The organism is Nonomuraea sp. NPDC002799 (genome assembly GCF_053592075.1).
This window is the reverse complement of sequence record NZ_JBSFVA010000004.1, coordinates 170,242-226,146: the sequence shown is the minus strand read 5'-3', so window position 1 is coordinate 226,146 and position 55,905 is coordinate 170,242. Positions and strand designations below refer to the sequence as shown.

52 protein-coding genes (2 of these 52 cut by a window edge) are annotated in these 55,905 nt (G+C 71.0%); 36 read left to right on the top strand and 16 right to left on the bottom strand.

All coding sequences use genetic code 11. The features are described 5' to 3' along the window. From ACWD0F_RS10395 to ACWD0F_RS10365, 7 genes are all read left to right on the top strand, one after another. Window positions 1-871, top strand: the 3' portion of a protein-coding gene (locus ACWD0F_RS10395; protein ID WP_449873924.1) for an amidohydrolase family protein. It extends 482 nt beyond the left edge of the window; 871 of the gene's 1,353 nt are visible here — the last part of the coding sequence; its start codon lies off the left edge, out of view; it ends in the stop codon at window positions 869-871. Further along, window positions 868-1,935 (top strand): dipeptidase, encoded by a 1,068-nt coding sequence (locus ACWD0F_RS10390; RefSeq protein WP_449873923.1) that lies wholly within the window; start codon window positions 868-870, stop codon window positions 1,933-1,935. Before ACWD0F_RS10395 ends, ACWD0F_RS10390 begins: the two co-directional genes overlap by 4 nt. A gap of 112 nt (window positions 1,936-2,047) precedes the next feature. Further along, window positions 2,048-3,940 carry an ABC transporter substrate-binding protein gene (locus ACWD0F_RS10385; RefSeq protein WP_449873922.1) on the top strand — a complete coding sequence of 631 codons (1,893 nt, stop codon included), beginning with the start codon at window positions 2,048-2,050 and terminating at the stop codon, window positions 3,938-3,940. Between the two features lie 37 nt (window positions 3,941-3,977). After that, window positions 3,978-4,925 (top strand): ABC transporter permease, encoded by a 948-nt coding sequence (locus tag ACWD0F_RS10380; RefSeq protein WP_449873921.1) that lies wholly within the window; start codon window positions 3,978-3,980, stop codon window positions 4,923-4,925. After that, on the top strand, window positions 4,922-5,806 hold the full coding sequence (locus ACWD0F_RS10375; RefSeq protein WP_449873919.1) for an ABC transporter permease: 885 nt from the start codon (window positions 4,922-4,924) through the stop codon (window positions 5,804-5,806). The genes ACWD0F_RS10380 and ACWD0F_RS10375 overlap by 4 nt, the downstream gene beginning before the upstream one ends. Before the next feature lie 28 nt (window positions 5,807-5,834). Beyond that, window positions 5,835-7,886, top strand: a complete 2,052-nt coding sequence (locus tag ACWD0F_RS10370) for an ABC transporter ATP-binding protein (RefSeq protein WP_449873917.1) — start codon at window positions 5,835-5,837, stop codon at window positions 7,884-7,886. A gap of 154 nt (window positions 7,887-8,040) precedes the next feature. Next, window positions 8,041-8,868 carry a hypothetical protein gene (locus tag ACWD0F_RS10365; RefSeq protein ID WP_449873915.1) on the top strand — a complete coding sequence of 276 codons (828 nt, stop codon included), beginning with the start codon at window positions 8,041-8,043 and terminating at the stop codon, window positions 8,866-8,868. A gap of 13 nt (window positions 8,869-8,881) precedes the next feature. Here ACWD0F_RS10365 and ACWD0F_RS10360 read toward each other — a convergent pair whose 3' ends face one another. Continuing rightward, on the bottom strand, window positions 8,882-9,382 hold the full coding sequence (locus ACWD0F_RS10360) for an Lrp/AsnC family transcriptional regulator (protein ID WP_449873913.1): 501 nt from the start codon (window positions 9,380-9,382) through the stop codon (window positions 8,882-8,884). Between the two features lie 119 nt (window positions 9,383-9,501). Here ACWD0F_RS10360 and pdhA point away from each other — a divergent pair, with 119 nt between their 5' ends. The 3 genes from pdhA to ACWD0F_RS10345 are packed head-to-tail and all read left to right on the top strand — an operon-like array spanning window position 9,502 to window position 12,888. Then, window positions 9,502-10,602 carry a pyruvate dehydrogenase (acetyl-transferring) E1 component subunit alpha gene (pdhA, locus tag ACWD0F_RS10355; protein ID WP_449873911.1) on the top strand — a complete coding sequence of 367 codons (1,101 nt, stop codon included), beginning with the start codon at window positions 9,502-9,504 and terminating at the stop codon, window positions 10,600-10,602. Between the two features lies 1 nt (window position 10,603). Continuing rightward, on the top strand, window positions 10,604-11,620 hold the full coding sequence (locus ACWD0F_RS10350) for an alpha-ketoacid dehydrogenase subunit beta (protein ID WP_449873909.1): 1,017 nt from the start codon (window positions 10,604-10,606) through the stop codon (window positions 11,618-11,620). Beyond that, the gene (locus ACWD0F_RS10345) at window positions 11,614-12,888 is read left to right on the top strand and encodes a dihydrolipoamide acetyltransferase family protein (protein ID WP_449873907.1); all 1,275 of its coding nucleotides are present in this window, start codon (window positions 11,614-11,616) and stop codon (window positions 12,886-12,888) included. Before ACWD0F_RS10350 ends, ACWD0F_RS10345 begins: the two co-directional genes overlap by 7 nt. Window positions 12,889-12,954: 66 nt before the next feature. Here the strand turns inward: ACWD0F_RS10345 and ACWD0F_RS10340 are convergent, their stop codons facing one another. After that, a complete protein-coding gene (locus ACWD0F_RS10340) occupies window positions 12,955-13,341 on the bottom strand; it encodes a DoxX family protein (RefSeq protein WP_449873905.1) in 387 nt (128 codons plus the stop codon). Window positions 13,342-13,804: 463 nt separating this feature from the next. On the opposite strand from ACWD0F_RS10340, the gene ACWD0F_RS10335 reads away from it, so the two are divergent. Next, entirely contained in the window at window positions 13,805-15,115 is a 1,311-nt protein-coding gene (locus ACWD0F_RS10335) for a hypothetical protein (protein WP_449873903.1), read from the top strand. Window positions 15,116-15,281: 166 nt separating this feature from the next. On the opposite strand, the gene ACWD0F_RS10330 is transcribed toward ACWD0F_RS10335, so the two are convergent. Next, window positions 15,282-15,872, bottom strand: a complete 591-nt coding sequence (locus tag ACWD0F_RS10330; RefSeq protein WP_449873901.1) for a helix-turn-helix domain-containing protein — start codon at window positions 15,870-15,872, stop codon at window positions 15,282-15,284. Between the two features lie 47 nt (window positions 15,873-15,919). Here ACWD0F_RS10330 and ACWD0F_RS10325 point away from each other — a divergent pair, with 47 nt between their 5' ends. The 7 genes from ACWD0F_RS10325 (at window position 15,920) to ACWD0F_RS10295 (ending at window position 23,892) form a co-directional block, all read left to right on the top strand. Continuing rightward, complete coding sequence (locus ACWD0F_RS10325) at window positions 15,920-16,762, top strand: class I SAM-dependent methyltransferase (RefSeq protein ID WP_449873899.1); 843 nt, start codon at window positions 15,920-15,922, stop codon at window positions 16,760-16,762. 216 nt (window positions 16,763-16,978) lie between these two features. After that, a complete protein-coding gene (locus ACWD0F_RS10320; RefSeq protein WP_449873897.1) occupies window positions 16,979-17,137 on the top strand; it encodes a hypothetical protein in 159 nt (52 codons plus the stop codon). Window positions 17,138-17,238: 101 nt separating this feature from the next. Further along, window positions 17,239-19,446, top strand: coding sequence for a B12-binding domain-containing radical SAM protein (locus ACWD0F_RS10315; protein ID WP_449873895.1), 2,208 nt, complete (start codon window positions 17,239-17,241; stop codon window positions 19,444-19,446). Then, entirely contained in the window at window positions 19,443-20,441 is a 999-nt protein-coding gene (locus tag ACWD0F_RS10310) for a multinuclear nonheme iron-dependent oxidase (RefSeq protein WP_449873894.1), read from the top strand. The genes ACWD0F_RS10315 and ACWD0F_RS10310 overlap by 4 nt, the downstream gene beginning before the upstream one ends. Further along, a complete protein-coding gene (locus ACWD0F_RS10305; protein ID WP_449873892.1) occupies window positions 20,438-21,253 on the top strand; it encodes a hypothetical protein in 816 nt (271 codons plus the stop codon). Before ACWD0F_RS10310 ends, ACWD0F_RS10305 begins: the two co-directional genes overlap by 4 nt. 33 nt (window positions 21,254-21,286) lie before the next feature. Then, the gene (locus ACWD0F_RS10300; RefSeq protein ID WP_449873890.1) at window positions 21,287-23,230 is read left to right on the top strand and encodes a RiPP maturation radical SAM C-methyltransferase; all 1,944 of its coding nucleotides are present in this window, start codon (window positions 21,287-21,289) and stop codon (window positions 23,228-23,230) included. Continuing rightward, a complete protein-coding gene (locus ACWD0F_RS10295) occupies window positions 23,227-23,892 on the top strand; it encodes a DUF5825 family protein (RefSeq protein WP_449873889.1) in 666 nt (221 codons plus the stop codon). The genes ACWD0F_RS10300 and ACWD0F_RS10295 overlap by 4 nt, the downstream gene beginning before the upstream one ends. A gap of 16 nt (window positions 23,893-23,908) precedes the next feature. Here ACWD0F_RS10295 and ACWD0F_RS10290 read toward each other — a convergent pair whose 3' ends face one another. Then, the gene (locus tag ACWD0F_RS10290) at window positions 23,909-24,706 is read right to left on the bottom strand and encodes a Stf0 family sulfotransferase (protein ID WP_449873887.1); all 798 of its coding nucleotides are present in this window, start codon (window positions 24,704-24,706) and stop codon (window positions 23,909-23,911) included. 236 nt (window positions 24,707-24,942) lie between these two features. Between ACWD0F_RS10290 and ACWD0F_RS10285 the strand changes: the two genes are divergently transcribed. Genes ACWD0F_RS10285 through ACWD0F_RS10275 form a run of 3 tightly spaced genes read left to right on the top strand, consistent with a single transcriptional unit; the run spans window position 24,943 to window position 26,635 of the window. Beyond that, window positions 24,943-25,602, top strand: a complete 660-nt coding sequence (locus ACWD0F_RS10285; RefSeq protein ID WP_449873885.1) for an SDR family NAD(P)-dependent oxidoreductase — start codon at window positions 24,943-24,945, stop codon at window positions 25,600-25,602. Continuing rightward, window positions 25,599-25,985, top strand: a complete 387-nt coding sequence (locus tag ACWD0F_RS10280) for a nuclear transport factor 2 family protein (protein WP_449873883.1) — start codon at window positions 25,599-25,601, stop codon at window positions 25,983-25,985. The genes ACWD0F_RS10285 and ACWD0F_RS10280 overlap by 4 nt, the downstream gene beginning before the upstream one ends. A 17-nt stretch (window positions 25,986-26,002) precedes the next feature. Continuing rightward, on the top strand, window positions 26,003-26,635 hold the full coding sequence (locus ACWD0F_RS10275) for a pyridoxamine 5'-phosphate oxidase family protein (RefSeq protein ID WP_449873881.1): 633 nt from the start codon (window positions 26,003-26,005) through the stop codon (window positions 26,633-26,635). Window positions 26,636-26,655: 20 nt separating this feature from the next. Here the strand turns inward: ACWD0F_RS10275 and ACWD0F_RS10270 are convergent, their stop codons facing one another. Further along, window positions 26,656-27,693 carry an NAD(P)-dependent alcohol dehydrogenase gene (locus ACWD0F_RS10270; protein WP_449873879.1) on the bottom strand — a complete coding sequence of 346 codons (1,038 nt, stop codon included), beginning with the start codon at window positions 27,691-27,693 and terminating at the stop codon, window positions 26,656-26,658. A gap of 97 nt (window positions 27,694-27,790) precedes the next feature. Between ACWD0F_RS10270 and ACWD0F_RS10265 the strand changes: the two genes are divergently transcribed. After that, a complete protein-coding gene (locus ACWD0F_RS10265; protein WP_449873877.1) occupies window positions 27,791-28,378 on the top strand; it encodes a TetR family transcriptional regulator in 588 nt (195 codons plus the stop codon). Here ACWD0F_RS10265 and ACWD0F_RS10260 read toward each other — a convergent pair. Continuing rightward, on the bottom strand, window positions 28,353-29,558 hold the full coding sequence (locus ACWD0F_RS10260; protein ID WP_449873875.1) for an FAD-dependent monooxygenase: 1,206 nt from the start codon (window positions 29,556-29,558) through the stop codon (window positions 28,353-28,355). The genes ACWD0F_RS10265 and ACWD0F_RS10260 overlap by 26 nt on opposite strands. Before the next feature lie 100 nt (window positions 29,559-29,658). Between ACWD0F_RS10260 and ACWD0F_RS10255 the strand changes: the two genes are divergently transcribed. After that, window positions 29,659-30,336, top strand: coding sequence for a TetR/AcrR family transcriptional regulator (locus ACWD0F_RS10255; protein ID WP_449873873.1), 678 nt, complete (start codon window positions 29,659-29,661; stop codon window positions 30,334-30,336). Between the two features lie 66 nt (window positions 30,337-30,402). Here ACWD0F_RS10255 and ACWD0F_RS10250 read toward each other — a convergent pair whose 3' ends face one another. Continuing rightward, window positions 30,403-31,593 carry an NAD(P)/FAD-dependent oxidoreductase gene (locus ACWD0F_RS10250; protein WP_449873871.1) on the bottom strand — a complete coding sequence of 397 codons (1,191 nt, stop codon included), beginning with the start codon at window positions 31,591-31,593 and terminating at the stop codon, window positions 30,403-30,405. An 88-nt stretch (window positions 31,594-31,681) separates the two neighbouring features. Here ACWD0F_RS10250 and ACWD0F_RS10245 point away from each other — a divergent pair, with 88 nt between their 5' ends. Beyond that, entirely contained in the window at window positions 31,682-34,204 is a 2,523-nt protein-coding gene (locus tag ACWD0F_RS10245) for a LuxR C-terminal-related transcriptional regulator (protein ID WP_449873870.1), read from the top strand. Between the two features lie 25 nt (window positions 34,205-34,229). On the opposite strand, the gene ACWD0F_RS10240 is transcribed toward ACWD0F_RS10245, so the two are convergent. Together ACWD0F_RS10240 and ACWD0F_RS10235 are read right to left on the bottom strand one after the other, a co-directional pair. Beyond that, the gene (locus ACWD0F_RS10240) at window positions 34,230-34,640 is read right to left on the bottom strand and encodes a VOC family protein (RefSeq protein WP_449873868.1); all 411 of its coding nucleotides are present in this window, start codon (window positions 34,638-34,640) and stop codon (window positions 34,230-34,232) included. 10 nt (window positions 34,641-34,650) lie between these two features. Further along, window positions 34,651-35,190: a nitroreductase/quinone reductase family protein gene (locus tag ACWD0F_RS10235; RefSeq protein ID WP_449873867.1), complete on the bottom strand. Its 540-nt coding sequence runs from the start codon at window positions 35,188-35,190 to the stop codon at window positions 34,651-34,653. Between the two features lie 106 nt (window positions 35,191-35,296). Here ACWD0F_RS10235 and ACWD0F_RS10230 point away from each other — a divergent pair, with 106 nt between their 5' ends. Beyond that, window positions 35,297-35,953, top strand: a complete 657-nt coding sequence (locus ACWD0F_RS10230; RefSeq protein WP_449873866.1) for a TetR/AcrR family transcriptional regulator — start codon at window positions 35,297-35,299, stop codon at window positions 35,951-35,953. Window positions 35,954-36,044: 91 nt separating this feature from the next. Next, window positions 36,045-36,854 carry an SGNH/GDSL hydrolase family protein gene (locus ACWD0F_RS10225; protein ID WP_449873865.1) on the top strand — a complete coding sequence of 270 codons (810 nt, stop codon included), beginning with the start codon at window positions 36,045-36,047 and terminating at the stop codon, window positions 36,852-36,854. Window positions 36,855-36,964: 110 nt separating this feature from the next. On the opposite strand, the gene ACWD0F_RS10220 is transcribed toward ACWD0F_RS10225, so the two are convergent. Then, window positions 36,965-38,329, bottom strand: coding sequence for an NAD(P)/FAD-dependent oxidoreductase (locus ACWD0F_RS10220; protein WP_449873864.1), 1,365 nt, complete (start codon window positions 38,327-38,329; stop codon window positions 36,965-36,967). 108 nt (window positions 38,330-38,437) lie between these two features. Here ACWD0F_RS10220 and ACWD0F_RS10215 point away from each other — a divergent pair, with 108 nt between their 5' ends. Together ACWD0F_RS10215 and ACWD0F_RS10210 are read left to right on the top strand one after the other, a co-directional pair. Further along, a complete protein-coding gene (locus ACWD0F_RS10215; protein WP_449873863.1) occupies window positions 38,438-39,064 on the top strand; it encodes a TetR/AcrR family transcriptional regulator in 627 nt (208 codons plus the stop codon). Window positions 39,065-39,159: 95 nt separating this feature from the next. Next, the gene (locus ACWD0F_RS10210; RefSeq protein ID WP_449873862.1) at window positions 39,160-40,956 is read left to right on the top strand and encodes a hydroxysqualene dehydroxylase; all 1,797 of its coding nucleotides are present in this window, start codon (window positions 39,160-39,162) and stop codon (window positions 40,954-40,956) included. Window positions 40,957-41,050: 94 nt separating this feature from the next. On the opposite strand, the gene ACWD0F_RS10205 is transcribed toward ACWD0F_RS10210, so the two are convergent. From ACWD0F_RS10205 to ACWD0F_RS10190, 4 genes are read right to left on the bottom strand one after another with little or no spacing between them, the layout of a single operon-like run. Beyond that, window positions 41,051-41,293: a hypothetical protein gene (locus tag ACWD0F_RS10205; RefSeq protein WP_449873860.1), complete on the bottom strand. Its 243-nt coding sequence runs from the start codon at window positions 41,291-41,293 to the stop codon at window positions 41,051-41,053. 10 nt (window positions 41,294-41,303) lie between these two features. Continuing rightward, window positions 41,304-43,448 (bottom strand): hypothetical protein, encoded by a 2,145-nt coding sequence (locus ACWD0F_RS10200; RefSeq protein WP_449873858.1) that lies wholly within the window; start codon window positions 43,446-43,448, stop codon window positions 41,304-41,306. Beyond that, window positions 43,445-45,067: a peroxidase family protein gene (locus ACWD0F_RS10195; protein WP_449873856.1), complete on the bottom strand. Its 1,623-nt coding sequence runs from the start codon at window positions 45,065-45,067 to the stop codon at window positions 43,445-43,447. The genes ACWD0F_RS10200 and ACWD0F_RS10195 overlap by 4 nt, the downstream gene beginning before the upstream one ends. Next, window positions 45,064-46,389: a cytochrome P450 gene (locus ACWD0F_RS10190; RefSeq protein WP_449873854.1), complete on the bottom strand. Its 1,326-nt coding sequence runs from the start codon at window positions 46,387-46,389 to the stop codon at window positions 45,064-45,066. Before ACWD0F_RS10190 ends, ACWD0F_RS10195 begins: the two co-directional genes overlap by 4 nt. Before the next feature lie 216 nt (window positions 46,390-46,605). Here ACWD0F_RS10190 and ACWD0F_RS10185 point away from each other — a divergent pair, with 216 nt between their 5' ends. After that, window positions 46,606-47,562 (top strand): acyl-CoA desaturase, encoded by a 957-nt coding sequence (locus ACWD0F_RS10185; protein ID WP_449873852.1) that lies wholly within the window; start codon window positions 46,606-46,608, stop codon window positions 47,560-47,562. Between the two features lie 116 nt (window positions 47,563-47,678). Next, complete coding sequence (locus tag ACWD0F_RS10180; RefSeq protein WP_449873850.1) at window positions 47,679-49,913, top strand: Orn/Lys/Arg family decarboxylase; 2,235 nt, start codon at window positions 47,679-47,681, stop codon at window positions 49,911-49,913. Here the strand turns inward: ACWD0F_RS10180 and ACWD0F_RS10175 are convergent. After that, a complete protein-coding gene (locus tag ACWD0F_RS10175; RefSeq protein ID WP_449873849.1) occupies window positions 49,892-50,974 on the bottom strand; it encodes a methyltransferase in 1,083 nt (360 codons plus the stop codon). The genes ACWD0F_RS10180 and ACWD0F_RS10175 overlap by 22 nt on opposite strands. A gap of 177 nt (window positions 50,975-51,151) precedes the next feature. After that, a complete protein-coding gene (locus ACWD0F_RS10170) occupies window positions 51,152-51,826 on the bottom strand; it encodes a DinB family protein (protein ID WP_449873848.1) in 675 nt (224 codons plus the stop codon). A gap of 120 nt (window positions 51,827-51,946) precedes the next feature. Here ACWD0F_RS10170 and ACWD0F_RS10165 point away from each other — a divergent pair, with 120 nt between their 5' ends. The 6 genes from ACWD0F_RS10165 to ACWD0F_RS10140 form a co-directional block, all read left to right on the top strand. Further along, on the top strand, window positions 51,947-52,921 hold the full coding sequence (locus ACWD0F_RS10165) for a helix-turn-helix transcriptional regulator (RefSeq protein ID WP_449873846.1): 975 nt from the start codon (window positions 51,947-51,949) through the stop codon (window positions 52,919-52,921). A gap of 842 nt (window positions 52,922-53,763) precedes the next feature. Next, on the top strand, window positions 53,764-54,102 hold the full coding sequence (locus ACWD0F_RS10160; RefSeq protein ID WP_449873844.1) for a hypothetical protein: 339 nt from the start codon (window positions 53,764-53,766) through the stop codon (window positions 54,100-54,102). Window positions 54,103-54,176: 74 nt separating this feature from the next. Further along, window positions 54,177-54,941: a hypothetical protein gene (locus ACWD0F_RS10155; RefSeq protein WP_449873842.1), complete on the top strand. Its 765-nt coding sequence runs from the start codon at window positions 54,177-54,179 to the stop codon at window positions 54,939-54,941. Then, a complete protein-coding gene (locus ACWD0F_RS10150) occupies window positions 54,938-55,324 on the top strand; it encodes a YbaB/EbfC family nucleoid-associated protein (protein ID WP_449873840.1) in 387 nt (128 codons plus the stop codon). The genes ACWD0F_RS10155 and ACWD0F_RS10150 overlap by 4 nt, the downstream gene beginning before the upstream one ends. Continuing rightward, window positions 55,317-55,694, top strand: a complete 378-nt coding sequence (locus ACWD0F_RS10145) for a YbaB/EbfC family nucleoid-associated protein (RefSeq protein WP_449873838.1) — start codon at window positions 55,317-55,319, stop codon at window positions 55,692-55,694. Before ACWD0F_RS10150 ends, ACWD0F_RS10145 begins: the two co-directional genes overlap by 8 nt. A gap of 180 nt (window positions 55,695-55,874) precedes the next feature. Next, window positions 55,875-55,905, top strand: partial view of a SpoIIE family protein phosphatase gene (locus ACWD0F_RS10140; RefSeq protein ID WP_449873836.1) — the 5' end (the start) only. 2,012 nt of this gene lie beyond the right edge of the window; only the first 31 of its 2,043 coding nucleotides appear in the window; it begins with the start codon at window positions 55,875-55,877; the stop codon falls past the right edge of the window.

The following is a 55,905-nucleotide window of genomic DNA, read 5'->3' as shown; positions in this document are numbered from 1 at the left end:
CACGTGGCAGGTGACGCAGGGGACGACCCCCGGCACCGCTCCGTGGATGCAGGCGATCGACGAGGAGACCGACCTCCCGCTGGCCGTCGCGCGGGCCAAGGGCACCGGAGCCGTGGCCATCAAGATCTACGCCGATCTTGAGAGCTCGCTCATCGCCCGGATCACCGCCGAGGCGCATCGGCAGGGGATGCAGGTGTGGTCGCACGCGACGGTGTTCCCCACCCTGCCCGCTGACGTGGTGGCGGCCGGAGTCGACGTCACGTCGCACGTCCACATGCTCGCCTATCATCTGTCCGACGTGCCCTCGGTCTACCGGGGACAGCGCGCGCATCTCGCGGGTGTTTACCAGCGCTTCCTGGACGCGCCCGTGGACGCCGTCGACGCGATCTTCGAGGACATGCGGCAGCGTGGCACGATCCTCGACGCCACCGCGAGCGTCGTGACGAGGATTCCGCTCGGCCCGCCCGACGCGGTCGAGCTCGCGCAGGACGTGCTGCGCCGGCTGATCGGCCGCGCCCGCCACGCGGGTGTCACCATCAGCACCGGGACCGACTACGAGTCACCGGCCGCCGACCGGTACCCTTCACTCCACGACGAGCTCCACTACCTGGTCAACGCGCTGGACATGCCTCCGGAGGAGGTCATCCGCGCGGCCACCGTCGCCGGCGCGGCCGCCCTGGGGCAGGAGGAGACGACGGGCAGCGTGCACGCCGGCAAGCTGGCCAACCTGCTGATCCTCGACGCCGACCCGCACGAGGACATCAGCAACCTCCGCCGCATCGTCACCGTGGTCAAGCGCGGACGGCGCCATGACCGGGCGGACTACGACCAGGCAACTGCCGCGACCATCAAGCAAAGGACGCGTGGATGAGCGTCGACATCACGGACCACATCGTCGTCAACGCGCTCGGCCTGCTGGACAACCCGAACGCGGGTTCGTCGGCCGCCTCGCTCGTCCAGACCAGCGACCGGCTGACCATCGACGAGCGCGCGCTGGCGGACGCGCACGCCTCGGGCGTGACCGCGATCAACGTCACGCTGGGCTACACGATGGGCGACTTCCCGCCCTACCAGCACACCCTCGACGAGATCGAGACCTGGGACACGATCATCCGCACCCACCACGAGCACCTGGTGCGGATCGACACGGCCGAGGACATCATCGAGGCCAAGCGGCAGGGCAAGATCGGCATCATCTACGGCTTCCAGAACGCCGCCGCGGTCGAGGACCGGCCCGAACGGATCGCCGGCTTCGCCGCCAAGGGCGTCCGGGTCATCCAGCTCACCTACAACCAGGCGAACCAGGTGGGCGACGGCTCGATGGCGCCGGGCAACCGGGGCCTGTCGCCGCTCGGCCGCGAGGTCGTGGCGGCGCTCAACGAGCAGCGCGTCATGGTCGACCTGTCCCACAGCGGGGAGCAGACCTGCCTGGAGGCGGCGCGGGTCTCCCAGCAGCCCGTCTCGATCAACCACACCGGCTGCCGGGCACTCGTCGACCTGCCGCGTAACAAGACCGACGAGGAGCTGCGGCTGGTCGCCTCGCAGGGCGGTTTCGTCGGCATCTACTTCATGCCGTTCCTCAACGCCTCCGGGCACGCCCGGGCCGAGGACGTGGTGGAGCACATCGTGCACGCGGTCAACGTGTGCGGCGAGGACCAGGTCGGCATCGGCACCGACGGGACGATCACCGCCATCGACGATCTGGACGGCTACCGCGACCACCTCGCCGAGCACGTGGCGCAGCGCCGCGCGGCCGGAGCGTCGGCCGCCGGAGAGCGCAGCGACACCTTCCCGTTCGTCGTCGATCTGCGCGGAGTCGACCAGTTCCGGGAGCTGGCCCGCTTGCTGGACAAGCGCGGCTACTCGTCGGCCCGGATCGAGAAGATCCTCGGCCGCAACTTCTACACCTACGCAAAGGCGATCTGGGGGAGCTGACGACCGCCTCCGAGCGAAGTCGTGAAGTTTTCCCCCCGCATACGGCAACACAGGAGCAGGGCGACGTGAACATGGACCGATACATCGGATATAGCGCCGCGATGAGGCGGGCGTGAGCGGCCGCACCCGGCACGCGCTCGTCGCGGCCACGCTGGCCACCCTCCTGCCGCTCGCGGCATGCAGCGGCGGCGCCGGCGACACCACCAACGGCGCCAAGGGCGCCGCACCGGCCGGCAAGTCCGGCTCCCAGAGCTTCGGCGAGCTGCCGGCTCAGTCAGGCACGCCCAAGGACGGCGGCACGATCGACATCGCGCAGCAGCCGGGCGCGGGACCTTACTACGTGCTGCCCATCGTGCCCGGCGCGTTCAACTCGACCTACGTGACCTACCAGTTCCAGCGGCTCATGTACCGGCCGCTCTACTGGTTCCCCGAAGGCGCCAGCCCCAAGGTGAACCCGGCGCTCAGCCTGGCCGAGCCGCCGGAGTTCTCCGACGGCAACAAGACGGTCACCATCAAGATGAAGCCGGGCTACACCTGGTCCGACGGCGCCCCCGTCGAGGCCGGCGACGTGGTGTTCTTCATCAACCTGCTGAAGGCGGCGCTGAAGAAGAACGCCTCCAACTGGGGCAGCTACACCCCCGGCCAGTTCCCCGACAACGTCGCCAGCGCGGAGGCGACGTCGGCGACCACCCTGACGCTGAAGCTCAAAGAGTCCTACAACCCCGAGTGGTTCACGACCGACGAGCTGACCAACGTCACCCCGCTGCCGGCCAAGCAGTGGGCCAGGGCGTCCGCCGACGGGCCGATCCTCGACCACAGCTCGCCGAAGAACGCCGAGGCGATCTACACCTTCCTCGACAAGGCGTCGCGGGATCCGGCCAGCTTCGCGTCCAACCCGCTCTGGCAGACGGTGAACGGCCCGTACCGGCTGAGCGGCTTCGACGTGACCACGAACTTCTACTCGATGGCCGCCAACGAGGCGTACACCGGCTCGCAGAAGCCGCGCATCAAGACGCTGAACTTCCGGCCGTTCACCTCGGAGACCGCGAAGTTCAACCAGCTCCTGAGCGGCAACCTGACGATGGGCACCGTGGACCAGAGCCACGTGGGCCAGGTGGCGGCGCTCAAGGCCGCCGGCTACAACGTCTACGGCGCGCCCCGGATGGGCTTCAACTTCATCATGCTCAACTACAAGGACACGACGGACAACGTCGACAAGATCCTTGGCCAGCTCTACATCCGGCAGACGTTGCAGCATCTGATCGACCAGCCCGGTTACATCGCCAGCAAGGGGATGTACAACGGCGCCGCAGCTGAGAGCTACGGCACCGCGCCGGCGAGCTCGCCGTACGCGTCGGACGACGTCGCCACCGCGCCGTATCCGTACGATCCGGCCGCCGCCCGCAAGCTGCTCGAAGAGCACGGCTGGAAGGTCGTGCCGAACGGCGCCACGACGTGTGAGCGTCCCGGCACCGGTGCGACGGAGTGCGGCGCCGGGATCCCGCAGGGACAGGCGATCAAGCTCAACCTCTTCTACCGCAGCGAGCCGCAACTGCACAGCGCGGTGAGCACCGCGTTCTCCTCGGAGGCCCGCAAGCTGGGCATCGCGATCTCGGTCGCGCCGAAGACGTTCAGCTTCCTCATCCAGAACTACAACGTGCCGGCCGCGCCGTCGAAGGCCGGTGAGTGGGCCATGTCGACCTGGGGCGGGTTCAGCACCACGCCGTACCCGACCATGACGGGCACGTTCGACTCCAAGGGCTCGGGCAACGTGGGCGCCTACAACGACCCCAAGACCGACGAGCTGATCCAGAACTCGGTGCACGGCGAGGACCGCCAGGCCGTCCAGGCCGAGATCGCGCGGTTGCGGACCGAGCTCCCCGTGCTCTGGCTGCCGAACGCGCACACCATCTGGGCCTGGAAGAACACCCTCTCCGGCCCGCAGGACACCTTCGCGGCGCTGCCCACCACGGTGCTGACGCCGGAGTACTGGTACCTGAAGTAAACAAGCACGACGGAACGACACAGGAAGGAGGGGCAGCGTGCTCCAGTATGTGCTGCGACGGCTGGCGACGTCAGTCGTCGTGGTCCTGGGCGTCTCGGTGATCACCTTCATCATGTTGCAGGGGATGTCCGGATCGCCCGGCCGCGCGATTCTCGGCGTGCAGGCCAGCGTGGAGGCGGTGGCCGCCTTCGACCGGGAGCACGGCTACGACAAGTCGCTCTTCGTGCAATATTTCACCTACCTCGGCCAGCTCCTTCATGGTGATCTCGGCTATTCCTACAAGCTCAACCAGAGTGTGAACGCGTTGCTGGCCGAGAACGCCGGGCGGACCGCCATGCTGGCCGGCGTGGCGCTCGTCCTGGCGATCGGCATCGCGGTCCCGCTCGGCGTGTTCCAGGCGGTGAAGCGCAACAGTGTCGGCGACAACGTGCTGACCACGCTCACCTTCATCGCCTACTCGATGCCCGTCTTCCTCCTCGCGATGCTCCTGATCCAGGTCTTCGCGCTGGGGCTGGGCATCCTTCCCGCCCAGGCGGCGCAGTCGAGCTCCACCTGGGTGATCTTCACCGAGCCACGCGCCATGTTGCTGCCCGTGCTGACGCTGAGCGGCATCACGGTCGCGCTGTACTCCCGGTACCAGCGCTCCGCGGCGCTGGACCAGCTCGCGCAGGACTACATCAGGGTGGCGCGGGCGAAAGGACTGTCGATGCGCCTGGTGCTGACCCGGCACCTGCTGCGCAACGCCTGCCTGCCGCTGGTGACCCTGATCGGCATGACGATTCCGCTGCTCCTCGCGGGCAACCTCGTGGTGGAGTCGGTCTTCAACTATCCGGGGCTCGGACTGCTGTTCTTCAACGCCCTGAACAACCAGGACTATCCGGTCCTGCTCGGCTACACCCTGGTCGCCGCGACCCTGACGGTGCTGGGCAATCTTCTGGCCGACCTGGTGGTGGCGGTCAGCGACCCGAGGACACAGCGCGCATGACCGAGACGGCAACGGCGCACAAGGCGCCGCCGGCCACGAGCGGCTGGCGGCTCGCCGTCCGGTCGTTCGCGCAGAACAGGCTCGCCGTCATCGGCGTCGGCATCATCGTGCTGCTCATCCTGTTCTGTTTCGCCGGCCCCCACCTCTACCTCACCGATCAGATCTCCGTCGACCCGGTCAGCAGCCTGCTGCCGCCGGGCGGCGGCCATCCGCTCGGCACCGACGCGCAGGGCTTCGACGTGCTCGGGCGCATCATGCGGGGCGGTCAGGCGTCGCTGCAGATCGGGCTCTTCGCGGCGCTGATCGCCACCGCGATCGGCACGCTGTACGGCACGATCGCCGGTCTCGCCGGCGGCGTGGTGGACGGGATCATGATGCGCGTGGTCGACACGATGTTGTCGATTCCCTTCCTGTTCATCGTGCTGATCGCGGCCACCCGGTTCAGCTCCACGGTCCTGTCGCTCAGCCTGATCCTGGGTGCCTTCTCCTGGCTCGCACCCGCCCGGCTGGTCAGGGCCGAGGTCCTGTCCCTGCGCTCGCGCGGGTTCGTGGCGGCCGCGACCGTGATGGGGGCCACCAAGCCCCGCATCATCGTCCGGCACCTGATCCCGAACGCGCTGGGCGTCGTGATCGTGAACATCACCTTCCAGGTCGCCGACGCGATCATCGCGGTGTCGCTGCTGGGCTTCCTCGGCTTCGGGCTCAACTACCCGAACGTCGAGTGGGGCACGCAGCTCTCCGACGGGGTGAGCTACCTGTTCGAAGGCGCCTGGTGGTTGATCTACCCGGTCGGGGGCTGCCTGGTCCTGGTCGTCATGGCGTTCAACTTCGTCGGAGACGCGCTGCGCGACTCGATCGACGTACGGCTGAGGCGGCGCTGATGACCGCTCGCACGGAAAGGGGCGCGTGATGCCCGACGACGTTCTGGCCATTGAGTCCCTGTCCGCCGGCATCCGGATGCGGAGCTCGGCCGTCGACGTGGTCAACCGCGTCGACCTGCGCCTGCGCCCGGGCGAGACCCTCGGGCTGGTCGGTGAGTCCGGCAGCGGGAAGTCGATGACCGGTCTCGCGATCATGGGCCTGCTCCCGCCTGGCGGGCAGGTCACCGAGGGGTCGATCAAGCTCGACGGCCGGGAGCTGGTCGGCCTGCCCGAGCGGGAGTACCAGCGGATCCGCGGCAACGAGATCGCGATGGTCTTCCAGGATCCGATGACCTCGCTCAACCCCACCAAGACCATCGGCGAGCAGGTCGCCGAGCCGATCAGGCTGCACCGGGGCGCGAGCCCCAAGGAGGCGCGGGAGCGCGCGCTCGAAGTGCTCTCGCTGGTGGGCATCGCCCGTCCCGAGGAACGGTTCGGCGACTACCCGCACCGGCTCTCCGGCGGGCTGCGGCAGCGGGTCATGATCGCCATGGCCCTGTCCTGCGAGCCGAAGGTGCTGATCGCCGACGAGCCGACGACGGCGCTCGACGTGACCGTCCAGGCCCAGGTCCTGCGACTGCTGCACGACCTCAAGGACCGCCTCGGCATGGCCATGTTGCTGATCACGCACGACATGGGCGTGATCGCGCGCTGGGCGGACCGGGTCAGCGTCATGTACGCCGGAGGCATCGTCGAGAGCGCCCGCACCAGCGAGCTCTTCACGGACATGCGGCACCCGTACACGCAGGCGCTGCTGGCCTGCACGCCGAGGTTGACCCAGCAGCGCGAGCACACGCTGTTCTCCATTCCCGGCGCCCCGCCCGACCTGGCCGACCCCCCGGCCGGCTGCCGGTTCGCCGCCCGCTGCGCGCACGCCACCGAGCACTGCGAACGCGAGGCGCCCCCGCTCGCCGAGTCGCGACCGGGACACACTCTGGCCTGCTGGCACCCGATCGCGGGCCCTCTCGACCCCGAGACGCAGCCGGCGGACACCACCCCGGAGGCCGCCGGCCCGGCCGACGACGACGACACGGTGCTGGCCGTGGACGATCTCGTCAAGGAGTACGGCAAGGCCGGCCGCCGCCTGTCGCTGCGCGGCAAGTCGCGCAGTGTCAAGGCCGTGTCCGGAGTGTCGTTCTCGGTCAAGCCGGGCCAGACCTTCGGGCTGGTCGGCGAGAGCGGCTGCGGCAAGAGCACCCTGGCCAGGATGATCGTCGCGCTGGAGACACCCTCCTCGGGCAGCGTCACGGCACTCGGCGGCAAGCTGACCGAGCTGCGCGGGCGGAGCCTGCGCCGGCATCGGCGCAACCTGCAGATGATGTTCCAGGACCCGCTCGACGCGCTGGATCCGCGCATGCGCATCGGCGCCATCCTGCGCGAGCCGTTCGAGGCCCAGGGCATCGGCACGGCCGCGGAGCAGCTCGCGGCCATCCGGGAGCTGCTCGACGAGGTCGGGTTGCCGCACACCGTGCTCGATCGGTATCCGCACGAGTTCTCCGGCGGCCAGCGGCAGCGCATAGCGCTGGCCAGGGCGCTGGCGCTCAACCCGCGGGTGATCGTGGCCGACGAGCCGGTGAGCGCGCTGGACGTCTCGGTCCGCTCCCAGGTGCTCAACCTGATGAAGCGGCTCCAGGCCAAGCACGCGCTCACCTACGTCGTGATCTCGCACGACCTGACCGTCGTCCGCTACATGGCGGACACGGTGGGGGTGATGTATCTGGGCAAACTCGTCGAGATCGGGTCGGCGGACGACATCTATCTGCGGGCCGTGCATCCGTACACCGCGGGGCTGATCGCCGCGATCCCGGAGCCGGATCCGGACGCGGGCGACGCCGCCGACCGGGCCGGCATCAGCGGCGAGCTGCCCAGCCCGTACAACCCGCCGTCGGGCTGCCGCTTCCGCACCCGGTGCCCGCGCGCGCAGGACCTGTGCGCGGAGAAGGAGCCTGAGCTGCTCGGGTTCGATCCCGGGCACTCGGCCGCGTGCCACTTCCCGCTCCGCGAGGCCGCCACGCCGCTGACGGCCGCCACGCCGGGCTGAGCGTCTGACGAGCCGCTTCCTGGTCAGCCGCCGCGGCGGCTGACCAGGCGGCCGGTGCGGCCACCCGTGACTGCGCCGAGACCTCGCTCCGCGAAGATCTTGCACGATCTCCGTCACAGACGGCCCAGCGCGCAGCAAGCGGGAGAAACAAGACGTGAGCCGGCGAACGAGAACGTTGCCCGTCATCCTGGGCGTGGCGCTGGCGGCGGTTTCCGTCGCTGTCCCGCCCGCCGCCGCGGCCGGTCGCGGCGATCCGGTCGCCGCGCTGAAACGTCAGCTCAACGGCCCTGGCGGAGTACGCATCGTCACGAGTAGTACGGCCCGCTCCCCCTCGGAGAACTTCGGGTACACCTTCAAAGCACGCGCCATCTACGAGTTCCGTGACGGCAAGGTCGTGGCCATCGACTTCACCGTTCCGAAATCCGCGTCGGACGACGGCCAGCGCATCATCGAGTTTCCCGACCGCGGTTACAACTGGCAGCAGGATCCCCCCGACTACCTGCCCATAGGCAAGTCCTGGATCGTGGGCAACAAACGCAGAGATCTCTACCTGCAGTGCGACCAGATGGTGCTGAGCGACCCAGCCACCCTGCGGCACCTCCTGGGCACCACTACGGCCAAACGCGGCGGCGGCACCTATGACGGCACCCGCACCACCCTCTACGAGGGCACGACCACGATCGGCGCCCTGTACAAGCTGAATCCGCGCCTGCGCGTCAACAGCTATCTCGACAAGCCCACGGGACCGCACGCCGGTTACGCCAAGCTGCCCGTGCGCTGGCGATTGTGGATCGGCCGCGACCTGCTGGTACGCCGCTGCCAGACCAGATACGACGAACCTGTCGCGTTGTATGACACCAAGAACCGCACCTTCCGGACCGCCGATGTGCGGCTCTCCGGCTGGGGCCAGGCGATCAGCATCAAGCCGCCACCCGCCGATCAGGTGGCCACCGTCGATGAGCTCGTCTTCTCGGACGACTAGCGAGGCGACGCGCTCAACGTCCCCACTGCGCGCCCCGGCCCCGTGCCTCGTCGAACACCAGCCACGTGCGGGTGGCCCGTACGCCGGAGATGTCCTGGATGCGCTCCAGCACCACGTGCCGGAGCACCTCGTTGTCCGGCGTCCTGACCAGGGCCAGGACGTCGTAGTCACCGCCGACCAGCGCGAAGTGGTCGACGTAGGGGACGTCCTGGAGCTGGGCCGAGACCGCGCGCCAGGAGTTCTGCTCGATGGTCATCGAGACGTACGCGCTGGTGCCCAGGCCCACCTTCTGCGGCGCGAGCTCGACGGTGAACCCCGTGATCACGCCGTCGTCCGTCAGGCGGGTGATCCGGGCGTAGGCGTTGGCCCGTGAGATGTGCACGCGCTCGGCGAGCGTGCGCACCGAGATCCGGCCGTCGCGCAGCAACTCGTCGATGATCGCGCGGTCCACGGCGTCCACCCGGCCGGCCGAACGTCCCGGCCAGCCGCCGTCAATTCCGTCGTGGGACGACATATGGCCCTCCCAGGCCCATATTTGGACCACTTGCCACGCATTATCCTCCGTGTCTTGAACGGATGGTTGGCTAGACAGACGCTTTTTGTGGCACATGTCCGCAGAAAGTGAGCGTCGCCATGTCCGTGAGGACACCCCGCGTCGACGACCTGCTCCCCTCCCCCGCCCCCATCCGTTTCGTCGCCGAAGACGGCACCGCCGCCGAGCCGCCCGCCGGATATCCCCCGCCCGGGGACGAGCAGGTGCTGGCGGCCTACCGCCAGATGGTGCTGGGCCGCCGGTTCGACCGTCAGGCGACCGCGCTGACCCGGCAGGGCCGGCTCGCCGTGTACCCGTCCAGCCGTGGGCAGGAGGCCTGCCAGGTCGGCGGGGTGCTCGCGCTCCGCGCGGACGACTGGCTGTTCCCGACCTACCGCGACTCGGTGGCCCTGATCTGCCGCGGCATCGATCCCGTCGAGGCCCTCACGCTGCTGCGGGGCGGCTGGCACTGCGGCTACGACCCCGCCGCCACGCGGGTCGCGCCCCAGTGCACCCCGCTGGCCACGCAGACGGTCCACGCGGTCGGCCTGGCCGAGGCCCTGCGCCGCAAGGGCGGGGACGAGGTCGTGCTGGCCTTCGTCGGCGACGGCGGCACCAGCGAGGGCGACTTCCACGAGGCGCTCAACTTCGCCGCGGTGCTCCGCGCCCCCGTGGTCTTCTTCGTGCAGAACAACGGGTACGCGATCTCGGTGCCGCTGGCCAGGCAGAGCGCGGCTCCGGCGCTCGCGTACAAGGGGGTCGGGTACGGCGTCCGCTCCGAGCAGGTGGACGGCAACGACGTCGTCGCGGTGTTGGCGGTGCTCACCGAGGCGGTACGGCGGGCACGGGCGGGCGGCGGCCCGTTCCTGGTGGAGGCGCACACGTACCGCATGGACCCGCACACCAACGCCGACGACGCCACCCGCTACCGGACGGCCGAGGAGGTCGAGCGGTGGGCGGCGGCCGACCCCCTGGCCCGGCTGGAGACCTATCTGCGCGGCCGGGACCTGCTCGACGACGAGGCCGTCGCCGCGGCGCGCGAGGCGGCCGAGGAGTTCGCCGCACGCGTCCGCGACCGGATGGGCGCCGACCCGGAGGTGAACCCGTTGGAGCTGTTCGACCACGTCTTCGCCGAGCCCACACCCCAGCTGCGTGCGCAACGCGCCCTGCTGGCGGCCGAGCTGGCCGTGAGGGAGGACTGACATGACCGCGACGACGATGGCGCAGGCGCTGAACACCGCGCTGCGGGACACGCTGCGCGCGGACGAGCGGGTGCTCGTCTTCGGCGAGGACGTCGGCCCGCTGGGCGGCGTCTTCCGCATCACCGACGGGCTGACCGAGGAGTTCGGCGAGGCACGGTGTTTCGACACCCCGCTGGCCGAGGCCGGGATCGTCGGCCTGGCCGTGGGCATGGCGATGGGCGGCTTCCGCCCGGTGGTGGAGATGCAGTTCGACGCCTTCGCCTATCCGGCGTTCGAGCAGATCGCCTCGCATGTGGCCAAATTGCGCAACCGCACGCGCGGGCTGCTGGCGTTGCCCCTGGTGATCCGCATCCCCTTCGCCGGGGGCATCGGCGGTGTCGAGCACCACTGCGACTCCAGCGAGGCGTACTACGCCCACACCCCCGGCCTGAAGGTCGTCACCCCGGCGACGCCGGACGACGCCTACTGGCTGCTGCGCGACGCCGTCGCCGACCCCGATCCGGTGATCTTCATGGAGCCCAAGCGCCTGTACTGGTCCACGGACGAGGTCTCGCTCGGGAGCCGGCGCGCCGCCGCATTCGGGCAGGCGGCGGTACGGCGTCAGGGCCGTGACGCGACGCTGGTCGCGTACGGGCCCAGCGTCCCCGTGACCCTCCAGGCCGCCGAGGTCGCCGCCCGGGACGGCCTCGACCTGGAGGTGGTGGACCTGCGGAGCATCGTCCCGTTCGACGACGAGACCGTCGCCTCCTCGGTGCGCAGGACCGGTCGCTGCGTGGTGGTCCAGGAGGCCCAGGGATTCGCCGGGGTGGGGGCGGAGATCGCGGCGCGGGTCCAGGAACGCTGCTTCCACTCGCTGGCCGCCCCCGTGCTGCGCGTCGCGGGCTTCGACATCCCCTACCCGCCGCCGAAACTGGAGCACGCGTACCTGCCGGACGTCGACCGGATCCTCGACGCGGTGGACCGGCTCCAGTTCGACGACGAGCCCGACCTGCGCCACCTGGTCAGGCAGGCATGGTGACGGCCTCCGGGCTCCGGCGGGTGTTCCACCTGCCCGACCTCGGCGAGGGACTGACCGAGGCCGAGATCCTCGAATGGAAGGTCGCGGCCGGCGACACGGTCGAGGTGGACCAGATCGTGGTGGAGGTCGAGACCGCCAAGGCGGCCGTGGAGGTGCCGGTCCCGTACGCGGGGACCGTGCTGCGGCTGCACGCGGCGGCGGGCGCCGTCCTGCCGGTGGGCGCGGCGCTCATCGAGGTCGGCCCCCAGGACGCCGCCGACGAGGACCCCGCCGCCATCGAGGTCGGCCCCCGTGACGCCGCCGCCCGTTACCGGGAGGAGGAGCAGGCCGGCTCCGGCAACGTGCTGATCGGCTACGGCACCGGCCGCCCGCCCGGTGCCCGTGGCCGCCGCCGCACACCCCCGCCGGCACCGGACCCGCCCGTTGCGGGGCCTGCGGCCCAGGTGCCGCAGGTGATCTCCCCGCTCGTCCGCAGGATCGCGCGCGAGCACGGGGTCGACCTCGCCGCCGTCGCCCCGAGCGGGCCACGCGGCGTGATCCTGCGCCGCGACGTCGAGCGAGCCATCACCGAAGCCCCCGTGGAGCGCGTTCCGCTGCGCGGGCTGCGCCGGGCGGTGGCCGAGAAGGTCAGCCGCAGCCGCCGCGAGATCCCGGACGCCACCACCTGGGTGGACGTCGACGCCACCGGCCTGCTCGCCGCCGTGAGCACGCTGCGCCAGGCGTACCCTGACACCGGCCTCGGGCTGCTGGCGCTGCTGGCCCGCATCTGCGTGGCCGGCCTGCTGCGCTTCCCCGAGCTGAACTCCTCCGTCGACACCGGCCGCGCTGAGATCATCCGGTACGCCCACGTCAACCTGGGCTTCGCCGCGCGGACCGACCGTGGCCTGGTGGTGCCGGTGGTGCGGGACGCGCACCTGATGACGACCTGCCGGCTCGCCGCCGAGCTGACCCGGCTCACCGGCCTCGCCCGCTCGGGCGCGCTGCCTCCCGAGGCACTGACCGGGGGCACCTTCACGCTCAACAACTACGGGGTCTTCGGCGTGGACGGCTCCGTCTCGATCATCAACCACCCCGAGGCCGCGCTCCTCGGCGTCGGGCGCATCATCGACCGGCCCTGGGTGGTCGGCGACGCCGTCGTGCCCCGCAAGGTGACCCAGTTGTCCCTGACCTTCGACCACCGCGTCTGTGACGGCGGCGCGGCCGGCGGTTTCCTGCGCCACGTGGCCGACTGCGTGGAGAACCCGGCGATCCTGCTCGCCCACGCGTAGCGGCCCGCACCGTGGCGTCCGGCACCGGCCCCGTTCGACCGGCGAAGGCGGCCGTCTTCGAGGGGATCAGCGCGTCGTGTCCAGCACCAGGGCGGGATCGAGCGCGAGGGTGGCGACCGCCAGGCCGAGGAACACGATCGCCAGGTAGAACTGGGGCGAGAAGTCGCTGACGCGCAGGTGGGTGTAGAGGGCGCACACGAAGTACAGGATGAGGCCCGTCGCGGCGGCCGTGCCGATGAGCGGCACGCCGAGCAGCCCGAGCGCCAGCCCCAGCGCGCCCAGCGCCTTGAGGGCGCCGATCGGCCAGACCAGCCACGACCGTGGCACGCCGGCCCGGGCGAGCGAGGGGCCGAGGGTTCGCATGATCGGTGCGAGCCTGGTCATGGCGGCGACCCCGGAGAAGGTGTTGAAGGCGATGGTCACCAGGGCGGTGACGACGTAGGCGGTGGACATGGGGGTTTCATCCGTTCCGGAAGGCGGCGGGATGGGCCACCCCGCCGGCGTAGGTGCGTGCGGGGGTTCTCCGTGAGGACGGTCACGGTGTGCCTCCCTTTGTCCTGTCGACTGCTGAGAGTCCGGCGGAGACGGAAGTGTGACGTCCTCCCGGAAGAAGCGCGGGCGGCTTTTCGCGGCGGCCACGGTGCGGGGAGAGCTGCCGACGGCCTGCTCACGGTGCGACGGTCGGTGGGAGTGCACTCACACGGTGGCGCCCGCGACGCGGCGAGAGTTGTCCTTCAAGCCTGGTCCGGCCGAGCGCGCCGGCGGGCGGCGAAACAATCCAGGCGGGAGGGGAGAGCCAACGGTAGATCCTGCTTGATCCAGATTTGCGGCGACCCTGAGCATCTCAGGAAGCGGGCGGGTAGGAGGCCTGTTGCGGAGGGCCGGGTGCGCTTCGGCCCTGCCGAGGGGGGTCGGCGTGGAGAACACAGCACCGCAGGAGACTAGTCGGCTAACTGCCGGTGGGCGGCACAGAGTCGTTGTCAGTCTGATGATGGCGGGCCTGCTCACGAGCGCGATCATATTCGGCTGGATCGGAGGAGAGGACCTCAGCGGCGCGTTGACTTTTACCGGGCGCGTGACCGGAGGAATTCTCTTCTTGGCCGCGCTGACCATGTTCGCCGCAGCGATGGCCGTGGTCGACTACTGGGGCGGACGGCGGCGCAAATGGTCGGGCACCATCCTGGTATTGGGGACTTTCGCCGCGTTCGCCGCGAACCTCATGATGTTGATCGTGCAGATCCAAGGTCGCGATGTCGCGCCTTTCCTGGCGTGCTGGCTGATTCTTCTCGCGTGGAGCGGCTGGGCATTCTTCAAACTCTGCCGCCAGGGCATCTGGCGCGATCTGCCGCATCCGCGAGGGCTTGCAGCGGGGGTTACTTTCACGACTGTCGCCGTGGCCGGCAACTTCATATACACCCAAATGTACCTGCCTCACATGAGTCCGACAAAGGTAGATCTCACTACCAGTTTCGGCAAGCCGCTGATCCATTCGAAAGGCGATCGAGTCTACCTGCCATTGACCATTAGCTTCAAAAATACCGGCGACGTCGAAATTTACATAGTGAGCATCATGTACTCAGTTTGGGGAGTATCCGAAGACTATGCCGCAAAACCGAGGGCCGTTGAGGACCACTTTCGAGACCTTGGCGCAGACGGATTGAGGCTGGACAGATTCGCCAACATCAAAAAGTATGAGCTTCTCAGTACAGGCGTGAATCATCTAGGTCCAGGTAATTGGTTCAGTCCAGGAGATAGCCATGTCACGGAGAGGCTGATAACACTACCTAAAAATGGCCTGCACGACGTGATCGAGACCAAAGCGGAAATGTATGTCATCCGCAAAGACAGAGCAAAAGTCCAGGCCCCACCGGAGCCTTATTTCTCCGGGGCCACCGAGAGAGGGCGGGCTCCTTCTTGGCTACTTGAAGATCAGCCCAAAAACACTTATCTCATGAGGTATGACCTGCCCATCGAGCAGCCTACTAAGCTGCTCGAGCTAACACGCGATTCCAAACAGATCACAGTGTGGTGGCGGCTTACGCCTGGCGACGACACTTTCCCCGCCGATACATATCTCTATTCGAGACTTAGCACTTCCGGCGAGGAATCACACGAAGACAGTGACGACGAAGAGGTAGATGATCAAGTCGATCAATACGGTTTCATAAGCATAATCGGTTCGTCGGTTGCGACGACCATCGCGACAGGGACGGGTCCTGTTAATTAGCCTCGATCTTTCACGATCTTGATCTGGTCGGTTGAAAGGTTCGACTGAAGGTTGATTTCCTGCTGTGGTCAGCGTGGGCGCCGGGGGTGGGCGGGGGGCCGCTGCCGGACGGCGGCCGATCACGCGGCGGGCCGGCGTACATGCCCGGCGGGCCGGTGTGCGTGGCCTAGTGTCGCGGGGCGTCGCCGGAGGTGTGCAGGTGGGTGCGTTCTCCGTCGTGGTCGAGGATGGTGAGGATCTCCACGGGACCCTCGTGGGCGCCGATGGCATGCGGGGTCATGGTCGAGAACTCCGCCGCGTCGCCCGCCTGAACCAGGATGGTGCGCTCGCCCAGGTGCAGGCGGGCCGTGCCGGACAGCACGATGAACCACTCGCGGCCCGGGTGCACCCGCAGGCTCCCGGCGTCGGTGGGCCAGTCAGCGGTGATGCGCAACTTCGCGACGGTCACGCCGTTGAGCGAGCGTTCGCGGGACAGGAGCCAGCTCGTCAGCCCGGGTGCGTGCGAGGGCTGCGGCCGGATCACCACGTCCTCGTCGTCGGCGGACTCGACGAGCTGGTCGAGGGTGGTGTCGAGCGCATGGGCGATCGGGACCAACTGGTCGAGGGCGATCCGGCGGTGCCCGGTCTCGATGCGGCTCAGGTTGGACGGGCTCAGGTGGCAGCGGGCCGCGAGGGTGTCCAGGGACCAGCCGCGCGCCAGTCGCAGGCCCCGGATGCGCTGCCGGATCACGCTGTCCAGGTCCACTTTTTGCGTCATAGGCAAGAGTGTATGTCCCATGCGCATGGGTCCTTTAGCGTGAAGTCATGACAAAGCACGCACATCACCACCACGTTGCCGCCGATCACGAAACGGCACTGGCGGACAAGCTGGACCTGGACGCGAAGGTGCTCGGCGCCTACCTGGACGAGATGACCGGCTGGGTGCGACAGCACGCTCCCGGGTCGCCGAGGAAGGTCGTCGACGTGGGCGCCGGAACCGGCACCGGCAGCCTGGCGCTGGCACGGCGCTTCACGACGGCTGAGATCGTCGCGATCGACCGGTCGGCCGTGCTGCTCGACCGTCTCCGCGCGGCGGTGCGGGGGCAGGGACTGGACGATCGGCTGCGCGTCGTACCGGCGGACCTGGACGTCGCCTGGCCCGCGGTCGACGCTGTCGACGTCGCGTGGGCGGCCTCGTCGCTGCACCACGTCGCCGACCCGGACCGGGTGCTGCGCGACATCCGCGCGGCGCTGAACCCCGGCGGTCTGCTGGTGGTCATCGAGATGGACGCGCTGCCGCGCTTCCTGCCCGACGACATCGGCCTGGGCCGCCCCGGCCTGGAGGCACGCTGCCACGAGGCGGCGGCGCGGGCGGGCTGGAACGCGCACCCGGACTGGCGCCCCCACCTGGAGCGGGCCGGGTTCGAGCCGGCCGAGCAGCGCAGGTTCGCCATCGACGCGAGCCCGGCGCCGCCGAGCACCGGCCACTACGCCCACAGCGTCCTGAACGGCTTCCGCTCCGGCATCGCCGAGCACCTGGCCGACGACGACCTCGCCACGCTCGACCGCCTGCTGACCGGCGACCACCCCGACGCCCTCCTGAACCGCCCCGACCTGACGGTACGCGGCAGCCGCACCGCCTGGGCGGCCCGCCGGCCCGCCGCCTGAACGCCTTGTTCCGGCCGCGCCGGTGCGACTCCGCGAAGTAATACAGGTCATGCCATAAATGAATATTTCGCTCCTTTCACGAGACCATTATCGCTATTCGCGCTATTGACTCGATGAATCGCGTGGTTATCGTGGAACGAGTCAAGGGCGCAGTTCATCCGGCGACCGCCGTGGGGACCGCCATGACTGCCGGCAGTTTCCCCATGAGGAGGGACCATGGCCGCAGTGCATCCCGAGAAGCTCATCGACGACGAATTCACCGAGCTGGACCAGCTCGAAGTGATCGAGTCCAGTGAGCTCAAGCTCAGCGGGTCCTACCACTCCTACACCTACAAAGCGGCGGAGGACACCGGCGACCTGCCCGTCAGAGCCTGACGCGGTTGCCGGCCCGGGGCCGTCCGGCGATCTCGGCTCGGGCGGTCCGCCGTATTCGCGCGCGCCGGATCAAGCGTCCGGTCCGGCCGAGGAGGTTGATCGTGCCGTCCGGGCAGGAGGCAGGCGGCGAACGTGCCGACGTCCTGCTCATCTTTCCGCCGCAGACCGAGGCCAGGTTCTTCCCCTATCTGAGCCTGCCCTACCTGACCGGTCATCTTCGGCGGCGCGGGCGGCGCGTCCATCAGGCGGACCTGAACATCGCCCTGCTGCATGACCTGCTGCGGCACCCGGAGCTGCTCAGCGAGGTGGTGCGCGGCGACGTGACGCACGACGAGACGGTACGCGGCGACATGCGGAGCGGCGACGTACCGGCGGGCGGCGATGTACGAGGCGGCGATGTACGGGGCGGGCGGGCGGACGCCGGAGCGGGTGCCTGGTATCGGGAGGCGATGGCCGACGCCGTCGCCCGGCACGCCGGCGAGCTCCGTGCGCACGTCCTGCGGAAGGAGCCGCCAGGGGAGCTGGGCCCGGTCCGTGCGGTGCGCCTGGCCCACCACGGGATCGAGCTGCTCGTACGCGACACGTTCCTCGTCCGGACCTGGCGGGACCTGACCCGGCTCGATGACGCGGCGCGGCAGGCCGCCCGGTTGCCGCCCGCCGCGTCCGGGGTCGCGGTCGAGCGGCTGTACGGCATGGTCGAGGCGCTGCTGGCCCGGCATCGGCCGCGCGTGGTCGGCCTGTCCGTGGCGTTCTTCAGTCAGCTCGCCCCCGCGCTGCTCGTCGCCGCCTGGGTGCGGCGGCTGCGGCCGGACGCTCAGGTCTGCCTCGGCGGCCAGCAGGTGATGATCCGGCACGAGGAGCTGATGCGGCTTCCCGGCGTCCTGGGCGCGGTGGACGCGCTGTGCTGGACCGCCGGTGAGCAGCCGCTCGAACGCTGGCTGGACGCGCTGGACGGCGACGCCCCGATGACCGCGGTGCCCGGCATGACCTGGCTCTCGCGCGACGCGCCGACCCACCGGTCCGAGCAGCCGGTCACGCTGCGCTTTCACGACCTCGGGCCGCCCGACTTCACCGGGCTGCCGTTCCGGTCCTACCTCAACGAGACCATGGAAGCCGCGATCGTGTCGTGCGTGGGCTGCTACTGGGGCCGATGCGCGTTCTGCTCGTACGGCAACCGGTCCCTCGCGCCGGGCGCGTACCAGCAGGGGACGGTGCGCCAGATCGCCGACGCCGTACAGACGGTGGTCCGCGACACCGGCGCGGCCTTCGTGGCGATCTCCGACGAGAACACCAACCTGCGGCTGATCGTGAAGGCCATGCGCGAGGTCCGCGACCGCGGCGTCAAGGTGGGGTTCGGCGTGCGGAGCAGGCTGGACGCCACTCTGGCCGATCCGGCGTTCTGCCGGAGCCTGGCCGAGGCCGGCTGCGAGCTGATGTCGGTCGGCTATGAGGGCAACGCGCAACGCCTGCTTGATCTGATGGACAGGGGCGTGCGGGCGGCCGACTACCAGCGGATCGTCGAGAACGTCGCGGCGGCGGGCATCGTCCTGCGGTTCTCCGTGATGGGTCACCTCTTCGACGAGACCCAGGCGGAGTTCGAGGAGTCCTTGCGGTTCCTCGAAGCGAACCAGGAACGGATCGGCATCGACGCGCTGGAGCTGATGGTGTCCGAGCCCGGCAGCCGGCTCGCGCAGGATCCGGACGGCTTCGGCCTCTCGCTGGACACCTCGGGCGTGCTGGCCGGCAATCCGGAGCTCAGTTACCTTTCCGGACGGGTCGGACACCCCCTGACGGTGCCGGGCGGCCCGACCAGGGGGCAGGCGCTCGACCGCCTGGTACGCGTCTTTCACACGGTCCGGCCGGGCCAGGCCACTGCCATCCTGCCGCGGCGCCCCACCTCCGCCGCCGAGCCGCAGCCGGTCGCGGCCGTCCGGCCGTATCCCTGGGTACGGACTGTTCCCGCCGGCGTCGACGTGGCCGGGGCCCCGGGCGATGGGCGGATCGTGGTCGCCGACCTGGTCTGGGAGCGGTTCTACGCGCTGCCGCGCCGCCACGTGGAGCAGCGCCCCGACGGCGTGCTCGGGGCGCGCACCGCCCACGGGCGGCGGCTGCTGGCCCGCCTGGTCGAGGCGACGGCGGGCACGGAGCATCGGGAATCGCCGGCGGGCACGGAACAGCCGGAGACCCCAGCGGGCACAGAGCCTCGGGAGACACCGGCAAGCACGGAGCACCCGGAGACCCCGGCAAGCACGGAGCGTTCGGTGACGTCGGTGGGCACCGGCGGCGAACCTGTCAGGAGGCCGATATGACGCTCGGAACCAGGCAGGCGAGCGAGCCGGTCGGAACCGGCCAGGACCGGATGGGGTTCGGCCTCCTCATGGACATGCCGTGGGGCGGCGGGTCGCTGGGCCGGCGAGGCGTCGGGTTCATGGAGACGGACGACGGCGGGGACATCACCCCACGGGTACGCGCCTTCGCCCAGCGGCACGGCGGCGACTTCGCGTACGCGGCCTTCGCCTACCAGCCGCGCTCGCGCGCGACCCCCCGGGTGACCGAGCACGTCCGCGCCTACGACCGCTTCTTCGCCGCGCTGCCCGCCGGGCTCGGCCGGGCCTTCCATCAGACCGAGTTCAACATGGGCACACCGGAGCGCTACGACCGGCGGCCCGCGGCGGAGTTCATCAACGAACTCGCGGCACGTTACGGATTCCGCTGGGTGGTCGAGGATCTCGGCATCTGGAACCTGCGCGGGTACCCGCTGCCCTACCCGCTGCCGCCGCCGCTGACCGAGCCGGGCCTGGAGATCGCCACGAGGAACGTGGCCGAGACGGCCGGGCTCCTGGACCTGCCGCTGCACGTCGAATTCCCCGGGTTCACCGAAGGCGGGTCGTTCGTGCTCGGCCACCTCGACGCGTTCGCGTACTTCGCGCGGCTGGCCGACGACGCCGACGTACGGGTGACGCTCGACGTGGGGCATCTGCTCAGCTACCAGTGGCTGCGCGGGCGCACCGGCCGCGCCATGTTCGACGACATCGAGGCGCTGCCGCTGGAGCGTTGCCGCGAGTTGCATCTGTCCGGCTGCCAGATCGTTGGGGGCAAGTTCCGCGACCTGCATCACGGGGTGCTGCTGGACGAGCAGCTCGAACTCACCGCGTACCTGCTGCCGCGCTGCCCGAACCTGCTCGGCGTGACCTACGAGGACCCGATGTTCCGCGACGACGGCCGGCTGGTCGAGAAGTCGAGGCGGAACTACGGCCGGCTCAAGGCGCTGGTCGACGCGTGGCGGAACAAGGCGGCACAGTGAGCAGCCCGGCAAGCGGTCCAGCGAGCGGTGTGGCGGGCGAGGTGGCGGGCGGCGCGGCGGGGCGGTCTCTCGACGGTGAAGGGCTCGCCGACCTGATCATGCGGCTGCTGCTCGACGGGCGGCTGCGGGAGCGGCTCGCCGCCGAGGGCGCCGTGGCCGTGGCCGCGAACGCCGGCGAGCTGGAGTGCCTGGAGACGATCGACCACGACGAGCTCGACGCCGCCGCGCGCCGGTTCCGGTCGGCCATCTGGCGGCTCGGCGCGCGGGGCAGCCTGGGGTCCGCGTTCCCGTTCAGTCTGCGCCTGCTCGCGGCGGCCGGGATCGGCGAATCGGAGCTGCTCGACGGCTTCCTGGGATCGCCGCGGTTCGGCCGGTTCCGGCTGATCCCGTACTCGGGGCCCGGGTTGTCGGTGGAGGAGGCGTTCGCGGCGTTCCTGCTCGACCTGGCCGGGGAGCGGGGGACGCCGCTCCCCGGCGCCGCGATCCTGCGGGAGACCGTGGTCCACGAGTTGATGATCAATCTGTTCGCCGCGCTGGCCTGCGAGCAGCCGCTGTCGTTCGTCATCGAGAGCGAGGGGATCGTCAGGACGGGCCGCGGTCATGCCGCCCTGCGCCGGTACGCGCCGGCCGCCCTCGCCTCCTGGGGCGAGGCGCCGGCGGGCGGCGGCACCGTGCCGTACGCGTACTTCGCCACGCCTGCGGGGGTCACCCGCGGCGTGGTGTCCGAGCGGGTGGCCGCCGCGTTCGCGGCCGTTCCGACAGCAGAGAGCCAGGCGGCACGTGACGCGCTGTCCCGGCGCGGCCTGTGGTGACCTGGTACGACCTGGAGATGAGGGGCAAGGCCCATGCACATCGTGTTGGTGGACATGCCGTGGTCGACGATCGACGCGCCGTCGCTCTCGCTCGGCGTCCTCAAACGCCGGGTCCTCGACGTGTTCCCCGACGACCACGTGGACGTCGTGCACGCCAACCTCGACTACATCGACTGGGTGGACGCCCACGTCGGCTTCTCCTTCGAGGAGTACGACACCTTCGTGAGCTCCTACTTCTCCGGCCACAGCGAGTGGATCTTCTCGGCGGCGCTGAACGAGCGGCCCCGGTGGAGGGTGGCGGAGTACGCCGAGTTCCTCGGTGGCAGCGTGCCGGAGCCGATGCTCGCCAAGGCGACGGAGCTCCACGAGCTCGCGCCGCTGTTCATCGAGGAGACCGCCGCCCGGATCGTGGCCATGGCGCCGGACGTGGTCGGGTTCACCGCCACCTTCGCGCAGAACGCCGCGGCCCTGGCGACGGCGCGCGCGATCAAGGCGCGGGCGCCGGAGATCGTCACGGTGTTGGGGGGCGCGAACTGCGAGGGGCCGCAGGGCGCGGCGATGCACCGGAACTTCCCGTTCGTCGATTTCGTGGTGCGCGGTGAGGGCGAGCTGGCCTTCCCCCGCCTGCTGACCGCGATCCGCGCCGAGGCCGGGAGCGCGCGTGATGTCAGCGGGATCGCCGGTCTGTGCTGGCGCGGGCCGCTGGGCGAGTCCGTCACGAACGCGGTGGAGGCCCGCCCGCTGCCGCCCGGCGCGCTCGTCCCGCCCGACTTCGGCGACTACTTCGAGCGGCACGCGAGGTCCGTCGCGGGCGCGTGGGTGGAGCCGCGGCTCACCGTGGAGGGGTCGCGCGGCTGCTGGTGGGGCGAGAAGCACCACTGCACGTTCTGCGGGCTGAACGGCTCGCTCATGCAGTTCCGCAGCAAGGATCCCGGCACCTTCGTCGAGGAGATCCTCACCCTGGTCGAACGGCATCGCATCCTCGACATATGGGTGACCGACAACATCCTCGACATGGCCTACCTGAGCTCGATGGCCCCGCGCCTCCAGGAGTCCGGCTACGACCTGCGGATCGGCTACGAGATCAAGGCGAACCTGCGCCGCGACCAGCTGGAGATCCTGCGCGCGGCTGGCATCGGCTACGTGCAGCCGGGGGTGGAGAACCTCAGCAGCCAGGTGCTCACGCTGATGGACAAGGGGGTGAGCGGCTGCCTGAACGTCCGGCTGCTGCGCGACGCCGAGACCGTCGGCATCAACCTGAACTGGAACTACCTCTACGGCTTCCCCGGCGAGTCCGAGGCCGACTACGACAACGTGATCGACCAGGCGCCCGCCCTGCACCACCTCATGCCGCCGTCGAACGCCACCCGGCTGAAGGTCGAGCGCTTCAGCCCCTACTTCGACCGGCCCGAGCTGGGTTTCGGTGAGCTCCGTCCGGCCGCGCACTACCGGCACATCTACGATCTTCCCGAAGCCGAGCTCGCCGACCTCGTCTACGTCTTCGACTCGCCGCACCGCGGCATCGGCGCGGACTGCCTCGACCGCCTGCGCGGGGCCGTCGCCGACTGGACGGACGCCTACCCGCGCAGCCGCCTGACCCACTGCGACCTCGGTGACCACATCGTCGTCGTCGACACCAGACCCGGCTTCTCCTGGCACGTGCTCGATCTCGCCGATCCGCTGGAGGTGACGGTGTTCCGCCTGCTCGACACGCCGCACAGCACGGCCGGTCTGGCGCGCAAGGCCGCGGCCGGGCACGAGGGCGTGACCGAGGACCGGATCGACGCGTTGCTCGCGCGCTGGCGTGTGCTCGGCCTGATCTTCTGCGACGCGGGCCAGGCGGTGCACGTCGCGCCGGCCGGCGCCAACCAGGACCTGATGCGTCTGGAGGGCGGGAACCTGGGCCGCGGCGAGCCGCTCGTACCGGCACTCGCCATCGCGGCGCCTCAGGCCGCGGTGACCGGGGCGTCCCGATGAGCACCCGCCCGGCCGAGGCCGGGCCGTCGGCTCTCGTCCCGATGACGTTGTGGAAGGACCGCGACCCGGCGGCCATGCGCGTCCGGGGCGTGTACGCGGGCCGCCTGAGCGTCGTCGGGAACCCCATGGAGACGGCGTCGCACCTGGCGGACGACAGGATCCAGCTCGCCCGCCTGGACGACCCGGTCGATCTGGAGGACGTGGACGGCGCCGTGGCGGTGGCCGCCCTCACCGTCATCCGCGAGCTGACCAGCCACGGCATCGCGGTGGACTGGACGATCCGCCTGCCGGCCGAAGCGGCGCACTGGCGGTCGCTGAGCCATCTCCACCCGCCGGCCGCCGTGTCCGCGGGGTCCGCGGGCGACGGCATCGCGGCCGAGTGGCGCGACTCCTTCCACATCGCGAAGTGCGGTTACCGGCTCGGCCCCGGCTTCATCGAGATCCGTGACCGCCGGTCGGGCACGTTCAGGCGGCTCGTCATCCGCAGCCCGCACCGCGAGGAGGCGATCGCGCCCCTGCTGCGCGGCATCCGGGCGGCGGCCCTTCCTGAGCAGGTGACCGAGCACTATCTGCGGGCGGACCTGCTGCACCGGGTGGGCGGGTTCGTGTGGTGGACGCCGTACCGGATCAGGCGCTGGCCGCTCAGCTCGACGATCCCGTGACGGTCCGCGCCGTAACTCAGCTCGACGCTTTCGTGACGGTCACTGCCGGAACGTCGTCGCCGTACCGGGCGCTGTCACGCTCGAACAGCTCCAGCCACCGTTCGGTGATCTCGCCCGCCTGGCGCTTGATGCCGGGCTCCGGCAGGGAGCCGGGCGGGTCGACGCCCAGGTGCCGCAGGCAACCGAGGAGGATCTGCGGATAGTCGGCGAGCAGGTCCTCGTAGAAGACGACGTGCGGCGCGGCGGCGCGGCGGCCGAAATACGCCTCCCACGACCTCGCCTCACGGTCGAGCCGCTTCAGGTGGTGGCGGATCTCGGCGTAGTCGTAGCGGGGCTCGGAAAGCGCCTGGCTGATCGACACATAGACCCCGTCCACGATCCAGACGCCGGTCTGCTCGGCCAGGACGTACGAGATGGCCTGCCGAAGGCCGTCCCTGCGCCGCAACCAGATGTAGCGGGGGGACATGAGGAGCTCGTCCAGGTCGACTTCGAGACTCAGCAGGTGCTCGCCGTGCACCTTGATGCCGAAGACGCCGTTCGGGCTGGTCCGGCAGGTCATCAGGCGACGTACGTAGTCCTGCGCCAGGCCGGCCGGATCGGCGGTGTCGAAGCCCCAGCGCTCGAAGTAGTCGAGGACGTGGGCGTCGGTGAGGTATCCGTCGGGGAACCCGGCCCGGCCGGTGTGCCAGAGCGCGCGCACGAGCATGTTGCTGCCGGAGCGGGGTGCCGCCGCCAGCACATAGCGAACGGGAGGCAGGCCGGCGAACGGGGGGAAGTCGAACTCCCGGCGGTTGGTCCGGACGAAAGGCGCCACAGTCCATACCTACCACCGCACCACTCGATGAGTCAGCCGCCGCTGTCGCGGGCGTCGCGGCGGGCGGCGAAGGCGAGTGACGCGGCGGCGATCCTCGGGCCACCGAGACCGGGGCGCGACCTTGAGTGTCGCACGCGGGGCCGGGCACCGGACGGCGCCCCTTCGTTTGACTCTCACATTGATGTGATGGCTTACCATCCCGCGTGTCGTAGATCGCGAAAGTGAGGAGTACGTCGATGTCAGGTGCTGTGATCATCGGTGCGGGTCCGGGGATCGGGCAGGCGGTGGCCCGCCGCCTCGCCAAGGAGGGGCTGCCGATCGCGTTGATCGCCAGGAGCGACCGGACGTTGCGTGCCGCGTACGAGGCGGTCGCCCCCAGTGGTGTCCCCGTCCTCACGCTGGAGGCCGACAGCACCGACCAGGCCGGGCTGAACGCCGCGCTCGACCAGGCCGCCGGCGCGCACGGCGAGCCGGACATCGTCGTGTACAACGCCGCGATCATCCAGGCGGACGCGCCGGGCGAGCTGTCGGTACGCGGTCACATGGAGTCCTGGGCGGTGAACGTGGTCGGCGCGCTCAACGCGGCGGCCCACGTCGCGCCCGCCATGGCGGCACGCGGGAAGGGAACGTTCCTCATCACGGGGGGCATGCCCGAGCCCAAACCGGAGTACGTGAGCCTCTCCCTGGGCAAGGCGGGCGTCCGGACCCTGGTCACGCTGCTCGACCAGGAATACGGACCCGCCGGCGTACACGTGGCGAGCGTCACCGTGGCCGGCCCGGTCGCCCCCGGCACCGACTTCGACCCGGACGACATCGCCGAGCACTACTGGCGGCTGCACACGCAGCCACGGCACGAGTGGCAGCAGGAGGCCCTGCACGCCGGCTCCGCGCGATGACCGCCGCCGAGGACGTGCTCACCGGGCTGCTCGACGCCTGGCGGCGGGCCTTCGACGGGCACCACCCGGCCGAGATGGCCGCCCTGTTCAGCGCGGGCGCGCACTTCCAGGGCATCAGCCCGCGACTGCGGCACGGCCCGGAGGAGGTCTTCGGGTATTACGACAGGGTCGTCCCCGGCACGACGGCGCGGGCCGAGGTGCTGTCCGCCGCCCTGCTGGGCCAGACGATCGTGCACGGGTTCGCGGATGTGACCTTCACCGCGCCCACCGGTGACGTCCACCCCGTGCGCCTGTCCATCGTGGCCGAACGGGCGGCGGACACCTGGCTCATCCACCAGTACCACGCCGCCACCCGCGAAAATCTCGACACGCCTTCTAGTTAGGCTTACCTTAGTTTGATGTGACTACTGATGAGTTCCGTACGGTGGGGACCGAGGCCGAGCTTCGGGAGATCGTGAAGGATCCGCCGCAGCCCATCTGGGACAAGGACATCGCCCGGATCGACGAGCACGCGCGTACGATCATCGCGCACTCGCCGTTCGTGCTGCTGGCCACCTCCCGCTCGGACGGGACCTGCGACATCTCGCCCCGCGGCGACCCCGCCGGATCGGTGCTGGTCCTCGACGACCACCGCCTGGTGCTCGCCGACCGGCCCGGCAACCAGCGGCTCGACAGTCTCCGCAACGTGCTGGACAATCCGCACGCCGGGCTGCTGTTCATCGTGCCGGGGATGAACGAGACCCTGCGCGTCAACGGCCGCGCGACGCTCGTGTCGGACGCGCCGTTCTTCGACGACCTCATGGTTCAGGGCAAGCGGCCCCGGCTGGCGCTCCTCATCGACGTCGAAGAGTTGTTCATGCACTGCTCGAAGGCGTTCCTGCGCTCGTCGTTGTGGAAGCCCGAGAGCTGGCCGGACCGTAAGAGCCTGCCCACGCTCGGCCGGATCGCCAAGGATCACCTGGGCATCAAGGGGGTGCCCGCGAAGGCGATCGACGCGGGGCTGGCGCTCGACGCCAAGATGAACCAGTACTGACTCCGGCGCCGACCGGCCGATCAGGACAGGTCGGACAGATCGAGCACGAAGCGGTAGCGGACGTCGTTGCGCTGGAGGCGGTCGAGGGCTTCGTTCACGCGCGCCGAGGGGAGCAGCTCGATGTCGGCGGTGATGCCGTGCTCGGCGCAGAAGTCCAGCAGGGCGGCGGTCGCGGGCCGGCCACCGCTGCCCGCGGAGCTGAGCTTCTTCCGCCCTACGAGCAGGTCGGTGGTCCGCACGGTGACGGGCCCGAGGTGCCCGACGTGGCTGAGTGTTCCGTCCATCGCGACGAGCCGCAGGTAGGGGCCGAGGTCGTGCGGGGCGGAGATGGTGTCGATGACCACGTCGAACCGGTCCCGGGCGCCGGCCATCCGTTCCGCGTCCGTGGAGACGATGAGGTCGTGGGCGCCGAGCCGGCGGGCGTCGTCGGCTTTGCCCGCCGAGCGGCTGATGACCGTGGTGCCGGCGCCGAGCGCCACGGCGAGCTTGACCGCGAGATGGCCCAGGCCGCCCAGTCCCGCCACGGCGACGCGGGTGCCCGGCCCCACGCCGAGTGAGTGCAGCGGCTCCCAGACGGTGATCCCGGCGCAGAGCAGCGGGGCCGCGGCGGCGGGGTCGAGGCCGGCGGGCAAGAGGTAGGCGAATCGGTCGCGGACCACGTATTCGCGGGCGTATCCCCCCAAGGTGGTCGATCCGTCATGGCGGTCGGTGCCGCCGTAGGTCAGGGTCGGGAACTCGTGGCAGAAGTTCTCCTGACCGGCCCGGCACATGGCGCACCCGCCGCACGAGTCGACGATGTTGCCGACCGCGACCGGGTCGCCGACGGTGAACCGGGTGACCTCGGGCCCCGCCTCGGTCACCACGCCCGTGAACTCATGGCCTGGCACCAGCGGCGTGGTCGTCTCGCCCGCGCGGACGGCGTGCAGATCGGTGTGGCAGACGCCGCAGTAGTCCACCCGGACCGCGATGTCGTCGGGACGCAGGTCGCGCCGTTCCAGAGACACCCGCCGCAACGTCGCCGCGGGACCGTCCGCCCGCCATCCCACCGTGGTTCTCATGCCGCACTCCTTTTAAACAGACTGTTCGGTCTTTTTGACCCTAGCCGGGTGCCCCCCGCAAAGCAAACCGACTGTTCTGTTTGATAGGCTGACCGGCATGGTCGACCAGCCACTGACCTCGCGCGGCGCCGCGACCCGCGGCCGCATCCTCGACGCGGCGACGAAGGAGTTCGCCGAGCACGGGATCGCCGGGGCGCGCATCGAGCGGATCGTGGCCGCGGCACGCACCAACAAGGCCCAGCTCTACGCCTACTTCGGCAACAAGGAAGGGCTGTTCGACGCCATCTTCTTCGGCTCGCTGGAGCGGATCGTCAACGTCGTCCCGATCGACGCCGCCGACCTCGCGGACTGGGCCGTGCGCCTCTACGACGAATACCTCCGCCGCCCCGACCTCATCCGCCTGGCCACCTGGGCCCGGCTGGAGCGGCGCCCCGCCGGTCACCTCGTCGAAGAGACCGGCCGGCTCGACGACCACAAGTTGCGGGCCATCGCCGAGGCGCAGGCCGCGGGCACCGTGATACCGGGCGACCCGTTCGACGTGATGGCCATGGTCATCGCCATGTCCATGGCCTGGTCGCCGGTCAGCAACGTCTACGCGGCGACCGCCGAGGAGCCCGCCGACCTGCACGAGCGGCGTCGCGCGCTGCTCCGCGAGAGCGTCAGACGCGCCGTGACGACCGCCTGAGATCCGCCGCGGGCGAGCGGGTGGGGGTGGTCGGCGGGCGGCGGAGGGCGGTTCGGAGCCGGGAGGCGGCGGCCATGGCCGGCCCCAGGCGGGTGGCCAGGTTGCGGGCCACGATGCCGCCACGGGTGGCCGGGACGATGAGCGACGCGGCCCGGCCGATGTTGCGCTGCTTGGGGTCCACGAGGAGCCGGTGCGCGGCTTCGTACCGGCTGAAGGCCGCCTGCGGGTCGCCGGGACTGGCGGACAGTTCCCCGGCGAGGGTGTACGCGCCCGCCATGGCCAGGGTGGAGCCGTCTCCGAACAGCGACACGCAGGACGCGGCGTCGCCGAGGAGCGCGACACGGCCGTTCCACCAGCGGGACAGGCGCACCTGGCTCACCGAGTCGAAGTAGAGGTCCTGGGCGGCGCGGACGCGTTCGAGCAACTCCGGCGCCCGCCAGCCCACCCCGGCGAACGCGGTGGCCAGCATCCGCTTGTGCTGCTCGGTGTCCCTGGGGTCGAAGCCGGGCTCGGCCGGGGAGCGGTAGAGAAAGAACGCCAGGTCGCCGCCGGGCGTGGGACTGACGGCGATCGCCTTGCCGGGGGCGTTGTGCATGACGACGTCGCGGCCACGCCCGGTCCCGCCGCCGAGTGGCGTGGTCGCGACGTAGAGGCCCATGTGGCGCACGTGCCCCTCCTCCGCCCCGAACGTCAGCCGGCGGGTGACCGAATGCAGGCCGTCCGCGCCGATCACCAGGTCGAAACGGCGGGGCGCGGCGCGCTCGAAGGTGACGTCGACGCCGCGACCGTCCTGGTGGAGGGTCGTGATGGAGTCGTCGAAGAGGTAGTCGGCGTCGTCGCGGCCGGCTTCGTACAGGATCGAGGCGAGGTCGCCGCGCGGCAGCTCGATCTCGCCGGCCCGCTGCTGGGCGCCCATGTCCATCCGGCCGGCGCGCCTGCCGCCGGCGTCGACGAAGCTGAGCCCGGCGTTGCCGGTGGCCGCCTGACGCAGCCGGGGGATGACGCCCATCCGTTCGGCGACGGTCAGGGCCGGGCCTCTGACGTCCACCGGGTTGCCGCTGGAGCGCAGCGTGCGGGCGCGTTCGACGACAGTGACCCGGAAGCCGGAACGGGCCAGCCAGTAGGCCAGCACCGGGCCGCCGACGCCGGCTCCGGAGATCAGCACAGTCCGCTCGTTCATGGCACACCTCAACATCTGGATGATTTTCCTCCACTTACCCGGATGCTAACATAACTGGAGGAAAAGCATCCACTAAGGATTCCGGCAGAGGGCGGCAGGCGTGACGAGCGAGATGGGCCGAGCACAGGGGGCGGCGGAACTACGCGCCGACGCGCGCCGCAACCGCGACCTGATCGTCACGGCCGCCGAGCGGTTGTTCCTGGAGCAGGGCGTCGACGTGGCGCTGGAGGAGGTGGCGCGCCAGGCGGGCGTCGGCATCGGCACGCTGTACCGTCGTTTTCCCGACCGGGCGGCGCTGCTCCACGCGGTCGGCGAGCGCACCCTGCGGCGCATCGCGGACCTGGCCGAGACCGCCTCGCGCGAGGAGCCCGGGGCTTGGGCGGCGCTCTGCCGCTTCCTGCGCGCCTGCACCGGGCTGCGGCTGGGCGAGTTGTCGTCCAAGCTCGACCCGCATCTGCATCAGGAGCTTCGTACCGGTCCCGACCTGCACGAGATCCGGCAGCGCGCCGTCGCCACGATCTTGCGCATGACGGAGGTGGCGCAGGCCGATGGCGACCTGCGCGCCGACATCGGCCCCGGCGACATCGCGCTGCTGATGACCCTGCACGTCTACACGCCGCCGAGCCTGCCCGGCGAGCAGGCCATGGCCCGGGTGACGGAGATCGTGCTGAACGGCCTGCGCGCCGGCCCGGCCTCCCCGCTCCCCGGAGCCCCCTACACCGCCACCGACCTGCGCCACTACACGGCCGTCGAGTCACCACAGGCGAGCGACCGCTAAGCCACCGTCCACAAGCGACCCTTCCCAAGCCACCGTTCACGAGCGACCGCTGATCCCCCCGGCCGCTCACGGACGCATGACCGCCCATAGGGCCCGGAAGACGGTGCCTGGGTTGAGTAACGCTTTCACCGGGGTGGCGCGCATCGAGAACAGGTAGACGCGGCGGCCGAGCTCCGGGTCGCGCAGGGCGGCTTTCGTGATCAGCCGCTGCACCGGGTTCGCCGGCCTCGCGCGGGCGTCCTGGCGGCCGATCCGGTCATGCGCCTCGATGAAGCGCAGTGCCCGCCGATAGCCCGCCAGCCCCGCGGCCGGATCGGAGCCGTCGCGCAGCGCCGCGGCCGTCGACTCCACCAGCCACTCGGCCGCCCGGAACGCCCAGCCGCAGCCGACTGCCGGGGTGGGGTCGCCCGTGATGGCCGCGTCGCCCACCAGCACCAGTCCGGGTCGCGGAACGGGGTCGCGCCGGACGCACGGGTAGTCGTTCGTGCCGATCACCTTGGAGACCCGTTCCGCCGAGGACAGGTCCGGCGCGTCGGGAAGCGCGGCGATGAACCGCTCCAGCGTGGCCGGCCGGTCGGCCTGGAAGTCGCCGAGCCGGGCCTTCGCGGGGAAGGCCACCAGCATGTGCAGGTCGTCGTCGGTGCGGATGAGGATGCCGACGTCCGGGTCCAGCGACCAGATCTGGTTCCCGCCGGGCCCGTTCGGCACGACTCCGCGATAGTAGGCCCACCAGCCGAAACGCTCGTTCGGCGCGACGTCGTCCGCGACGCCCGCGAGCCGGGCCACCGGGGACCTGTGCCCGTCGGCCGCCACGACCAGCCGCGCGTGGATCTCCTCGTCGCCGGCCCGCACGCCGGTGACCCGCCGCCCGGATTCCAGCAGCCCCGTCACGGTCCGGCCCAGCAGGAGATCGACACCCGGTGTCCCGGCCGCGAGCGTCCGCAGGAGCGGATCCAGTTTCTCCCTGCGCAGGCTGATGGCCTCGGGCAGGCCGGGCTCGGGCACGAACCAGCCGGCGGTGGTCCAGCGCGAGATGTGCCCGGTCGCGGCGCCCGCTTCGACCATGGCCTCCCAGAGGCCGGTCCGCCGCAACATCGGCTGGGTGCCCGCCAGCACGAAGTGCCCGCAGAGGGCCTTGTGCGTGGAGATGTTGTGGTGCTTCTCGATGAGCGCGACCCGCAGGCCCGCTCTGCCGTACAGGATCGCGGCCGTGCATCCGGCCACCCCCGCACCCACGATGACAACGTCGTACGTCATGGGACCACGGTGCGGCGGAGCGGCAGCCCGCGCATCAGTAGCCGATTACCGCATTCTCCCGAAACGTCATGCGCAGTACCCTCCCGCTATGAGCACCTGGCCACTGGTGGGCCGCGAGGGCGAGCTCGATCGCATAGTGGCGGTGATGACCGGACGGGCGCGCCCCGGCGTGGTGGTCGCCGGACCGGCCGGGATCGGCAAGAGCCGGCTGCTCGCCGAGGCCAGGACCAGGGCCGAGGCCGCCGGAGTCCCGGTGAGCTGGGTCTTCGCCACGCCTGGCGGGATCCCGCTGCTGCCTTTCGCCCACCTGCTCCCTCCCCAGGCGGCCGACGCCGAGCTCACCCGCACGCTGACGGCGGCGGCCGCCCGCATCGCGGGCTCGGGAGCGCTGGTGATCGACGACGCCCACCTGCTCGATCCGGCGTCCGCGGCTCTGGCCCGGCATCTTCTCGACGGCATGTCGGTCCCCGTGGTGATGGCCGTACGGGAGTCGGGTGGGTGGTGGCGCGACCTCGACCGCATCGCGCTGGAGGGACTGACCGAGGGCGAGGTCGCGGAGCTGCTCTCGGCCGCGCTCGGCGGCGGCCAGGTGGAGTCGGCGCTGCCCGCCCTGCTCCTGCGGCTGAGCGGCGGCAATCCCCTCCTGCTGCGCGAGCTCGTCGAGACCGCGACCTTCACCGAGATCGACGGCGTCTGGCGGCTCCTGCAGCCGATCTTCGAGGCCGCGAACCTGCCCGCCGTCATCGCCGCGCGCCTCGACCGGCTCGACCCCGCCGTACGGGCCGCGGCCGAGCTCGTCGCCCTCGCCGAGCCGGTCGGCGCGGCGATCCTGGAACGCCTGCTCGACGCCGAGGTGATCGCGGCGCTCGAATCCGAGCGCCTGCTCACCGCGCTTCCGGACCGCCGGCGCCAGCTCGTCGCGCTCGTCCACCCCCTGTACGGCGAGGCGCTGCGCGCCACCCTTCCCCCGCTGCGGGCCCGCGAGCATCGCCGCAGGCTCGCCGGCGCGGTCGAGGCCACCGGAGCACGCCGGCGGCGTGACCGGGTCAGGATCGCCGTGTGGCGAGTGGAAGCGGGTGTCCCCGCCGACGCCAGGCTGCTGCGCGAGGCGGCCAGGGAGGCGTCCGACGGGCTGCAGCACCAGCTCGCCGCGCGCCTGCTCCAGGCGGCGGTGGACGGCGACGGCTCGTTCGAGGCCCGGCTGGCGCTCGTCGCCGAGCTGCCCTATCTCGGGAAGGCGGAGCAGGCCGTCGAGCTGGCTCGTGCGCTGGAGTCGGCCGCGCCCGACGACGCCGCCCGCGCCGAGGCGCTCTCGGCGCGGGCACGCGTGCATCTGGTCCGCGGTCAGATCGACGAGGCCCGCCGGACGATGTCGTCGGCCGCGCGCACGACGGCCGACCCGCGGGTACGGCTGCGGCTGGAGGTGAGCCAGGCGGCGCAGGCGTTCGCGGTCGGGCACATCGACGAGTCGGTGACGACCGGAGATCGGCTGCTTCGGCGTCATCCGGCCGATCGCGAGATGCGTTCCCGGCTCGCGGTGTCACAGGTGCGTGCGCTCGCCTGCGCTGGACGCACCCGGGACGCGATGGACCTGGCCGGCTCCGTGCTCGAAACCGCTGACGGGCCGCGCGCGGAGCTCATCCGCATGGCCCTCCTCCAGGCCCTGGCGCTCGACGGGCAGATCGCGAAGGCGATCGAGCTCGGCCTGTCCGCCCTGGAAGGGGAGGCGGCGGGACGGGTCGCGACGTGGCGCGCCTATTGGGCGCACGATCTCGGGCAGGTGTTCCTGCTCTCGGGCCGCCCGGCCACCGCCCGCCGCTGGTTGCGGGAGGCGCTCGCCGTCATGCCGATCCACGGCATTCCGGCGAACCCGCAGATGTGGGGTCTGGACGCGCTGGCCGAGGCCGAATCCCTGCTCGGCGAGACGGAGCGGGCGGGCAGGGCGACGGAGCGGCTGCGCGCCGCCCTGCCCGACGGTTTCGCGGCGCCGCGCCGCAGCGGCTCCGTCTGGGCCCGGTACGCCGCAGGCGATCTCACGGCGGCGGTGGATCTCGCCCGCGGTCAGGCCGCGGAGCTGGAGCAGGTCGGTTCGATGCTGATGGCCTCGTGGGTGCTGCACGAAGCCGCGCGGCTGGGAGCCGCCGCCGCGGTCGTCGAAGATCTGCGGCGTCTGGCCGCGGCGAGCCAGAGCGCCCTCCAGCCGCTCATGGTCAGGAACGCCGCCGCCCTCGCCCGCCGGGACGCGGCCGCCCTCGACGACGTCTCCCGCGAGGCCGCCGCCACCGGCTGCGTGTTGTGGGCGGCCGAGGCGGCGGCCCAGGCGGGCCTGATCCATCGGGCCGAGGGCCGGCTCGGGTCGGCGCTGGCATCGTCGGCGCGCTTCGCGGAGCTGTTCGCGGTCTGCGAGGGCGCCCGCACGCCGGGCGTCCGCTCCCCTCCGGCGATTCTCACGCGCAGGGAGCACGAGGTCGCCGGGTTCGCGGCGCGCGGGCTGTCCGACCGGGAGATCGCCGTGCGTCTGCATCTGTCGGTCCGTACGGTCCACAGCCACCTGCACCGGATCTATCGCAAGCTGAACATCGAGCAGCGCGGCCAGCTTCCCGACGTCTGAGGGCGACCGGACGGGCCGCGACGCCTTACGCCTTGGCCTCCTGCTGGATCCGCACCATGTTGCCCGAGGGGTCGCGGAAGGCCGAGTCGCGCGGCCCCCAGGGCCGGTCGATGGGCTCCTGCAGCACCTCGGCGCCGGAGGCGCGTACCTGCTCGAAGGTGGCGTCGACGTCGTCGGTGCTGAAGACGATCATCGGCAGGGCGCCCTTGGTGAGCAGTTCGCGCAGGGTGTCGCCGTCGGCCTGGGAACGGCCGGCGTGCGGCTGCGAGAGCACGATCTCAAGGTCCGGCTGGGTGGGGCTGCCGAGGGTGACCCAGCGGAACTCGCCGGACGGGACGTCGTTGCGTACTTCGAGGCCGAGCGCGTCGCGGTAGAAGCCGAGCGACTCGTCCAGGTCGTTGACGGTGATGTGGCAGTACTGGAGTGCGATGGTCATGCCGCACACGTTAGGAGCCGGTGGCGCGGTCCGCTTCTCCGATCCTGCTCGGCCCGCTCGGCGGCTGGTCGGGCGTGATGCGGAAGACCGGATACCGCGCGGCGATCCGCTCGAACTCCGCCTGCGGCGCCTGCGGGTCCACCGGGATGTGGGTGCGGCCGCCCGGCGAGCAGGCCAGGTAGCGGCGCAGGATGGGCGCGCGGGCGCCGGGATCGACCTCGTCCAGGCGCACGGCCTCGACGCGGCCGTGCCGCAACTCCGCCCGCCCGCCGGCCGCGCGGACGTTGTGCACCCAGTTGGTGTCCTGGCCGAGCATCGCCACCAGGTACCGCTCGTTCTGGTGGTCCGCGACGACCAGCGGGAAGGAGATGACGCGGCCGGTACGCCGGCCCGGCACCCGCAGGGTGATCATCCGGTCCGGCTGCAGCACCCCGGTCGCGAACACCGTGGCCCAGACCCGGTTGATCGCGCGGGCCAGGCGGTTGGGCCGGCCGCCGCGATACAGCCAGTGATCCAAGCGATGCAGGCGCGTGGCCTTCGGTCTCACCATCTGCTTTCTCCCTTCGGAGCTCTCCTGTACGTTGTTCATGAACGTCGTACATGAACAACGTACATGAACGTTGCACATGACACCTCGCGCTCCGTACAGTTGTCAAGTGGCTCCAGAGAAACTGACCCGTCAGGCCGTCATCGAGCGGGCGTTGAAGATCGCCGACACCGACGGGCTGCAAGCGGTCACCATCCGCCGGCTCGCCGCCGAGCTCGGCGTCACGCCGACGGCGCTCTACTGGCATGTCAAGGACAAGGACGAGCTGCTGTCCGCGGTCGGCGACCACCTGCTCGCGGCGCTCGTCGCCGGCGTGGACCCGGGCCGGCCCTGGGACCAGGGCCTGCGGGCGATGGTCACCGCGCTGGTGGAGCAGACCCGCGCGCACCCCTACCTGTCCACCCTGCTGCCGTTGATCGGCAGGAGCGCGACCCAGGAATACCGCCGGGTCACCGACACCGCGATCGGGCTGCTCACCGAGGCCGGCTTCACCCTCCAGGAGGCCGACCAGGTGGCCAGCTACCTGCTGCTGGGGGCCGTGGCGATGGTGTCCTGCCAGCCGGGCGGCGTGGGGAGCGACGAGGAGGAGGCCGCGGAGATCAGGCGGCACCATCGCCTCGACCTCGAACGCCTGCCCCCCGGCCGTTACCCCCACCTGACCGCCTTCGCCGCCACCCTCTCCGGCCCCACCGACCTCGACGCCTACTATTCTTTCGGCGTCGACCTTCTGCTGTCCGCGGTGCGGACCACGGCCCCGAACGGATGACGATCCCCCGCAAGCCGTCCATGCGCATCCGGCGCCCGAGCACCGCCGCCCCGCTCCGCCCCCGCACGGCGCACCCCTACGAGGAGGACCGATGACCCACGACACGCCGCCCCAGGCCAGGACCTTCACCCGGTACGTCGCGCTGGGCGACAGCCAGACCGAGGGCCTCGGCGACGGCGACGAGACCCGCGGCTACCGCGGGCTGGCCGACCGGTTCGCCGAGCACCTGGCCGCGGCGTACCCGGACCTCCACTACGCCAACCTGAGCGTCCGCGGCCGGCTGGCCGAGCAGATCCGCACCGAGCAGCTCGCCCCGGCGCTGCGGCTGCGGCCCGACCTGGCCACGGTCATCGCCGGGATGAACGACCTGATCAGGCCCGGCTTCGACGCGGTCACGGTCGCCGCGAGCCTGGAGAAGATGTTCGCCGCGCTCACCGCGGCGGGCACGCAGGTCCTGACGCTCACCTTCCCCGACATCGGCAAGATCGCGCCCCTGGCCCGGCCGCTGCTGCCCCGCGTGCTCGCCCTGAACGCGTACGTCCGCGAGGCCGCCGCCCGCCACGGCGTCATCGTGATCGACACCTTCCCGCACGCCTTCACCACGGACGCCAGAATGTGGAGCACCGACCGCCTGCACGCCAGCCCGCTCGGCCACGCCAGGATCGCCGCGGCCTTCGCCCACGCCCTCGGGCTTCCCGGCAGCGACGACGCCTGGTCGGCCCCGCTGGACCCACCCGCCCCGCGCGGCCGCCTGCGCTCCGCGGGAACGGAGGTCCGCTGGGTCGCCGGCTTCGCCGGACCGTGGATCTACCGCCGCATGCGGGGCCGGTCCTCAGGCGACGGCCGCAGCGCCAAGCGCCCCGACCTCGGGCCGGTGGTGCTGCTCCGCGACGAGGAGTAAGACCCGGCGGCGCCCCGTGGCGCGGCCAGGATGCTCACCTGCGGGCGGCTGCCGCCGCACCGACCGGGATGCTCACCTGCGGGCGGCTGGCGTCCCACCGGCCGGGATGTTCACCTGCGGGCGGCTGCCGCCTCACCGGCCAGCAGCCGCCTGGCCTCCGCCCGGTGGCCGGCGAGCTCGCGGAGGGTGTCGCCGACCGCCCGCACGATGGCCGGTCGCGCGCCGGCGCCGCCGCGCAGTGCGCGCGTGGTGGCCTTGAGCAGGCCAGGCAGGGCCAGGGTTTCGCGTGGGTCACGGATGCGGGAGTAGACGTCGAGGACGCGGCGGACGCCGTCCGGCCCGCCGGTCAGCGCCCGGAGCAACTCGAACTGCACGTGTGCCAGGCCGTCGCCGCGGCCGAGCAGGTTCGTCCAGTGGTAGGTGTGCACGCACTGCGCGTCGCGCACGCGCTCCCAGTCGGCGGTGGCTAGGTCGAGCGCGGCAGGGTCGTCCAGGACGTTCGCCACGCCCTCGCCCAGCAGCCGCCCGAACCGCACGGCGTCGCGGATCCCCTGCGCCGTGACGGGGTCCTTGAAGTGCCCCGCGTCGCCGATCAGCACCCAGCCGGGGCCGGACGAGCGCCGGAAGAACGACGGATGCTCGGCGGAGCTGACGATTTTCGTGCTCCTGGCGCAGCCCGCCAGGCGCGCGGCGAGCCCCGGCACGAGGCCCACGGTCCGGTCGAACTCCGCCTCCAGGTTGCCGCGGAAGTCCGCCGCCCGCTCGACCGGCGGCATCAGCAGCACCAGCGTCAGCCCACCGTCGCAGGGGAAGGCGTTGCCCAGCTCGCGGCCGGTCAGCCACATCGCGGCGGTGGAACGCCACTCTCGATGCGGGTCCTCGTAGTAGGCGTAGTAGCAGGCCCGGCCGTTGGCGTGGGCGATGCGCGGGCGCTCCGCGCCGGCCAGCCGCGCGACGGTCGAGCGGCGGCCGTCCGCGCCGACGACCAGGGCGGCGCGGATCTCGTACTCCTGGCCGCCGTGCCCGGACCCGCGCGTGCTCTGGTCCTGGACGCGCACGCCGACGGCCCGGCCGTCCTCCCAGAGGAGGCCGGTGACCCGATGCCCCTGCCTGATCTCCGCTCCGGCCTCGCGGGCGGTCTCGGCGAGAGCCTCGTCGAGGGGCGCGCGCCGCACGCACATGCCGTAGTCGATCCCGTCGACCGGCGTGTACGAGCCGTCGGCCGCGTGGCCGGGGCCGCCGATGAAAGCGTGCGAGAGCCGTGGCGCGCCGATCTTCTCGACGCGATCCAGGGCGCCGACGCGGGCCAGCTCGGCGACACCGCCGGCGAAGAGCAGGTGGGTGGAGACCGTGGTGGCGGGGAACCGTGCCGGATCCACCGCGATCACCCGGCGGCCGGCCCTGGCCAGGGTGGCGGCCGCGGCCGAGCCCGCGCAGCGTGCCCCGGCGATGACCACGTCGGCCTGCTCGACCATCGGACCTCCTCGCAGACAGCCCGTCAACCAACGCGTCTGTCGGTTGATTGGACGGTAAGCGGCCGGAAGTCCTGAGTCAACCTCCCGTCGGGCGGTAGTGTGCACGGCATGGCGAGCAGGGAGCTGAAGAAGCGCATGCCGGGCTCGGCCCGCCGGGCCCGGATCGCCGAGGCGGCCCTGGAGGTCTTCGCCGGGCGGGGCTACCACGCCACCGCGATGGAGGAGATCGCGATCGCGGCGGGAGTGACGCGATCGGTGCTCTACGACCATTTCCCGTCCAAGCGGGTGCTCATGATCACGGTCCTGCAGGAGCAGAACGCCCTGCTGGTGGCGCACGTCGGCGCCAGGATCACCGGCTCGGGCTCGCCGGGCCGGCGGTTGCGCGCGACGCTGGACGCCTATTTCAGCTTCGCCGAGGGCAGCCCGGCCGCACGTCGCCTGCTGTTCGACCACACCGACGAGGACGATCCGGAGATCAAGGCCGTCCGCTGGGGCATCAGGGAGACCCGCACCCGCTCGGTCGCCGCGATGCTCGGGCGGGATCTGCGCCGGCTCGGCCTCGACCCGGAGAGCGAGACCGCCCAGGCGGTGGTCGAGCTGCTGATCTCGGGCACCGACGGCCTGGCCCAGTGGTGGGCCCGGCATCCCTCGGTGGCGCGGGACGAACTCGTCGAAGCCGCCATGCTCGTGCTCTGGAACGGGCTGTCTCAGCTCCCGGGCACCGACGCTCACTGAGCCTTCACTCTCACGTATTGACAGATGTGCGCCGCGCGTTCATCGTTCGCCTAACTGAACCAACAGCAGTGTCGGTTAGGTGCGGAGGTTCCGTCATGGACCAGCAGGACAACAACCACGGAATCGCACGGCGGAGCTTCGTCACGGGCGCGGCGGCCGCGGCGGCCGGCGCGGCGGCCGGGCCGCTGTGGGGCACGGCGGCGGCCAACGCGGCGCCCTCTCTGGTGAGCGCCGCCGGCAAGAGCGTGGCCATCTTCGGCGCCGGGATGGGCGGGCTGAGCACCGCCCACGAACTGGCCGAACGCGGTTTCCAGGTCACCGTCTACGAGCGCAAGGCCCTGGGCGGCAAGTCCAGGAGCATCCCCGTGCCCGGAACCGGCACCGGCGGCAGGCAGGACCTGCCCGGCGAGCACGGCTTCCGGTTCTTCCCCGGCTTCTACCAGAACCTGCCCGACACCATGAGCCGCATCCCCTTCGGGTCCGGCACCGTGCACGACAACCTCGTCTCGGCGAGCCTGGCGGTGATCGCGTACAAGGGGAAGGAACTGCGCGTCCCGGTGCCGGGCGACATCGGCGGATCCCTCACCCCCGAAGCGATCAGGGACTACGTACGCAGTGCCCTCACGGCCGTCACCACGGTCCCGCTGTCGCAGATCGAGTTCTTCGTCTCCAAGCTCGTGACCTTCGTCACCAGCGGCCCGCGCCGGCGGCTCGGCCAGTGGGAGAACATGAACTTCGCCGACTTCATCAAGGCCGACATCATGTCGCCGGAATACCGCGATCTGCTGGTCAAGTTATTCACGGCGTCGCTGGTCGCGGCCCAGCCGGACAAGGCCAACACCCGCACCATGGGCCTGATGTTCGAGGCGCTGGTCTACAGCGCCCTCGGCCTCGGCCCGTACGGCCCGCCCGACCAGGTACTCAACGGCCCCTCCAACGATGTCTGGCTCACCCCCTGGATCAGCCACCTCACCACTCTCGGCGTGCAGTTCAAGGTCGGGTGGACCGCCACCGCGTTCGACTACGCCGGCGGCCGGATCACCGGCGCGCGGGTGACCGACCCCAGCGGGGCCTCCGGCACCGTCACCGCCGACCACTACGTGGCCGCCCTCCCGGTCGAGCGCCTGCGGCCGCTGCTGACCACCGCCATGAAGGCGGCCGACCCCGCTCTGGCCCGGCTCGACCATCTGGAGACGGACTGGATGAACGGGGTCATGATCTACCTCAAGGAGCCCCGTCCGATCGCGAACGGCCATCTCATCTACGCGGGCACCCCGTGGGCGCTCACCTCGATCAGTCAGGCGCAGTTCTGGAGCCGGAACTTCGCGGCGAGCTACGGCGACGGCACGGTCACCGACTGCCTGTCGCTCGACCTCTCCGACTGGGGCACCCCGGGCGTCCTGTTCGGCAAGACCGCCAAGCAGTGCACCCGGCCGGAGATCGTGCAGGAGGTCCTGGCCCAGGTGCGCGCCGCGCTGCCCGGTGGTGCTGCGCTGCTGCCCGACTCGATCGTACGGTCCTGGTTCGTGGATCCGGCGATCACCGGCGAGGGCACCGCGGCCGCGGCCAACGACGAGCCGCTGCTCATCAACACGCCCGCGTCCTGGAGCAACCGCCCGACCGCCACCACCAAGATCCCCAACCTGTTCCTCGCCGCCGACTTCGTCCGCAACAGCATCAACCTGGCGACGATGGAGGGCGGCAACGAGGCCGGGCGCATGGCGGCCAACGGCATCCTCGACGCCGCCGGCTCCTCCGCCGCCCGGGCCCAGCTCTTCAGCCTCTATCTGCCCCGCGAGTTCAAGCCGCTGTACAACACCGACGACGCGCGCTACCTGCTGGGCCTGCCGAACCAGTTCGACCTGTTCAGCCCGTACTGGCCGGGGCGGTGACGTCGCCGGTCACCGGTCAGGGGTCGCGCGGCCCGCGACCGGTTCGCCGACCGGTCACGGGTGCGCGCGGCCCCGCGACCGGCTCGCCGGCCCGTCACGGATGCGCGCGGCCCGCGTAGCGGTGCAGGCGCGCCGCGGCCCTGTCGAGATCGGCGGCGGCCGCGGCGCATGCGGCGAGGTGGGCGTTCACCGATTCGCACAACCACGGCGGTGCGACGCCATCGGCCTCCAAGCCGTCCTGGATCGCGCGCAGACGTTCGGCGCAGGCGATGAGCGCGCGGGCGTCCGACCGCAGGACTTCGGCGTGGGCGCTGATCGCCGTGGGCTCGGCTGGCATGGCTCCTCCGTCAGGGGTTCGGCACGGGGACGGCGGCGTCCCTGAGCGTCTGGCGATGGGTGGCGGACAGGCACAGCAGCGGGCGGACGCCGTCGAGCCCCAGCTCGCGGAGCCGTTCGGCGAGTGGGTGAGATTGGGGCCCGACGGCCAGGCGCAGCCGCGGCATGGGGTGCAGCCAGGCCGGCCCGCGGGTCCGCACGCAGGAGCGCAGCGCGCTGCCGGCCCCGCGCGTGTAGCCGACCAGGTCGCGGTCGCTCACGGGCAGCCCGGGACCGAGCCGCCCGCGCAGGGTGAGGATCCGCTGACCGGGGTCGCCGACGGCGACCTGGACGGATCCGGCGGCGAGCCGGAGGTCCAGAGAGGTCAGGTACGTCTCACCGCCCCACAGTCGCGGCGCGGCGGCGCCGGCCGCCGGGGTGTCGACCACGGAGCCGAGCAGGAAGCTGCCCGAGTGCCGCCGGGCCGCCCCGCGCAGCAGGTCGGGCCAGAGGAGGAGGGGCCGCCGCCGCCACGGGCCGGGCACGACGACGCCGAGGTGCACCTCGCGGTAGCCGCCCACGCTGGTGCGCCGGTTCGCGGCGGCGTGTACGGCGACCAGGGCCCGGCCCGCGACCTGGACGGGGGGACCGAACCCGGTCCCCTCCAGGAGGCCGGCCACCGCCGCCGGGTCCACGGCGAAGTACGCCGTCAGCGTGCTGCCGCTCTGGCACCTGATCGGAAGCTCGACCTTTCCCTCCGGGCCGTCCAGCGCGTAGGTGGGCACGGTCAGGAAGGGGAAGTCCTCCGGGTCGGGCGAGCGGTCGAACAGCAGGTAAGCCTGCGAGCGCACGACCGGCCCGCGCACGGGCGTGAGCCGTTCGTCGATGTGGTCGCGGGCCTCGGGCAGGTCGTCGGCGAGGTTGGCCAGGTAGTGATCGATGCTGTGACAGAGCGGGAACAGGTGGGTGGGGTCGTGGTAGTCGACGACGTACCAGGAGGGATGCAGGGCGAAACAGGTGCCGGCGCCCTGTCCGTCGAGGGTGGGGATGATGTCGTGCTGGTTGGTGACGCTGGCCACCCAGGTGCGTGGGTCGGCGGGCCGCTTGAAGTCGACGGGCGAGCCGACGGCGACGGCGTGGGTGACCGTGTAGCGGGCGCAGAACTCGGCGTCCTGCGCCAGGTTCATGATCGCCCCGCCGCCCGCGCTGTGCCCGATGAGTGCCAGCTCGGCGCCTGCGGGCAGCCCGTAGTCGGCGACGGCCCTGGCCAGCGCGCGGCTGTAGGGGCTGCTGGCCAGCACGGCGCTGCTGAACGCGCCGAGCAGATCCTGGGGTGAGTCGCCGTCGGGCCGCCCCGCCCGCATGCCCGGCGCCAGGAGAACGTGCCGGAGCACCCCGTCGGGACCTTCGACGCTCTGGATGAGGATCCGCCCCGTGGTGCCGACCACGCTGATGTTGCCCAGGAAACCCAGCAGCGAGCCGCGCCCGCTCAGCCGCGCCGCTTCGGCGCCGGTCAGGTCGGTTCGGCGGGCGGCGCCCTCGCCGGTGTCGAGGACGGCGACGGCCCTGTTGCTCATGCCCGTGATCGGGTCGGCGGTGGCGTAACCCTTGCCGGTCGCGATGAGCCAGGCGGCGGCGTCGTTGAGCGGGTTCTCGTCCAGCAGCGCGCGCAGGGCGAGGACCTCGCCGAAGACCGGGGCGAGCTGGCTGAGCGCGCGCACCGCGCCCCGGTCCTTGAGCAGGACGCGCAGGGCTTTGACGGCCTCCAGGTCGCGGTCGGCGGCGGCCGCGTCGATGAGCCGGGCGAGCATGGGGTCGTGGGTCAGCTCGGGGTGGTCGATCGCGACGGCGGCGACGCGCAGCCGCAGCGAGGTGGCCAGCACGCGGACGGCCAGGCTCTCCGCCCCCACCATGGCGCCGGCCTTGGCGGCCACGGTGGCCAGCGGGCCGCCGGTGAGCGCGCACCCGAGGCCCCGGCCGTTCGTGCCGGCCCGCAGCAGCGCGCGGTAGACCAGGTGGCCCGCCGACGGCGCCTTCGGCAGGGCGCGCAGCAGCGCGCCGTCGGTGAGCGCGGCCGTCGCGTGCGCGGCCGCCTCCTGGATCGTGACGGCGACGTCGACCAGCTCGCGGGCCGCGCCGCGCAACGACTCGGCGGCCGGCTCGGCCTTGCCGCTCATGGCCGCGCCGACCAGGACATGCCGACGTGGCGGGGGGCCGGATCCTCCGGCGTGTTGCGGCGCAGGACGTCGGACAGGGTGCGGGTGGCCGCGATCACCCTGACCCCGTGCGGGGAGAAGGTGGCGGCGTTGAAGATCCTCGGGGCCAGCAGCGGGTTGGTGAGCGCCTGGGAGAAGGCGTCGATAGCGATGATCTTGGTCAGCAGGGGCGGCAGGATCGCGCCGGGGGATCCGGGCTCCTCGGCGAAGAGCCCGACGTACAAGTCGAGGTCGTCCACACTGCGGTAGAGCTCGCGCAGCGCGCCGGTGACCCGCGCGTCACCGGAGATCTGCCCGAAGTCGCGCACCCGGGGGAAGCGGCAGTGCTCGCGGTAGTCGTTGTACGGGGCCAGGCGGAGCGCGCGGGAGTCGGCGATGCTGGCCGTGTCGATCACCCGCAGGAGGGGGTCGGTGTTGAACAGCCCGATGCGCCCGGCCCGCTGGCGGGAGGCGTCCTCGAAGAGCCGGCCGAGACCGGCGCCGGGGAGCAGCGAACTGCCGAACAGGGTCTGCCCCATCGGCAGGTCGCGCCCACCCACCGACAGGCGGGACGGGATCAGGCTGTGCCAGCGGTAGACGAGGTTGAACTCCACCGAGGCCCAGTTCTCCCGGTGCCACGGCGCGCCCGCCAGCATCGCCGACAACCGCGGGTCCAGCCTGAACCGGAAGTGGTAGGGGGTGATGTGGTTGATGTACTCCTCGACCACGAGTTTGATGAGCAGCACGATGAGGACGTTGCGCGCCGTCTGGAACAGCCGCTCGTCGTCCCAGTCCGGGTGGTGCCGGGCGAGCAGCCGGGCCACCCGGTTGTGCTCGCGCAGGAACAACACCGTGAGCATGGTGAAGCCGATCTGGCCGTTGCCCCGGTCGCTGCCGGTGGCGAAGAGCGTGTCGCGTTGCGCGTCGGTGAGGTCCGCGAACCGGATGACGCTCAGCGCGGCGAACTCCGGTTTGATCTTGCCGTGCTCGCACAGGAGCGGCGGGAACTCTCCGCCGTTGATGAGCCGGCTCTTGAGCAGCCCGCCGTCGAACGCGCGCAGCGCGGCCGTCGCCGCCTCATTGAGACCGTAGACCTGGTTGAGGTCGATGTGGTGGTTGGAGCTGCTCTTGCGCGGATCTCGCGGAACGTTGACGTCGCCGCGCAGGAAGCCGTCGGTGAACCACTGGGCGAAGTAGGCGAACAGCACCGTGGAGCGCGGGCAGGGGATCATGCTCTCGCCGCGGGTGAACAGCTCGGCGGCGCGCTCGGGCGTGGGCCGGCCATCCTCGGCGACGGCCGCCGGGGGCAGGTGCCTGCCGCTGTAGGAGCGGTCGGTCAGCGAGGTCCAGGAGGTGTAGTCGGCCATCGTGCTCAGCGGCTCGGGCCGGGGCGGCATCTCGCGGATCGCGCGGTCGATCAGCGCGGCGTTGACGCGGCGCCGGACCGGCTGGACTCGCTGCACGAGATCCCAGAACGGCCGGCCGTTGGTCAGGGCCAGGAACCTGAGCCGGTTGACGAGACCGTCCGCGGCGATGCCGCGCGCCGTCGAACCGCCCGCCGCCACCGATCCGCCCGCCGTCGATCCGTCCGCCGCCGTCATCCCTGCCGCCTTTCGTTGCCGAACCCGAGGACGAACCGGTCGGGAAAGATCTCGTGGGAGCGCTCGATCCGCCCCTCCGGCGGCGGAAGCAGGCGCACGCCGGAACGCAGCAGCAGACGGCGTACGGTCTCACCGATCACGACGCCGGCCACGTGCACGCCGAGACAGGCGTGATGACCGGCGCCGAAGAACATCTGGTGGTGGCGAGGACGGTCTAGGCGGAACTCGCCGGGCTCCGGCACCACGTCGGCGTCGAACATGGCCGAGGCCGGCGCCGCGAGAACGAAGGTGCCCGCCGGGATCAGCGCGCCGCGTGCGGTGCCGGCGGCCAGGACGTGGTCGCGTTCGCAGAGCCGGGGCAGCAGCTTGAAGAACGGGCTGAACCGCAGCGCCTCCCAGACATAACGGTCGAAGCGCTCGGGGTCGCCGGCTGCGGCCACCGCCTCCGCCAGCACCTGCGGGCGCAGCAGCAGTTGCTCGACCGCCTCCGTCATGGCCCCCGGCGCGCTCTCCACGAAACCCAGGGGCAGCCCGGCCATGTTGATCAGGATGCGCTCGTCGGGCACGCCGGCCTCGGGCGGCAGGGCGGAGCGGACGAGCCGGGCGAAGACGTCGTCGGGCACCTCCTGCCCCGATCGCAGCGCGGACCGGTAGCCGGCGAGCCGATCGCGCAGGTGGTCGATCAGCTCCGTGCCCGCGCGGACCGACGCGGCCTGGATCTCCGGGTCTCCCGAGTAGTTGGCGAAGCCGTCGGTGACGATCGCCCGCGTCCAGCGTGACAACGTCTGCGGGTCGGGGCCGGGAACGCCGAAGTACCGGGCGCACACGCCCAGGGCGACGGGCCGGAACAACGAGCCGACCGCTTCAAGGCGGCCATCGGGCCAGCCGTCGGGCCGGCCATCGAGGCAGGCGGCGTCGAGCAGCTCGTCGGCGATGCTCCCCACCAGCTCGCGCAGCGCGGCCGCGTCCCGCGGGTCGAGCATGACCTGCATCAGGCCCTTCTCCCGCCAGTTCATCGGGGTGGCGTCCCTGCCCAGCATGAACGGGCCCCCCAGCGCGGCGTCGAGGCGCGGACCGAAGGCCCGGACCGAGAAGACCTCCTCCCGGGAGAGCACCTCGGTGACGTCGGCGAAGCGGGTCACGACCGTGAAGACCGGGGTGACGAAGATGGGGCGCCGCTCGCGGAGCTCGGCGAACAGGGATCGCCAGTCGGTCCGCATCCACTCCCGGACCAGGCCGAACGCGGACATCGGGTCACGGGCCAGCTCCTCGTCGTATCTCTCCAGACGGCCGTCCGCGGCCTCCTGATCGGCAACACCCATTCGGTAGACCCTTCCGCCTGACGTCGGAGCGAACAGCGATGATCACGTCGCGCAATCACAATCTAGGGAGGCGCCTGCGCTTTCTTCATGGCTGGCGAACGCATTGTTTTGCTTCCTCTGAGTAATCGATCCGTCACTGTCTGGACATAGCCGCACTACAGGGAACCGGCCGTTCAATAGGGAGCCTGATCGTCTTGTACCGCTCCTGGAGGAAACGTGACCGCTCCCATCCCGCGACCGGGCACCGGCACGGGGCCAGGCACGGCGGAGACGGTGACGGTCACCACCGGCCGTCGCGCCGCCTACCTCGTCGTCCTGGTCATCGCGCCCGTGGTGCTGCTCGCCCTCGCGGTGCCGGCCGCCTGGGGCTGGGGCGTCGGTCCCCGCGACCTGGTCATCGCGATCGTGATGTACCTGGTGAGCATCTTCGGGATCGCCATCGGCTATCACCGGCTCTTCACCCACCGCGCCTTCAAGTGCAACCGCGCGCTGCGCGTCGCGCTCATGCTGGCCGGCGGCATGGCCGTCGAGGGGCCGGTCACGCTGTGGGCCGCCGAGCACCGCCGGCACCACAAGTACGCCGACCGGGAGGGCGACCCGCACTCACCGTGGCGCTACGGCGACAGCGGCCCGGCCTTGTTGCGCGGCATGCTGCACGCCCACATCGGCTGGTTCTACACGGCCCGGCGCCGCTCCAGCCGCCGGCACTGGGTGCCGGACCTGCTGGCCGACCCGGACGTGCGGCGCTTCGACGCCGCCTACCCGGCGGTCATGGTCCTGTCGTTCGCGCTGCCCGCCGCCGCCGGCGGGTTGTGGTCGATGTCGTGGGCGGGCGCGTGGAGCGCCCTCCTCTGGGGCGGCCTGATCCGCTACGCCGTGGTGCACCACGTCACCTGGTCGGTGAACTCGGTCGCCCACACCTTCGGCGACCGCCCGTTCCGCACCCGGGACCGCTCGTCGAACGTGTGGTGGGTGGCGATGCTGACGCTCGGCGAAGGCTGGCACAACTGGCACCACGTGGAGCCGGCCTGCGCCCGGCACGGCGTGCTCAAGGGCCAGCTCGATCCGAGCGCGCGGCTGATCCGCTGGTTCGAGCGGGCGGGCTGGGCCCACGGCGTCCGCTGGCCGGCCCCCGACCGCCTCACCTCCCACCGCACCGACCACCGGCCATAACCCCGATCCACCCACCGCACCGACCACCCGCCGAAACCCGCATCCACCCACCGCACCGACCGCCCGCCGTAAGCCGCATCCACCCCAGCGACACAGTGCCCAGCCATGGAGTTCGCATGAACCCGACAGTTCTCGCCGCGGTCGCGGAACGCCCCGACGCCGACACCGCACTCGCCGAGCAGCTCCGCCGCGTCGGCGCCGCGATGGACCGCCTCGGCGTCCAGCTCCGCTGGACGCACCGCACGGAGGACGCGCTGGCGGTGATCGGCTCGGACGCCTCACTGGCCGGCATGCTGGCCGACTGGGACGCGCCGGGCGCGGGCGAGGTGCTGGGCGCGGTCACCCGGCGCTTCCGCGGCCTGCCGGTCTTCCTCATGACCGCCGAACAGGAGCTCCCCCTGTGGGTGTACGAGGTCATCCAGGGCTACGTCTTCCCGCTGGAGGACACACCCGACTTCATCGCCGGCCGCATCACGCACGCCACCGAGCAGTACGCCGAGCGCATCCTCCCGCCGTTCTTCCGCGCGCTGCGCAAGCTGCAGGACCACCACCAGTACTCCTGGCACACCCCCGCGCACGCCGGCGGCGTCGCCTTCCTGAAGTCGCCGGTCGGACGGGCGTTCTTCGACTTCTACGGCGAGCGCCTGCTGCGCACCGACCTGTCCGTCTCCGTCCCCGAGCTCGGCTCCCCGCTCGACCACAGCGGCCCGATCGGCGAAGCCGAACGTAACGCCGCCCGCGTCTTCGGCGCCGACCGCACCTTCTTCGTGATGAACGGCAACGCCACCGCCAACCGCATCGTCGGCCACCACGCCATCGCCCGCGACGAGACCGCGCTGGTGGACCGCAACTGCCACAAGTCACTCCAGCACGCGCTGACCCTCAGCGGCGCACGCCCCGTCTACCTGGTGCCGGAACGTAACGGCCTCGGCCTGGCCGGCCCCGTCCCACCCGCCGCGCTGGCGGCCGACACCCTGCGCGCCCGCCTGTCCGGCCACCCTCTGGCGCGGACCGACCCGACCTACGCCGTGATCACCAACTCCACCTACGACGGCCTCTGCTACGACGCCGTACACGTCGCCGAACTGCTGAGCGAGAGCGTCCCCCGCGTGCACTTCGACGAGGCGTGGTTCGCCTACGCCCGGTTCAACCCGCTCTACGCCCGCCGCTTCGGCATGGCCGTGGACGAGCGGACTCTGCCGGGGCCGCACCGCCCCACCGTGTTCGCCACCCAGTCCACGCACAAGCTCCTGGCGGCCCTGTCGCAGTCGGCGATGCTGCACGTCAAGTCGGCCGAACGTGCCCCGGTGGACTACGAGCGGCTCAACGAGACGTACCTGATGCACAGTTCGACCTCGCCGCTCTACCCGATGATCGCCTCGCTCGACGTGGCGGCGGGGATGATGGACGGGCCGTCCGGGGCGTACCTGACGGGCGAGGCCGTCATCGAGGCGGTCCGGTTCCGTCAGGCCATGGTCCGGCTGGCCGCCCGGATCCGGGAGGACGGCCGGCGGCCCGACTGGTATTTCGGCGTCTGGCAGCCCACCCATGTCACCGGTTCCGGCGCCGGCGCGCCCATCCCCTTCGCCGACGCCGATCCCGTCCTGCTGAGCACCGATCCGGCGTGCTGGACGCTGGAGCCCGGCGCCGCCTGGCACGGCTTCCAGGGCCTGACCGACGGCTACTGTCTGCTCGACCCCATCAAGGTGACGATCACCTGCCCCGGCGCCGACGCGGCCGAAGGCACGCTCGACTGGGGCATCCCCGCCCGCGTCGTGGCCGCCTACCTGCGGCAGCGCGGCATCGTGGTGGAGAAGACCGGCGACCACACCCTGCTGGTGTTGTTCTCCATGGGCATCACCAAGGGCAAGTGGGGCACGCTGATCGACGCGCTCACCGACTTCAAACGGGCCTACGACGACGACCTGCCCCTGGCGGAGGTCCTGCCCGGCTTCGGGCCCGCGGCCACCACGCTGCGGCGCTTCTGCACCGACGTGCACGACAGGCTCCGCGCCCTCGGGCTCGGCGCGCTCCTCGACCAGATCTTCACCACTCTCCCCGAGCCCGTCCACACCCCTTCCGACAGCTACCAGGCCCTGATCCGCCACCGCACGGAGCGGGTTCCGCTCGCCGAGCTGCCTGGCCGCGTCTCCGCCGCCACCGTCGTCGTCACGCCTCCGGGGATCCCCATGCTGATGCCCGGAGAGGCGACGGGGCTCGCGGACGGGCCGCTGATGACCTACCTGCGGGGCTTGGAGGACTTCGACCGTTCCTTCCCCGACCTGGGCACCGACATCCACGGCGCGCACCGCGACGACGGGGGCCGCTATCACGTCGAAGTCGAGCGTTGACCTTGAAAAGGACCCAGCGGAGCGCAGTCGAGGATGACGTGCCCGAGCGCGGTGTGGCGCACGCCGGCGAGGTCGAGCCCGGCGTCGGCGGTGATGGCGAGGTAGTCCTCGACGGTGCGTTCGCCGCCGCCGCTGAGCACGAGCATGCGCAGGTTCATCTCGGCGAACATGGCCGGGGCGTCACCGGAACCACCGGGTGTCTCGATCACGACGACCCGTCCGTGCCGCCCGGCCGCCTCGGCGCACCGGCGCAGGATCAGCAGCGCGTCGTCGTCGCCCCAGTCGTGCAGCACCCGCCTGAGCACGTACACGTCGCCTCCGGCGGGCAGCGGATCGAAGAAGCTCTGGCCGGCGAACTCGCACCGTGTCTCCAGCCCGCGTTCGGCCAGGTGCCGCCGGCCGCGATCGACCGTGTCCGGCAGGTCCACGAGCGTGGCCCGGACCTCCGGGTTGGCACGCAGCACTTCGGCGAGCAGAGCGCCGGTGCCACCGCCGACGTCGACCACATGCCGCGCACCGGACCAGTCGTACCCGCCGGCCGCGTCGGCGACGTAGTCGGCTCCGGTGGCCATCGTCGCGTCGAACGACGCTCTCAGCTCCGGGTTCGCGGCGAGATGGTGCCAGAAAGGGGCGCCGAAGACCGTCTCCCACGCTGGTTGCCCGGTGCGTACCGTGTGCAGCAGGCCGGTGAAGGCCAGGTCCATCTGCCCGCCGAAGCCATCCAGGTCGAGCCACGCCCGCATCCCGGAAGGATGGTCCGACGCCAGCAGCGCGGCGGGCTCGTTGACCGCGAACCTGCCCGGCTCCCGCTCGGCGAAGACACCCCGGCAGACCAGGTGACGCAGCAGCCGGCCCAGCGCGTCCACGTCGGTGCCGGAGCGGCGGGCCAGCTCCTCGACGGGCACCGCGTCGCCGGCCATCAGATCGGCCAGTCTCAGCGAGGCCGCGACCCGCATGGCCATCGGGGTGACCAGGTCCGTCACGGGTGCCAGGACTTCCCATGCCGCTTCCCACGCCGACGGCCGGCCCTGCTCGTCGTGCTCGTCTTCGGTGCTGGTCATGGCCACGACCACCTCCTCTGGCGGGATCGGGACACGCGTGCCCGAAAACGACCATACGACCGATCCGCTCCGTGGTCGTCCTCTTCGGGAATGATCGCCACCGCCTGGATACCGTCCAGCACCGTTCCGGTGTTGCCGGTGCCGAGCCGGCATTCGGCGTCCGGGCGGCGGGTGCGATCACGCCCTGCGTGAAGCAGGGTTGTCGTGCGGTTCCTCGGCGTCCAGGTGGGTCGCGGGCACGGATCTCCTCCCGGAGGTGCCGGGTCTCGTGTGCAGATAGAGGTCGCGCAGCAGGCAGACCTCGGACAGATGGTGGATCAGCTCACGGTGGATGTGCAGCACCAGATCGGCCATCGGCCTGTCGGGGAAGGGCTCCTCGCCGATCGGGCGCCGGAGCTCGGCCTCGCCGAGGCCGCGAACCCCGCTCACCCAGAGATCGAGCTGGGTTTCGAGCTGCTCCAGCGCGGTGGCCGCGTCGCCGGCGTACTCCCAGGTCTCGTACGACGCCGCCGGCGCGCCGAAGTGCGATGCGTTGCGGGCGGCGAGCACGCCGACGATGACATGACCGAGCCGCCAGGCGATCGTGGTGAAGGCGTCGGGGACCGGCGGCGGGAAGGCATAATCCATGGTGAAGTCTCCGGCACCGACCTGCACGGGCGCCGTCGAGCTGCCGCGCGGCCGCACGCTCCAGGCGTCGGGCACCGGCGACCAGAAGTACTCGTCGTCGGTGAGGCCGTCGAGCCGGGCGCGGAGCTGATGTTCCCAGTGGAACTCCCACTGCTCCAGCAGCGTCCGGCTCCAGTCGAGTTCGCCTGCGTGCACTTCTGCGGCGCCCACTTCGCCTGTGTCCACTTCGCCTGTGTCCACTTCGCCTGTGTCCACTTCGCCTGTGTCCATTCGGTTGGCGTTCATGGAGTCACCCTGGCATCACTAGCGGACAGGATCGGTCCGCTGTCTGGCAGGGTGAGTGACATGGACGCGGCGAGCACCAACGAGCGGGGGACGACGGAGCGGGTGCTCACCCTGCTCGGGCTGCTGCAGCAGCGCCAGATCTGGACCGGCCCCGAACTCGCCGACCGGCTCGGGGTCACGCCGCGCACGGTGCGGCGTGATGTCGAGCGGCTGCGCGCGCTCGGCTATCCGGTGCATGCCAGCCAGGGTCTCGGCGGCGGCTACCAGCTCGGCCCGGGACAGGACCTGCCGCCGCTGCTGCTCGACGACGAGGAGGCGATCGCCACCGTGGTCTCCCTGATCGCCGGCGCGGGTGGCGCGGTCGCCGGCGACGCCGCGCTCCGGGCGCTGACCAAGCTCGACCAGGTGCTGCCCACCCGGCTGCGGCACGAGGTACGCGCGCTCTCCGGCTCGGTGGAGTCCTTCGGAGCAGGCCGTACGCCGGTCGGCCCCGAGGTGCTCATGACACTGGCCCGAGCCTGCCGCGACGAGGTGGAGGCCGGCTTCGGCTACCCGTCCGGCGGCGAGGTACGACGGCGGCGGGTCGAGCCCTACCGGCTGGTCGCCTCCGACCGGCGCTGGTACCTCCTCGCCTACGACCTCGATCGCGACGACTGGCGCAGCTTCCGCGTCGACCGGATGACCGAGGTCTCCGCGCGGACCTGGCGCTTCCGCCCGCGCGCGGCGCCCGACGCGGCGGCGTACGTGCAGGAGGGCGTGGCGAGCCGGGCCTACCCGCATCAGGCGCGCTTCCTCGTGCACGCGCCGGCCGACACCGTGCGCGCGCAGATCCCGGCGTCGGCGGCCGTCGTACGCGGGCGCGGGAGCGGACGCTGCGAGGTCCTCAGCGGCGCCGGCAGCCTCGACGCCATCCTCATGCACGTGCTCCTGCTGGGACACGACTTCGAGGTGCTCGACCCGCCGGAGCTCGGGAGGCGCTGCCGCGCGCTGGCGGAGAAACTCCTGACGGCCGGCGCGGCGGTGCCGGACGCGTGAGTCCCCGCCGGCCGGCGACTCGTCTCGACCGCTGGAAGGTCGTTCGTGCCGGATGTCGATCCGCTCCCCCTGAGCTACCTGCCCGCATCGTCCCGCTCGCCCGGGGGCACACCGGCGACGGCGGCCTCCGGCGTGAATGAGCGTCGACGTGGCGGTTCGCGTCGGGCCTGGAGTGCTTCCTGGAGAAATCGGCGGCATTAACAGCATATGTACAGCTCTTGCGTGGACGCCGATGACCATCGTCCATTACATTATGGTGCCGCCTGTAGTGGAGGTTCTAGGCATCCGAAACGGAGCACGACCGTTGTGTCCCTCCTCTTGCGTGTGCCTCGGCCCCGCACTCGTACAGGTGAAGAGGAAGTAAAGCGCTCCTGTAGCAGTTTCCGGTCGTCGGCTGACCGGCGCTGAAACCGTGTCGCGCTTTGCCGAACACATGGAAGGCGCATCGATTGTTCGACGGCAGCACCCCGAGCCCGACATATCCGGGCTCATCGGCGAGTCCCTCACCCAGCGACTCCGCGACGCCCAGTCCGTCCCCTAGCGGTTCCGGCTCGCCGAGTCCGTCACCCAGCGACTCCAGCCCGTCGCCCAGCGGTTCCGGCTCGCCCAGTCCGTCACCCAGCGACTCCGGCTCGCCCGATCCGTCGCCCAGCGAGTCCGACCCGCCGGTGATTCCTCCGACCGGCACGGAGAAGCCGCTTCCGTCGGATCTGTCCTCGTGTCCGCACACTCCCCCGTGCCGGATGCGCCCGTGCCTGCCGGATGACAGACTTGGCCGCCCTCCGGGCCCCCTTGTGCCCGGCCCCAACGAGTCGCTTCCTGCCGCGCCGCCCGTTGAACCCTTGCCCGATGGCAAGGATGGCTATGAGGCACGGACCGACAAGATCATCGAATTCGCCGAAGTGATGCTTGATGCTGCGACGAGCGTCGACAAGGTCAGGGCCATGGCGCCCTTGGTCAGCGACTGGGGGTGGTTCGACAGCCCGCGTGTCCTCGCTCCTTTTCTCACCAGGCTCGAGGGTTATGTCGATGAATGGCGGCGAGATATCGCCACTCTGGAGAAAGTACTCAAGGACGACGGGCCAAAGCTCATCAGCGTGGCGAAGAGATATACCGCAGCCGAAGACGCGGCCAAGGCAGGCGCCACCGGAGTGACGACGAGCCGCAGCCCATCAGCGTGACGAAAAGGGATCGCGCCGCCGAAGAGGCGGCCGAAGCCGCCGCAGCTCAAATCGACCGATGAAGGGTGCTCCAGATGCCGACAAGCCACACTCTCCGTGCCGCCCAGAATCGTGCGCTGCGTGCTGCGGCCAAGGCTCAGCCTGAGGTCAAGCTTGATCCGAAGTTCTACCAGCGAGTGGCGCTGCAGATCAAAGAACACAATCATTCAATATGGGCGGGAATTGCCTCGACCGGCATGGCCGTCGTCGGCACCGGCGTGGTCGTCACCTCCGTCGCGAACGTGGCCGATCCCTCGAAGTTCTTCCAGGATCGGAGCCAGTGGAACGAGGCGCTGGCCGAGCTCAAACTCGCCGCCTGGGATGTGTGGATCAGCTACTTCAGCCTGGTCTCGCCGTACTGGGGAGGCCACGCGTCAGAAACGGTCCAGCGCTATCTCCGGTTCGAGTTGATCGGCATGTTCGACGAGGTCGGTCGCGTCGTCGTGGAGTTCAGCACCCTCATGACCGATCTGGCCTGGCACGTCACTGAGTACGATCTGGCTGTCGTGGGGATGTGGGTGATATTCGGCACTGCCTTCAATAAACTCCTGCCGTTCAGGGCGACGATGGTCGGCGCGGCCACTCTGTCGGCGGTCTCCCTCACGTTCCTCACAGCCCTCACGGCTCTGCTGAAGCAGCTCATATCCGATGTCAAGGCACTCGACGTCAAGCTGGAAACCCTCGGCCATAAGATCATCGAACTTCGATCGCTCTTCCACGTGGGAGAAAAAAAATTGCATCTGCAAGCTCCGGGCACCGACATCAAGCTCTGGAAGCCCACTACGGCGGAAAGCCCGTGAAGCCCGAAGACGCCGCCAACGCGGGGCCGCCGGAGCTGTTCCGCGAGGTCGAGCGGCTGAGTGAGATCTTCGCGAGCGAAACGCGCGAGGCGGAGCGGCGGAAAGTGACCGGTGCCGACGGCACCGGTGGCGTGGTGGCCACGGTGTCAGGCTCGGCCCGGCTCCTGAACGTGCGCATCGCTCCCCGGACGATGCGCGACCTCGACCACGTGAAGCTGAGCCAGGCCGTGCTGGAGGCGGTCAGCGCGGCCCGCGAGGCCGCGGCGGAGCAACTGACCGAGGCCCTGGGCAAGCTGAGCGGCGGTCGGCCCCAACCCGGCCCGGAGGACGATACGGTCACGCGTTACGTCGAGGCGATGCTGCGTGAGGCCGAGCATGGATGAGATGGACCGGCTGCACAAGATCACCGAGGAGCTCGAGAGACTGGAGCGGCTGTCGGCGGCCGCGGCCGGGACCGAGACGGCGGCAGAGCAACTGGCCATGCGCGAGTTCACCGGCAAAGCCGACAAGGGCGGCATCGTGGCGACCGTGGACGGCGCCGGAAATCTGCTCGCCCTCGACATCAGTCAGTTGAGCAAGCGGCGGCACGACGGCGTGACCCTTGGCGACGCGGTGCTGGAGGCGATCCACGCGGCCGAGCGGGCCGCGACCGAGGCGAAGAGCGCGCTGATGGGCGACCTGGGCGAGGATCGCGACCTGGGCGACCTGGGCGGCCTGCGCAAGCATCTCGGTCTGGGCGACCTGTTCGGGTGACGCCCGGCACCTCTTCGGCGGGCGGCCAGCGCCCTGGATCACGCGCAGACCGCCCGTAAGGCGCTGCCTGCTTAAAGTATTCGATGCATTTCTATGAGTTATCTCTGCTGTCGGCTCCGCATTTGTCATCCGATCCTGGGGGATAAGGATCTTGGAAGCTGTGGCCATGGGGAGGTCACGATGGGCGGTGCCGGTGATCGTGGTGGCAGTG

Coding starts and splice junctions, on each gene's coding strand:
- ACWD0F_RS10265 (WP_449873877.1), top strand. CDS start 27,791: ATGGTCGACCAGCCACTGACCTCGCGCGGCGCCGCGACCCGCGGCCGC.
- ACWD0F_RS10210 (WP_449873862.1), top strand. CDS start 39,160: ATGGACCAGCAGGACAACAACCACGGAATCGCACGGCGGAGCTTCGTC.
- ACWD0F_RS10340 (WP_449873905.1), bottom strand. CDS start 13,341: ATGTCCACCGCCTACGTCGTCACCGCCCTGGTGACCATCGCCTTCAAC.
- ACWD0F_RS10145 (WP_449873838.1), top strand. CDS start 55,317: ATGGATGAGATGGACCGGCTGCACAAGATCACCGAGGAGCTCGAGAGA.
- ACWD0F_RS10320 (WP_449873897.1), top strand. CDS start 16,979: ATGGCCGCAGTGCATCCCGAGAAGCTCATCGACGACGAATTCACCGAG.
- ACWD0F_RS10370 (WP_449873917.1), top strand. CDS start 5,835: ATGCCCGACGACGTTCTGGCCATTGAGTCCCTGTCCGCCGGCATCCGG.
- ACWD0F_RS10325 (WP_449873899.1), top strand. CDS start 15,920: ATGACAAAGCACGCACATCACCACCACGTTGCCGCCGATCACGAAACG.
- ACWD0F_RS10180 (WP_449873850.1), top strand. CDS start 47,679: ATGAACCCGACAGTTCTCGCCGCGGTCGCGGAACGCCCCGACGCCGAC.
- ACWD0F_RS10235 (WP_449873867.1), bottom strand. CDS start 35,190: ATGGTGAGACCGAAGGCCACGCGCCTGCATCGCTTGGATCACTGGCTG.
- ACWD0F_RS10195 (WP_449873856.1), bottom strand. CDS start 45,067: ATGACGGCGGCGGACGGATCGACGGCGGGCGGATCGGTGGCGGCGGGC.
- ACWD0F_RS10240 (WP_449873868.1), bottom strand. CDS start 34,640: ATGACCATCGCACTCCAGTACTGCCACATCACCGTCAACGACCTGGAC.
- ACWD0F_RS10350 (WP_449873909.1), top strand. CDS start 10,604: ATGACCGCGACGACGATGGCGCAGGCGCTGAACACCGCGCTGCGGGAC.
- ACWD0F_RS10390 (WP_449873923.1), top strand. CDS start 868: ATGAGCGTCGACATCACGGACCACATCGTCGTCAACGCGCTCGGCCTG.
- ACWD0F_RS10245 (WP_449873870.1), top strand. CDS start 31,682: ATGAGCACCTGGCCACTGGTGGGCCGCGAGGGCGAGCTCGATCGCATA.
- ACWD0F_RS10270 (WP_449873879.1), bottom strand. CDS start 27,693: ATGAGAACCACGGTGGGATGGCGGGCGGACGGTCCCGCGGCGACGTTG.
- ACWD0F_RS10215 (WP_449873863.1), top strand. CDS start 38,438: ATGGCGAGCAGGGAGCTGAAGAAGCGCATGCCGGGCTCGGCCCGCCGG.
- ACWD0F_RS10260 (WP_449873875.1), bottom strand. CDS start 29,558: ATGAACGAGCGGACTGTGCTGATCTCCGGAGCCGGCGTCGGCGGCCCG.
- ACWD0F_RS10175 (WP_449873849.1), bottom strand. CDS start 50,974: ATGACCAGCACCGAAGACGAGCACGACGAGCAGGGCCGGCCGTCGGCG.
- ACWD0F_RS10300 (WP_449873890.1), top strand. CDS start 21,287: ATGCACATCGTGTTGGTGGACATGCCGTGGTCGACGATCGACGCGCCG.
- ACWD0F_RS10165 (WP_449873846.1), top strand. CDS start 51,947: ATGGACGCGGCGAGCACCAACGAGCGGGGGACGACGGAGCGGGTGCTC.
- ACWD0F_RS10330 (WP_449873901.1), bottom strand. CDS start 15,872: ATGACGCAAAAAGTGGACCTGGACAGCGTGATCCGGCAGCGCATCCGG.
- ACWD0F_RS10155 (WP_449873842.1), top strand. CDS start 54,177: ATGCCGACAAGCCACACTCTCCGTGCCGCCCAGAATCGTGCGCTGCGT.
- ACWD0F_RS10295 (WP_449873889.1), top strand. CDS start 23,227: ATGAGCACCCGCCCGGCCGAGGCCGGGCCGTCGGCTCTCGTCCCGATG.
- pdhA (WP_449873911.1), top strand. CDS start 9,502: ATGTCCGTGAGGACACCCCGCGTCGACGACCTGCTCCCCTCCCCCGCC.
- ACWD0F_RS10220 (WP_449873864.1), bottom strand. CDS start 38,329: ATGGTCGAGCAGGCCGACGTGGTCATCGCCGGGGCACGCTGCGCGGGC.
- ACWD0F_RS10360 (WP_449873913.1), bottom strand. CDS start 9,382: ATGTCGTCCCACGACGGAATTGACGGCGGCTGGCCGGGACGTTCGGCC.
- ACWD0F_RS10200 (WP_449873858.1), bottom strand. CDS start 43,448: ATGAGCGGCAAGGCCGAGCCGGCCGCCGAGTCGTTGCGCGGCGCGGCC.
- ACWD0F_RS10250 (WP_449873871.1), bottom strand. CDS start 31,593: ATGACGTACGACGTTGTCATCGTGGGTGCGGGGGTGGCCGGATGCACG.
- ACWD0F_RS10205 (WP_449873860.1), bottom strand. CDS start 41,293: ATGCCAGCCGAGCCCACGGCGATCAGCGCCCACGCCGAAGTCCTGCGG.
- ACWD0F_RS10225 (WP_449873865.1), top strand. CDS start 36,045: ATGACCCACGACACGCCGCCCCAGGCCAGGACCTTCACCCGGTACGTC.
- ACWD0F_RS10285 (WP_449873885.1), top strand. CDS start 24,943: ATGTCAGGTGCTGTGATCATCGGTGCGGGTCCGGGGATCGGGCAGGCG.
- ACWD0F_RS10190 (WP_449873854.1), bottom strand. CDS start 46,389: ATGGGTGTTGCCGATCAGGAGGCCGCGGACGGCCGTCTGGAGAGATAC.
- ACWD0F_RS10375 (WP_449873919.1), top strand. CDS start 4,922: ATGACCGAGACGGCAACGGCGCACAAGGCGCCGCCGGCCACGAGCGGC.
- ACWD0F_RS10345 (WP_449873907.1), top strand. CDS start 11,614: ATGGTGACGGCCTCCGGGCTCCGGCGGGTGTTCCACCTGCCCGACCTC.
- ACWD0F_RS10280 (WP_449873883.1), top strand. CDS start 25,599: ATGACCGCCGCCGAGGACGTGCTCACCGGGCTGCTCGACGCCTGGCGG.
- ACWD0F_RS10310 (WP_449873894.1), top strand. CDS start 19,443: ATGACGCTCGGAACCAGGCAGGCGAGCGAGCCGGTCGGAACCGGCCAG.